General features: G+C 71.9%; 55 protein-coding genes and 1 pseudogene (1 of these 56 only partly in view). 34 read left to right on the forward strand and 22 right to left on the reverse strand.

Annotated elements, in window-relative coordinates; genetic code table 11:
• Positions 1–192 precede the first annotated feature (192 nt).
• The 8 genes from AB0N03_RS20290 to AB0N03_RS20325 are packed head-to-tail and all read left to right on the forward strand — an operon-like array spanning position 193 to position 9,082.
• Positions 193–1,461, forward strand: coding sequence for an ATP-grasp domain-containing protein (locus AB0N03_RS20290; protein ID WP_364373672.1), 1,269 nt, complete (start codon positions 193–195; stop codon positions 1,459–1,461).
• A 52-nt stretch (positions 1,462–1,513) separates the two neighbouring features.
• Positions 1,514–2,731 (forward strand): ATP-grasp domain-containing protein, encoded by a 1,218-nt coding sequence (locus tag AB0N03_RS20295; protein WP_364373675.1) that lies wholly within the window; start codon positions 1,514–1,516, stop codon positions 2,729–2,731.
• Positions 2,728–3,975 (forward strand): MFS transporter, encoded by a 1,248-nt coding sequence (locus tag AB0N03_RS20300; RefSeq protein ID WP_364373677.1) that lies wholly within the window; start codon positions 2,728–2,730, stop codon positions 3,973–3,975. The genes AB0N03_RS20295 and AB0N03_RS20300 overlap by 4 nt, the downstream gene beginning before the upstream one ends.
• Before the next feature lie 17 nt (positions 3,976–3,992).
• Positions 3,993–5,327, forward strand: coding sequence for a hypothetical protein (locus tag AB0N03_RS20305; RefSeq protein ID WP_364373680.1), 1,335 nt, complete (start codon positions 3,993–3,995; stop codon positions 5,325–5,327).
• A 15-nt stretch (positions 5,328–5,342) separates the two neighbouring features.
• The gene (locus AB0N03_RS20310) at positions 5,343–6,017 is read left to right on the forward strand and encodes a cyclase family protein (protein WP_364373683.1); all 675 of its coding nucleotides are present in this window, start codon (positions 5,343–5,345) and stop codon (positions 6,015–6,017) included.
• Positions 6,010–7,167, forward strand: a complete 1,158-nt coding sequence (locus AB0N03_RS20315) for a DUF362 domain-containing protein (RefSeq protein ID WP_364373685.1) — start codon at positions 6,010–6,012, stop codon at positions 7,165–7,167. Before AB0N03_RS20310 ends, AB0N03_RS20315 begins: the two co-directional genes overlap by 8 nt.
• On the forward strand, positions 7,164–8,504 hold the full coding sequence (locus tag AB0N03_RS20320; protein WP_364373688.1) for an anthranilate synthase component I family protein: 1,341 nt from the start codon (positions 7,164–7,166) through the stop codon (positions 8,502–8,504). Before AB0N03_RS20315 ends, AB0N03_RS20320 begins: the two co-directional genes overlap by 4 nt.
• Entirely contained in the window at positions 8,501–9,082 is a 582-nt protein-coding gene (locus tag AB0N03_RS20325) for an aminodeoxychorismate/anthranilate synthase component II (protein WP_364373691.1), read from the forward strand. The genes AB0N03_RS20320 and AB0N03_RS20325 overlap by 4 nt, the downstream gene beginning before the upstream one ends.
• Here AB0N03_RS20325 and AB0N03_RS20330 read toward each other — a convergent pair.
• From AB0N03_RS20330 to AB0N03_RS20345, 4 genes are all read right to left on the reverse strand, one after another.
• Entirely contained in the window at positions 9,079–9,348 is a 270-nt protein-coding gene (locus AB0N03_RS20330; protein WP_364373693.1) for a hypothetical protein, read from the reverse strand. The two genes, AB0N03_RS20325 and AB0N03_RS20330, sit on opposite strands and share 4 nt — an antisense overlap.
• Positions 9,349–9,512: 164 nt before the next feature.
• The gene (locus AB0N03_RS20335; RefSeq protein ID WP_364373695.1) at positions 9,513–10,097 is read right to left on the reverse strand and encodes a TetR/AcrR family transcriptional regulator; all 585 of its coding nucleotides are present in this window, start codon (positions 10,095–10,097) and stop codon (positions 9,513–9,515) included.
• Positions 10,081–10,914 carry an SAM-dependent methyltransferase gene (locus AB0N03_RS20340; RefSeq protein ID WP_364373698.1) on the reverse strand — a complete coding sequence of 278 codons (834 nt, stop codon included), beginning with the start codon at positions 10,912–10,914 and terminating at the stop codon, positions 10,081–10,083. The genes AB0N03_RS20335 and AB0N03_RS20340 overlap by 17 nt, the downstream gene beginning before the upstream one ends.
• 145 nt (positions 10,915–11,059) lie before the next feature.
• A complete protein-coding gene (locus AB0N03_RS20345; RefSeq protein ID WP_364373700.1) occupies positions 11,060–12,019 on the reverse strand; it encodes a winged helix-turn-helix domain-containing protein in 960 nt (319 codons plus the stop codon).
• 519 nt (positions 12,020–12,538) lie between these two features.
• Between AB0N03_RS20345 and AB0N03_RS20350 the strand changes: the two genes are divergently transcribed.
• Genes AB0N03_RS20350 through AB0N03_RS20370 form a run of 5 tightly spaced genes read left to right on the forward strand, consistent with a single transcriptional unit; the run spans position 12,539 to position 16,997 of the window.
• Positions 12,539–14,773 (forward strand): ATP-binding protein, encoded by a 2,235-nt coding sequence (locus tag AB0N03_RS20350; RefSeq protein WP_364373703.1) that lies wholly within the window; start codon positions 12,539–12,541, stop codon positions 14,771–14,773.
• Between the two features lie 2 nt (positions 14,774–14,775).
• On the forward strand, positions 14,776–15,210 hold the full coding sequence (locus AB0N03_RS20355) for a roadblock/LC7 domain-containing protein (protein WP_364374196.1): 435 nt from the start codon (positions 14,776–14,778) through the stop codon (positions 15,208–15,210).
• A complete protein-coding gene (locus AB0N03_RS20360) occupies positions 15,207–15,584 on the forward strand; it encodes a DUF742 domain-containing protein (protein WP_364373705.1) in 378 nt (125 codons plus the stop codon). Before AB0N03_RS20355 ends, AB0N03_RS20360 begins: the two co-directional genes overlap by 4 nt.
• The gene (locus AB0N03_RS20365; RefSeq protein ID WP_364373708.1) at positions 15,565–16,194 is read left to right on the forward strand and encodes an ATP/GTP-binding protein; all 630 of its coding nucleotides are present in this window, start codon (positions 15,565–15,567) and stop codon (positions 16,192–16,194) included. Before AB0N03_RS20360 ends, AB0N03_RS20365 begins: the two co-directional genes overlap by 20 nt.
• A 44-nt stretch (positions 16,195–16,238) precedes the next feature.
• Positions 16,239–16,997, forward strand: coding sequence for an MHYT domain-containing protein (locus AB0N03_RS20370; RefSeq protein ID WP_364374199.1), 759 nt, complete (start codon positions 16,239–16,241; stop codon positions 16,995–16,997).
• Here the strand turns inward: AB0N03_RS20370 and AB0N03_RS20375 are convergent.
• Positions 16,994–17,611: a PaaI family thioesterase gene (locus AB0N03_RS20375; protein ID WP_364373711.1), complete on the reverse strand. Its 618-nt coding sequence runs from the start codon at positions 17,609–17,611 to the stop codon at positions 16,994–16,996. The genes AB0N03_RS20370 and AB0N03_RS20375 overlap by 4 nt on opposite strands.
• A 31-nt stretch (positions 17,612–17,642) precedes the next feature.
• Positions 17,643–18,404 (reverse strand): SDR family oxidoreductase, encoded by a 762-nt coding sequence (locus tag AB0N03_RS20380; RefSeq protein ID WP_364373714.1) that lies wholly within the window; start codon positions 18,402–18,404, stop codon positions 17,643–17,645.
• Between the two features lie 67 nt (positions 18,405–18,471).
• On the opposite strand from AB0N03_RS20380, the gene AB0N03_RS20385 reads away from it, so the two are divergent.
• Together AB0N03_RS20385 and AB0N03_RS20390 are read left to right on the forward strand one after the other, a co-directional pair.
• Positions 18,472–18,993, forward strand: a complete 522-nt coding sequence (locus AB0N03_RS20385) for a hypothetical protein (protein WP_364373716.1) — start codon at positions 18,472–18,474, stop codon at positions 18,991–18,993.
• A 34-nt stretch (positions 18,994–19,027) separates the two neighbouring features.
• Positions 19,028–19,570, forward strand: coding sequence for a ferritin (locus AB0N03_RS20390; RefSeq protein ID WP_364373719.1), 543 nt, complete (start codon positions 19,028–19,030; stop codon positions 19,568–19,570).
• A gap of 77 nt (positions 19,571–19,647) precedes the next feature.
• Here AB0N03_RS20390 and AB0N03_RS20395 read toward each other — a convergent pair whose 3' ends face one another.
• Genes AB0N03_RS20395 through AB0N03_RS20415 form a run of 5 tightly spaced genes read right to left on the reverse strand, consistent with a single transcriptional unit; the run spans position 19,648 to position 25,150 of the window.
• Complete coding sequence (locus AB0N03_RS20395; protein WP_364373722.1) at positions 19,648–21,771, reverse strand: esterase; 2,124 nt, start codon at positions 21,769–21,771, stop codon at positions 19,648–19,650.
• On the reverse strand, positions 21,768–22,877 hold the full coding sequence (locus AB0N03_RS20400) for an alpha/beta hydrolase (protein WP_364373725.1): 1,110 nt from the start codon (positions 22,875–22,877) through the stop codon (positions 21,768–21,770). The genes AB0N03_RS20395 and AB0N03_RS20400 overlap by 4 nt, the downstream gene beginning before the upstream one ends.
• 19 nt (positions 22,878–22,896) lie before the next feature.
• A complete protein-coding gene (locus tag AB0N03_RS20405) occupies positions 22,897–23,880 on the reverse strand; it encodes a transporter (protein ID WP_364373728.1) in 984 nt (327 codons plus the stop codon).
• The gene (locus AB0N03_RS20410; protein WP_364373731.1) at positions 23,877–24,758 is read right to left on the reverse strand and encodes an ABC transporter ATP-binding protein; all 882 of its coding nucleotides are present in this window, start codon (positions 24,756–24,758) and stop codon (positions 23,877–23,879) included. The genes AB0N03_RS20405 and AB0N03_RS20410 overlap by 4 nt, the downstream gene beginning before the upstream one ends.
• On the reverse strand, positions 24,755–25,150 hold the full coding sequence (locus AB0N03_RS20415) for a GntR family transcriptional regulator (protein WP_364373734.1): 396 nt from the start codon (positions 25,148–25,150) through the stop codon (positions 24,755–24,757). The genes AB0N03_RS20410 and AB0N03_RS20415 overlap by 4 nt, the downstream gene beginning before the upstream one ends.
• A gap of 314 nt (positions 25,151–25,464) precedes the next feature.
• On the opposite strand from AB0N03_RS20415, the gene AB0N03_RS20420 reads away from it, so the two are divergent.
• A complete protein-coding gene (locus tag AB0N03_RS20420) occupies positions 25,465–26,979 on the forward strand; it encodes an alpha/beta hydrolase (RefSeq protein WP_364373737.1) in 1,515 nt (504 codons plus the stop codon).
• Between the two features lie 48 nt (positions 26,980–27,027).
• On the opposite strand, the gene AB0N03_RS20425 is transcribed toward AB0N03_RS20420, so the two are convergent.
• From AB0N03_RS20425 to AB0N03_RS20435, 3 genes are all read right to left on the reverse strand, one after another.
• The gene (locus tag AB0N03_RS20425; RefSeq protein ID WP_364373740.1) at positions 27,028–28,197 is read right to left on the reverse strand and encodes a glycosyltransferase; all 1,170 of its coding nucleotides are present in this window, start codon (positions 28,195–28,197) and stop codon (positions 27,028–27,030) included.
• A gap of 87 nt (positions 28,198–28,284) precedes the next feature.
• Positions 28,285–29,037, reverse strand: a complete 753-nt coding sequence (locus AB0N03_RS20430) for a hypothetical protein (protein WP_364373743.1) — start codon at positions 29,035–29,037, stop codon at positions 28,285–28,287.
• Between the two features lie 43 nt (positions 29,038–29,080).
• Complete coding sequence (locus tag AB0N03_RS20435; protein WP_364373745.1) at positions 29,081–30,241, reverse strand: epoxide hydrolase family protein; 1,161 nt, start codon at positions 30,239–30,241, stop codon at positions 29,081–29,083.
• An 81-nt stretch (positions 30,242–30,322) separates the two neighbouring features.
• Between AB0N03_RS20435 and AB0N03_RS20440 the strand changes: the two genes are divergently transcribed.
• Positions 30,323–30,898 carry a CGNR zinc finger domain-containing protein gene (locus tag AB0N03_RS20440; RefSeq protein WP_364373748.1) on the forward strand — a complete coding sequence of 192 codons (576 nt, stop codon included), beginning with the start codon at positions 30,323–30,325 and terminating at the stop codon, positions 30,896–30,898.
• Positions 30,899–31,071: 173 nt separating this feature from the next.
• Here AB0N03_RS20440 and AB0N03_RS20445 read toward each other — a convergent pair whose 3' ends face one another.
• Complete coding sequence (locus AB0N03_RS20445) at positions 31,072–31,563, reverse strand: MarR family transcriptional regulator (RefSeq protein WP_364373751.1); 492 nt, start codon at positions 31,561–31,563, stop codon at positions 31,072–31,074.
• A 174-nt stretch (positions 31,564–31,737) separates the two neighbouring features.
• Here AB0N03_RS20445 and AB0N03_RS20450 point away from each other — a divergent pair, with 174 nt between their 5' ends.
• From AB0N03_RS20450 to AB0N03_RS20465, 4 genes are all read left to right on the forward strand, one after another.
• Positions 31,738–32,427 (forward strand): hypothetical protein, encoded by a 690-nt coding sequence (locus tag AB0N03_RS20450; RefSeq protein ID WP_364373754.1) that lies wholly within the window; start codon positions 31,738–31,740, stop codon positions 32,425–32,427.
• Between the two features lie 176 nt (positions 32,428–32,603).
• Positions 32,604–34,175 (forward strand): DNA polymerase Y family protein, encoded by a 1,572-nt coding sequence (locus AB0N03_RS20455; protein WP_364373757.1) that lies wholly within the window; start codon positions 32,604–32,606, stop codon positions 34,173–34,175.
• A 135-nt stretch (positions 34,176–34,310) separates the two neighbouring features.
• Positions 34,311–37,619, forward strand: coding sequence for an error-prone DNA polymerase (locus AB0N03_RS20460; protein WP_364373758.1), 3,309 nt, complete (start codon positions 34,311–34,313; stop codon positions 37,617–37,619).
• A gap of 197 nt (positions 37,620–37,816) precedes the next feature.
• Positions 37,817–39,787 carry a cellulose binding domain-containing protein gene (locus tag AB0N03_RS20465; protein ID WP_364373761.1) on the forward strand — a complete coding sequence of 657 codons (1,971 nt, stop codon included), beginning with the start codon at positions 37,817–37,819 and terminating at the stop codon, positions 39,785–39,787.
• Between the two features lie 52 nt (positions 39,788–39,839).
• On the opposite strand, the gene AB0N03_RS20470 is transcribed toward AB0N03_RS20465, so the two are convergent.
• On the reverse strand, positions 39,840–40,262 hold the full coding sequence (locus AB0N03_RS20470; protein ID WP_364373764.1) for a MarR family transcriptional regulator: 423 nt from the start codon (positions 40,260–40,262) through the stop codon (positions 39,840–39,842).
• Between the two features lie 53 nt (positions 40,263–40,315).
• Between AB0N03_RS20470 and AB0N03_RS20475 the strand changes: the two genes are divergently transcribed.
• Both AB0N03_RS20475 and AB0N03_RS20480 read left to right on the forward strand, forming a co-directional pair.
• Complete coding sequence (locus AB0N03_RS20475; protein ID WP_364373767.1) at positions 40,316–40,720, forward strand: SRPBCC family protein; 405 nt, start codon at positions 40,316–40,318, stop codon at positions 40,718–40,720.
• A complete protein-coding gene (locus AB0N03_RS20480; protein WP_364373770.1) occupies positions 40,717–41,343 on the forward strand; it encodes a class I SAM-dependent methyltransferase in 627 nt (208 codons plus the stop codon). The genes AB0N03_RS20475 and AB0N03_RS20480 overlap by 4 nt, the downstream gene beginning before the upstream one ends.
• 27 nt (positions 41,344–41,370) lie before the next feature.
• Here the strand turns inward: AB0N03_RS20480 and AB0N03_RS20485 are convergent, their stop codons facing one another.
• Both AB0N03_RS20485 and AB0N03_RS20490 read right to left on the reverse strand, forming a co-directional pair.
• Positions 41,371–42,225, reverse strand: coding sequence for an LLM class flavin-dependent oxidoreductase (locus tag AB0N03_RS20485; RefSeq protein WP_364373773.1), 855 nt, complete (start codon positions 42,223–42,225; stop codon positions 41,371–41,373).
• Entirely contained in the window at positions 42,225–43,244 is a 1,020-nt protein-coding gene (locus tag AB0N03_RS20490; RefSeq protein WP_364373776.1) for an aldo/keto reductase, read from the reverse strand. The genes AB0N03_RS20485 and AB0N03_RS20490 overlap by 1 nt, the downstream gene beginning before the upstream one ends.
• A 90-nt stretch (positions 43,245–43,334) precedes the next feature.
• On the opposite strand from AB0N03_RS20490, the gene AB0N03_RS20495 reads away from it, so the two are divergent.
• From AB0N03_RS20495 to AB0N03_RS20535, 9 genes and pseudogenes are all read left to right on the forward strand, one after another.
• Positions 43,335–43,877 (forward strand): TetR/AcrR family transcriptional regulator, encoded by a 543-nt coding sequence (locus tag AB0N03_RS20495; RefSeq protein ID WP_364373779.1) that lies wholly within the window; start codon positions 43,335–43,337, stop codon positions 43,875–43,877.
• Positions 43,874–44,977 carry a cytochrome P450 gene (locus tag AB0N03_RS20500; protein ID WP_364373782.1) on the forward strand — a complete coding sequence of 368 codons (1,104 nt, stop codon included), beginning with the start codon at positions 43,874–43,876 and terminating at the stop codon, positions 44,975–44,977. The genes AB0N03_RS20495 and AB0N03_RS20500 overlap by 4 nt, the downstream gene beginning before the upstream one ends.
• A 4-nt stretch (positions 44,978–44,981) precedes the next feature.
• On the forward strand, positions 44,982–45,413 hold the full coding sequence (locus AB0N03_RS20505) for a pyridoxamine 5'-phosphate oxidase family protein (protein WP_364373784.1): 432 nt from the start codon (positions 44,982–44,984) through the stop codon (positions 45,411–45,413).
• A 174-nt stretch (positions 45,414–45,587) separates the two neighbouring features.
• On the forward strand, positions 45,588–46,787 hold the full coding sequence (locus AB0N03_RS20510) for a cytochrome P450 (protein ID WP_364373787.1): 1,200 nt from the start codon (positions 45,588–45,590) through the stop codon (positions 46,785–46,787).
• Entirely contained in the window at positions 46,784–47,440 is a 657-nt protein-coding gene (locus AB0N03_RS20515; protein ID WP_364373790.1) for a TetR family transcriptional regulator, read from the forward strand. The genes AB0N03_RS20510 and AB0N03_RS20515 overlap by 4 nt, the downstream gene beginning before the upstream one ends.
• Positions 47,437–47,637: a ferredoxin gene (locus tag AB0N03_RS20520; RefSeq protein WP_364373793.1), complete on the forward strand. Its 201-nt coding sequence runs from the start codon at positions 47,437–47,439 to the stop codon at positions 47,635–47,637. Before AB0N03_RS20515 ends, AB0N03_RS20520 begins: the two co-directional genes overlap by 4 nt.
• A gap of 86 nt (positions 47,638–47,723) precedes the next feature.
• Positions 47,724–48,470: pseudogene (locus AB0N03_RS20525) on the forward strand (NAD(P)/FAD-dependent oxidoreductase); the annotation flags it as partial.
• Between the two features lie 149 nt (positions 48,471–48,619).
• Positions 48,620–48,805, forward strand: coding sequence for a hypothetical protein (locus AB0N03_RS20530; protein ID WP_364373796.1), 186 nt, complete (start codon positions 48,620–48,622; stop codon positions 48,803–48,805).
• A 75-nt stretch (positions 48,806–48,880) separates the two neighbouring features.
• Positions 48,881–50,290, forward strand: coding sequence for a BNR repeat-containing protein (locus AB0N03_RS20535; RefSeq protein WP_364373799.1), 1,410 nt, complete (start codon positions 48,881–48,883; stop codon positions 50,288–50,290).
• A gap of 3 nt (positions 50,291–50,293) precedes the next feature.
• On the opposite strand, the gene glmS is transcribed toward AB0N03_RS20535, so the two are convergent.
• The 3 genes from glmS to dapA form a co-directional block, all read right to left on the reverse strand.
• Positions 50,294–52,117, reverse strand: coding sequence for a glutamine--fructose-6-phosphate transaminase (isomerizing) (glmS, locus tag AB0N03_RS20540; RefSeq protein ID WP_364373802.1), 1,824 nt, complete (start codon positions 52,115–52,117; stop codon positions 50,294–50,296).
• A 38-nt stretch (positions 52,118–52,155) separates the two neighbouring features.
• Positions 52,156–52,428 carry a hypothetical protein gene (locus tag AB0N03_RS20545; RefSeq protein ID WP_286002783.1) on the reverse strand — a complete coding sequence of 91 codons (273 nt, stop codon included), beginning with the start codon at positions 52,426–52,428 and terminating at the stop codon, positions 52,156–52,158.
• Positions 52,429–52,526: 98 nt separating this feature from the next.
• On the reverse strand, positions 52,527–53,372 hold the full coding sequence (gene dapA / locus AB0N03_RS20550; RefSeq protein WP_364373806.1) for a 4-hydroxy-tetrahydrodipicolinate synthase: 846 nt from the start codon (positions 53,370–53,372) through the stop codon (positions 52,527–52,529).
• Between the two features lie 73 nt (positions 53,373–53,445).
• Here dapA and AB0N03_RS20555 point away from each other — a divergent pair, with 73 nt between their 5' ends.
• Positions 53,446–54,333, forward strand: a complete 888-nt coding sequence (locus AB0N03_RS20555; RefSeq protein ID WP_364373809.1) for a LysR family transcriptional regulator — start codon at positions 53,446–53,448, stop codon at positions 54,331–54,333.
• A gap of 77 nt (positions 54,334–54,410) precedes the next feature.
• Positions 54,411–54,773, forward strand: coding sequence for a VOC family protein (locus tag AB0N03_RS20560; RefSeq protein ID WP_364373812.1), 363 nt, complete (start codon positions 54,411–54,413; stop codon positions 54,771–54,773).
• Here the strand turns inward: AB0N03_RS20560 and AB0N03_RS20565 are convergent.
• Positions 54,736–55,130, reverse strand: the 3' portion of a protein-coding gene (locus AB0N03_RS20565; RefSeq protein ID WP_364373815.1) for a UbiX family flavin prenyltransferase. Its footprint extends 211 nt past the window's final position; the window shows 395 of its 606 coding nt (coding positions 212–606); its start codon lies off the right edge, out of view — the gene reads right to left on this strand; its stop codon occupies positions 54,736–54,738. The two genes, AB0N03_RS20560 and AB0N03_RS20565, sit on opposite strands and share 38 nt — an antisense overlap.

Below are 55,130 nucleotides of genomic sequence, written 5' to 3' on the forward strand. Positions count from 1 at the left end.
GTGAGAAACAGGGGTTCTGACCCTGTTTCTCACTCACGACCCCGGCACCGAGAGGCCCCCATGAACATCGACTTCTCCTTCGATCCGGCCTGCCCGTTCGCCTGGATCACCTTGCGCTCGCGCGCAACCCGCACTTCTTCGAGCTGAAGCGCGCCCGCACGCCGGGCCTGGACTACGAGTGAGGAAACGGCCATGAGACGCATCGGGTTCGTCGAGTCGAACCGGTCCGGATCCGGGTTCGACGCCCTGCGGGCGGCGCGCGGACTGGGCCTGCACGTCACCTTCTTCAGCTCGGGCTTGGATCGCTACCACGCGACGCCGGGCGGCACCGAGGTCCTCGAAACGTGCGTCGACGAGGTCGTGTCCTGCCCGACCCACGAGCTGGAGCCGCTGCTGGAAGCGGTGAAGGCGGTCGACGCCGCGAAGCCGCTCGACGCGTTGCTTTCGGTGGCCGAGTACGAGGTCATCCAGGCCGCCGAAGCGGCGCGCCAGCTCGGCCTGCCCGGCCCCGACCCGGCCGCCGTCCGGATCGCCCGCGACAAGGCCGCGCAACGGCGGCGGTGGGCCGAGCGGGGGGTACCCGTGCCGGAGTTCCGCGTCGTCACCACCGTCGAGGAGGCCGCGCGCGCCGCCGAGGAGATCGGGCTGCCGTGCGTGGTGAAGGCGGTCGACGAGACCAGCGGTGCCCACGTCGTCCGCTGCACGACCCCGGCCGAGGTGACCGCGACGTTCACGGCGATCCGGTCCGCGCCGACCAACCGCCGCGGCCAGGCCCGCTCGCCCGAGGTGCTCGTCGAGGAGTGCCTCGTCGGGTTCGAGGTGAGCGTGGAGATCCTGGCCGAGGCGGGCACGGTCCGCGTGCTCGGGGTGACCGACAAGATCCTCGGCGGCCGCAACCGGTTCGTCGAACTGGGGCACAGCTTCCCGACGGCGCTGCCGGGCCCGGTCCGGCGCGAGCTGGAGTCGGCCGCCGTGGCCGCGACCACGGCGGCCGGCTTCGACCTCGGCATCGCGCACGTCGAAATCAAGTACACCGGCGCGGGCCCCCGGCTGATCGAGATCAACCCGCGGCCGGCGGGTGACCGGATCACCGAGCTGATGGACCTGAGCTTCGGCGTGTCCACGATGGAGCTGCTGCTGCGCCAGTACCTCGGCGAGTCCGTCGGCGACGTGGTCATGGCACCGAAGGGCGGCGCGGCGATCCGGTACCTCACCGCCGATCCCGGGGTCGTGACGGCGGTGAGCGGGCTGGACATCGCCGCCGCGCTGCCGGGGGTCCGCGAGGCCGGGGTGTCCGTCGAACCCGGCGGGCGGGTGGATCCGTTGCGGGTGAACGAAGACCGGGTCGGGCACGTCCTGGCGACGGCGAGCGACGCGTACCTGGCGGGCCGGATCGCCGAGGCCGCCGCCCAGCAGGTCGTCGTGGAGACCCGCGCCGATGCGCCGCCGATGGTCCGCTGATGGCCGCGTCGGCGAAGCTGGGGTCACCGATGCCCGGACAGGGAGAGAAGACATGCCGAACCTCGTGATGGTGATGCCGTACCAGGCATACCTCGGCAAGGCGCGGGCCGAGGGGTTCCGGATCACGGCGATCTGGGACCCGGCCGAGGCCGGGCGGTTGTTCGGCGCGGACGCCCCGGCCTACCTCGAGGAAGTCGAGGCGCAGGCCGACGGCCTCCGGCTGGTGGACTTCACCGACCGCGTCGCGTACGCCGACGCGATCCGGTCCGCGGTGCGGGAAACCGGCGCCGAGCACGTCTGGCACGTCGGCAGCGAGGAGAGCATGCAGCTCGCCTACGAGGTCGCCGACGACCTCGGGGCGGCCGTCAACTCACCGCACTCGGTGTTCCTGCTCAACGACAAGCTCGCCATGCGCACCCTGTTGCGCGACAAGGGCATCTCGACGGTCCGGTTCGCCACCGCGGACCGCTGGCAGGACGTCGAAAAGCTGCTCGACGGCTTCACGCTGCCGGTGGTGGTGAAGCCCGCCGCGCTGTCGGCCAGCCGCGGGACGCTGCTGCTGACCGACCCGGCCGGCCTGCCCGCCTGGGGCGACGAGCTGGCCGCGCTGGCGTACTCCGGGCCGCTGCTGGTCGAGGAGTACCTGCGCGGCCCGGAGTTCAGCGTCGAGACGATGACCGTGCGCGGGGAGCACCACGTCCTCGGCGTGACGCGCAAGCTGCTCGGCCCGCTCCCGCACTTCGTCGAGCGGGGCCACCTCTTCGGCGAGCCGGAAACCGCGGCGACCCGGCAGGTCGCCGCGCTCGCGGTCGAGCTGCTCGACGCCGCCGGCTACCAGTGCGGCCCGGCGCACACCGAGGTCATCCTCACCGCGGACGGGCCGCGGATCGTGGAGTCCCAGGCCCGGCTGGGCGGGGACAAGATCCCGAACCTCATCGAGCTGGCCACCGGCTTCGACGTCAAGCGGGCGATGTTCGCCGCCCTCGCCGGGCGGACGTCCCGGCCGGAACGCGGCGGGCTCGTCGGGCACATCGCGTACTTCTCCTTCCCACCCGGAGTCCTGCGGTCGGTCTCGGGCCTCGACGCCGTGCGCGCACTGGATTACGTGGACACCCTGAGCTTCCCGTTCGCGCCCGGTGACGTCCTGCCGGAGACGGTCAGCTCCAAGACCCGGCACGGCTTCGTCATCCTCACCGGCTCCGCGGACGCGGCGGAGGCCCAAGCCCGCGCGGACCGAGTCCGCGCCCTGATCGAAGTGGAAGTCCGATGAGGGCCTTTTTCGCCCTGCACCGCAACGTCCGGGTCCGGATCGGCCTCGCGTTCGTGCACAAGCTGATCGACGCGATGATCCTCACCTTCATCGCGATCTACCTCGCGGCGCACGTGGGCGTCGCCGTCGCCGGCGCGCTGATCCTCGTGTTCGCCGCGTTCGCGGTGGTCGGCATGCTCGTCGGCGGGCACCTGTCCGAACGCTGGGGCCGCCGTCCGGTGCTCGTCGTCGGGGACGTCGTCGGCACCGGGTTCCTGGCGCTGATGGCCGTCGCGTACTACGCGGACTGGGGCGCGCTGGCGGTCTACTTCAGCTACGCCATCGTGAAGTTCGGGACGAACCTCGCCCTGCCCGCCAACGACGCGACGATCATCGACGTCACCCCGCCCGACCAGCGCAAGTTCGTCTACACGGTCAACTACTGGGTGATCAACCTCGCGCTCGGGACCGGCGCGCTGCTCGGCGCCTTCCTCTACAGCTCCCACTTCGGCGCGGTGATCCTCGCCGGCGCGATCGGGATGGCCTTCGCCCTCACGGTCACGATCGCGCTCGTGGCGGAGACCAAGCCGGAGACGCCCCGCCCGCCCGTCAAGCTCACCGGCCTCGCCCAGTTCGTCCAGGGGTACAAGGTGGTGCTGGCCGACGCGACGTTCCGCCGGCTGATCATCGCCGCCACGCTGATCCTGACCCTCGAAGGGCAGCTGAGCACCGCGATCGGGATCCGGCTGTCGACGGACTTCCCCACGCAGGCGGTGTTCCCGTTCGGCGCCGTGACCGGCGTGGAGATGCTCGGCGTGCTCAAGGCGGTCAACACGCTCCTGGTCGTGGCGTTCGCGCTGGTCGTCAACACGCTGCTGAAGCGGATGCCGGACCGCGCCCGGCTCTACGCGGGCATCACCCTGTACGCGGGCGGGTTCGCCGTCCTCGCCGTCACCGACGACGCGTGGCTGCTGCTCGTCGCCGTCGTCGTGCTGACCGTCGGCGAGCTGATGAACCTGCCGGTGCAGCAGGCGCTGCTGGCCGAACTGGCCCCGGACGACGGCCGGCCGCGGTACCTGGCCGCGTACTACCTGCACATCCGGTTCGGCCAGATCGTCAACTCGATCCTGATCAGCCTCAGCGCGGTGGTCAGCATGCAGGGCATGGCCGGGATCTACCTGCTCTTCGGCGTCGTGATCATCCTGCAGTACCGCGTGATCCTGGCCCGCCGCGCGATCCGCGCCACCGAGCCCGTCTCCGTCTGACTCCCAGGGAGGAATCCATGTCCACACGGGCTGACCGGGTCACCGAGGCCTACCTCGCCGGCTGCGAGGCACCGGACGGGCCGCTGCGCCACGCGCGGGCGAGCCTCGAGCTGTCGGAGACCAAGCGCCTGTCCTGGCCCCGGCTGCTGCCGCGGCCGATCGTGGTCGACGAGGCCGAGTACCGGGCGTTCGGCCGGGACCTCGTCACGATCTACGAGCTCGTCGGCGGCCTGCCGCGGCGCCTGTTCGACGGCGACTTCACGCGGTTCCGCACCGCGCTCGGCATCGACGACCGGCACGCGGCGCTGATGACCCGGCTGCTCGGCGAGGGGCCGCCGCCGCTCTACGGCCGCGCCGACGTCTACTACGACGGCTCGGCGTTCAAGCTGCTGGAGTACAACATCGGCAGCGCGCTCGGCGGCTTGGACATGGTCGGCACGCTGCCCAAGGCGTACCTGCGGGTGCCGGCGGTCGCCGGGTTCGCGGCCGAGCACGGCCTCGGGTTCCTCGACATGGGCTCCGACCTCGCCGAGGCGCTGCGCAACGCGGGCAAGACGATCGGCGCCGGCGAGCCGGTGGTCGCGATCGTCGAAGGCCCCGGCGGGATGACGACCTACGGCCACCAGCGGCGCGCGATCGCCGAGCTGCTGGCGGAGAACGACGTCGAATGCCGCGTCGGCGAGATCGGCGACCTGCGGTACCACTCCGGCAAGCCGTACCTGGACGGCACGCCGGTCGACGTCGTCCTGCGGTACTACGGCCTCGAAGAAATGCTGGCGCACCCGGACTGCGACGCGCTGCTGGAACCGGTCTTCCGCGCCCACGAAGCCGGCCAGGTGGTCGTCTGGACGCCGACGAACGTGTTCGGCAACAAGGGAACCCTGGCGATGCTGTCCGAGTTCGCCGACACCTTCGAGCCGGCCGAGCGGGCCGTGATCGAGCGCGTGCTGCCGTGGTGCCGGATGCTCGGGCGCCCCGGCGCGGGCCCGGACGCCGGGCGCATCGAGGAGTGCGTGCGGCGCCAGGACCAGCTGGTGTTCAAGCCGACCGGCCTCTCCGGCGGCCAGGGCGTCGTCATCGGCCAGGAGGTCGACGCCGGAACCTGGCGGGAGACCCTCGAAGCGGGTTCGCGGACCGGCTCGCTCGTCCAGGAGATCGTGCGGCCGAACCTGGAGACGGTGATCGACCCCGACACCGGCGAGCGCTCCGAGTGGTACGCGCTGTGGGCGGCGTTCATGACCCCGTCGGGCTTGTCCGGCGGCGGCGTGCGCGCGATCGCGCCCGGCGGCACCACCGTCATCACCATGATCAACAACCCCGACGTCCGCAACACCTGCCTCTTCACCTGCTGAGCAAGGAGAACCCCGGTGCCCCGACTCGTCGACCTCACCCACGGCTTCTACGACGGAATGCCGTCCTACCCCGCCGACTGGTTCCCGAAGTTCGTCAGCGAACGCTCGATGACCCCGGAGAACGACCCGTACGGCACCAAGCGCACGTTCTCCTACCTGCACGTGTTCCCGCACAACGGGACGCACATGGAGTACAAGCTGCACTTCTACCCGGGCACCGAAGGCATCGACGAGGTACCGCTGGAGACGCTGATCGGCCGCGCCTGCGTCGCCGACCTGTCCCACAAGGGCGAGCTGGACGAGGTCACCGGCGACGACCTGGAGAAGACGCTGCGGCCGGTGTGGCGGCGCGGCGACCGGCTGCTCATCCGCACGGATTACCTGCGGCACAACTGGGGCCGGCCCGACTACTGGGACCGCCCGCCCTACCTGACGCCGTCGGCCGCGCGGTGGGCCATCGACAACGGCGCGTGCCTCATCGGCTTCGACTGCCTCACCGAACGGCCGGGCGACGCCGGGTCCCCGGTGCACCACGCGCTGCTCGCCGCCGGGATCCCGCTGCTGGAGTACGTCACCAACATGCACGAGCTGACCAAGCAGGTCGTCCAGCTGATCGCCCTGCCGACCAAGGTGGCCGGCGCCGAGGCCGCCCCGGCGCGCGTCATCGCCGTGGAGGACACCGATGACTGAGAAGGTCGCCCTCACGGCCGTCAGCGGCGATGCCGGCGTGCCGGACGGCCTGGACCGGCTACTCGACCTGCTCGGCGACCCCCTGTCGGCGTTGCCGGCCGGCGCCGAGGTGCTGATCAAGCCGAACCTCTTCCAGACCGCGCCCGGGTTCCACGTGCGGCCGGCGCTGCTGGCCGCGATCGCCCGCGTCGTCGCCGAACACGGGGCCCGGCCGGTGATCGCCGAGCGCACGCACGCGATCTACGAGATCCTGCGCGACCACGAGGCCGCCAAGTACGCTCGCGTCGTCAGCTTCGACGACCTGCCGCTGCGCATCACCGGCATCCCGGGCGCGACGTCGCTGCGGGTGCCGATCGCCGTCCCCGAGCTGATCCTGGACTGCGACTACTTCATCGGTGTCCCGCAGCTGCGGACGCATGCGAGCGTCGTCTACTCGAACGCGATGAAGAACCTGGTCGGGCTGCTGCCCGGGTACACGACCCGGATCGTGCACATGGCGGGCGTCGACGAGTCCACTGTGGACCTCAACCTGATGCGGCCGCAGGACCTGGTCGTGTGCGACGGCACCACGGTGATCGAGGGCAACTACCCGATGGACGGCCGAGCCCGCGAGGTCGGGTTCCTGGCCGCGAGCCGCAACGCCGTCGCGCTCGACGTCGCCGTCGGGACCCTCGCGGGCTTCGACCCGGACAGCGTCGCCTACCTGCGGGACGCGCACCAGCGGGGGATGGGACCCCTGGCCATCGAGGACATCGAGCTGCTCGGCACGCCGCTTTCCGAGCTGGCGTTCGACATGGTGAAGGCGCCGGTCGAGATCGTCGTGCCGCGCGAAGGGATCCACGTCTACGCCGACAACGCCTGCCCGGCGTGCAGCCGGTTCGTCGCCGGGGCGATGCGGGCCCTGGCCGAAGAACTGTGCGCGTGGGACGGGGAGATGACGGTCATCTCCGGGCCGCAGGTCGAACACCCGCCGTTGCGCGGGGAAGTCGTCCTCGTCGGAAACTGCCTGTACGAGAGCCGGGACCTGGGCATCTTCGTCGAAGGCTGCCCGCCGCGGGCGATCCAGCTCGCCGCGTTCCGCTACGCCATGGGCAAGCCCGTCGGCGACCACGAGCGGACGCAGTTCCGGGTGCCGGCGGTCGCGCGATGATCACGTCCGCGCTGTCGCCGGGCGCCCGGCTGCACCGCCACGTCGTCCCGCTGGCCACGGCGGTCGACCCGGTGGCGGCGGCCGCGGCCCTGCGGCCGGCCGGGCGCGTCATGCTCACCGCCGGGCCGGGCGGCCGGGACGCGGTGGTGGTCGCGGGTGAGCTCGCCGTCCTCTCGCACCCGGGCGGCGACGGGCCCGCGCCGCTCACCGCCGCGGTGGACCTGCTGGCCGGGCTGGATCTCCCGCCGGACACCACCGAGGCCGAGGTGGCCTGGTTCGGGTTCCTCGCCTACGACGCCGCGCGTGACTTCGAGCGGCTGCCCAGCCGGCACCCGGCGGGCGGGCGTCCGGTGTACGAATTCTTCCTGCCCGAGGTGCTGGTCTCCGCGGGGCGGGTGATCGGCCGCGGCACGACCCCCGCGGCCGCGCGCCGGGCCGCCACCCGGGTCGCCCGGACGCTCGACCGGCTCGCCGTCGCCCCGCTCGGGACCGTCGCGGTCGGCGCCGGGACGTTCGGCTTCGAATACGACGAGTACGTCGACGCGCTGCGGCGCGCGCAGCGGCACATCCTCGACGGCGACGTCTTCCAGCTCGTGCTCTCCAACGCCTGGACCGCACCGGCCACTGTGGACGGACTGCGCGTCTACCGGAGACTGACGGAGATCAACCCGTCGCCGTACCACTTCTGGTACGGCGGGCCGCTTTTCGAGGCGGTCGGCGCGTCCCCGGAGCCGTGCCTGACGCTCATCCGCGGCCGCGCGCTGATCCGCCCGCTCGCCGGCACCCGGCCGCGCGGGCGCGACGGGCGCGCCGACCGGCTCGCCGAGGACGACCTGCGCTCGTCGGTGAAGGAGCTGGCCGAGCACCGGATGCTCGTCGACCTCGCGCGCAACGACCTCGGCCGCGTGTGCCGCCCGGGGACCGTCTCGGTGGAGCGGCTGATGGCGGTCGAGCGGTACTCGCACGTCATGCACCTGACGTCCGACGTGTGGGGCGAGCCGTCGGGGGCGCGCGGCACCGCCGAGCTGATCCGGGTGACGTTCCCGGCGGGGACCATGACCGGGACGCCGAAGGTGCGCGCGATGGAGATCATCGACGCGCTGGAGCCGTCGCGGCGCTGGCTGTACTCGGGCGCGGTCGGCTCGTTCGGGGTGTCCCATGTGGACTTGTACCTGACGATCCGCAGCATGGTGTGGTGCGACGGCGAAATCCGGCTGCAGGCGGGCGGCGGCATCGTCCACGACTCCGACCCGGCCGAGGAGTACGCGGAGTGCCTGGCGAAGCTCGGGTCCGGGGCCCGGGCCCTCGGCGTGACGGTGGAGGGGGCGGCCGCGTGATCTGCGTGCTCGACAACTACGACTCGTTCGTCTACAACTTGGTGCAGTACCTGGGAAATCTCGGCGGGTCGTGCGAGGTCTACCGCAACGACGAGATTTCCGTGGCCGAGGTCGCCGCGCTCGACCCGGAGCTGGTCCTGATCTCACCGGGCCCCGGCGACCCGGCGGACGCGGGCATTTCGATCGAGCTGGTCCGCCGGCTGGCCGGGCGCGTCCCGATCCTCGGGGTGTGCCTGGGCCACCAGGCGATCGGCGCGGCGTTCGGCGCCCGGGTGGTGCACGCGGCGGAGCCGATGCACGGCAAGTGTTCGCCGCTGGCCCACGACGGCCGCGGCGTGTTCGCGGGCCTGCGCAACCCGCTGACGGTGGCGCGCTACCACTCCCTGGTGCTCGACCCGGCCACCCTGCCGGCCGACCTGGTCGTCACGGCCTGGTCGTCGACGGGGGAGGTCATGGGCGTCCGGCACCGCGAGCTGCCGATCGAGGGGGTCCAGTTCCACCCGGAGTCGCTGTTCACCGAGGAGGGCGTGGCGATGGTCGCGAACGCGATACGCTCGCGGTCGCTGGTGCGGAGTTAGGCGAGTTCGGCCGAAACGACCGAAGCCAGCTCGCGCAGCCTGCCGAGCAGCGGCTCGGTCTCCTCGGTGGCGAGCAGGACGGCGCAGACCATGCTGCTCTCGCGGACGCCGTCCTTGATGTCGACGGACAGTTCGTGGACGAGGTGGCCGGCCAGCGCGCGGACGAGCGCCGGGATCTCTTCGGCACCGCCGACGAAGTACGTGGCGATGCGGCGGCGCAGCAGCATCGCCGAGCGGGCCGCGGGAACGGCGAAAGACGTGGACATGGCGGATCTCCGAGCTGAAGAAGGAATGAGATCGGGGCCAGGTCCCGAGAAAGCGCGATCGACGACGCTGCGCGCCGGCGACCTGGGTTCAGCCGGCGCGCCGGGTTACGAGTCGCGAGGACATCATCAGGCGCTGCACGGCGACAGGCTAACACGGTCGCCGCTCACCGCGGCAACACCCGATCGAGGAGGCTGGTCACCGTGTCGCGGTAGCGCTGCGGGTCGAGGCCGGGCTCCCACGAGCGCTGAAGCAGGAAACCTTGGATGAGCGCGAGCAGGACGCGGGCGAACATGTCCGGCTCGACGCCGTCCGGCAGCCCGATGCCGGCCAGCGCGCGGCCGACGTCGTCGAGCGGGGCGAGTCCCTCGGTGACGATCTTCCGGAGCCGCTCGTCGTGCTGGGCGCGGGCCCAGACGTGGACGGTGACGCGCCGCCGCCGCGCCTCCTCGGGGTCGGCGACCCAGTCGAAGTAGGCGTCGAGGAACCGCTTCAGCGCGTCGGGGCCGCCGTCCGCGATCGCCGCGGCGACCAGGTCGCGCTCGTGCTCGTGCCGGTCGGCGGCGACCGCCTCGATGATCGCCTCCTTGCCGTCGAAGTAGCGGTAGATGGCGCCGGCGCTCATCCCGGACTCGGCGACGATGTCCTGCATGGACGCGCCGTCCGGGCCGGCCTTCTCGAAGCAGGTCATCGCGGCGTCGAGGATCCGCTGCCGCTGCGCGGTGCGGCGCTCCTCACTGATGCGGGGCATCCGCGCTCCTCGTGGCGATCGCGATCCGGTAGAGCCGGGAGCCGCCGCCCGCGTCGTGGGTCGACACGTCTTTCCGCAGGTCGAAACCGCGTTCGGCCAGGAACGCCCCGGTCTCGATGGGGAGCAAACCGAAGGTCCACGGCTCCCCGGACCGCGCGACGGCCCGCACCCACCGGCGCGCCTCGGGGAAGGGGCTGGGCTCGTGCAGGGCCCGGACGTCGACGTAGGTGAAGACGAGGTCGCCGCCGAGCCCGCGGACGGCGGCGAGCGTCGCATCGACGGCGTCGGCGGTGAGGTAGTTGGTGACGCCCTCCCAGACGAACACACTCCGGCTCCGCCGGTCGAAGCCGTTTTCGAGGAGGCGGGCGGTGAGATCGTCGTGTTCGAAGTCGACGGCGACGTAGCGGGGGCCGGCGCCCACGACGGCCCGCTTCCGGGCCTGGGTGGCGGGGTGGTCGACCTCGAAGACGGCCCGGCCGGCGAGCGCGGGCAGCCGATGGGCGCGCGTGTCGTAGCCGGCGCCGAGGAGGACGCACTGGGTGCCGCCGGTCATGGCTTCGGCGAGGGCGTCGTCGATGACCTTGGTCCGCGCGATGCCGGAGGCGCGCGGCCCCGGCCCGGCGACGGCGTCGTAGAGGCCGGTGGCGAGGCATCTGACCAGCGGAAGTCTCGCCGCTTCGGCGAGGACGCGCAGCGAGGGGCGGAGGAAGGCGGTCGCGTAGGGGTCGTCGAAGAGCCGCCGCCCCGGCGGGCGGTGCGATTCGAACGCCCGCTGCAGGGCCATCGTCTCGGCGGTGAAGCTGGCTCGGGACTCCATAGCGAATGATTGTTCGCTTTGGCGGCCCGGCAGCGCAACCCCTGGCCCGGAAGGTCGCGAATGACTCATTCGCGGCGCCGGATGTCCCGAATGAGTCATTCGCGGCAGTGCGGGTGGGGGTCGGCCGGCAGCGCGAGCCCCGGTGTCAGCTGGCCCGGATGACGCCCAGTCCCAGCGGAGTGATCTCGTGGATCTGCGACTTCCCCGACCGCGCGCTGGTGATCAGCCCGCTGCTCCGCAGCACCGACGCGTGCTGGCTGGCCGTCGCCAGGGAGACGCCCGTCAGCTCGGCCAGCTCGCTCGTGTTGCACCGCGTGATCGCGACCGTCATCAGCACCCGCGCCCGCGTCCGGCCGAGCAGTGCCGCCAGCGACGGCCCGGGCTCGGCGTCGCTGTCGAAGCGCGTGTGGCCGATCGAATAGACCAGCACCGGCGGGAGGGCCGGGTCCTTGTACGTCGTCGGCATGCCGTGCGCGAAGAACGTCGGGATCAGCCGGAGACCGCGGCCGGCGAGGTGGAGCTCCTGCTCGATCGGGAAGCGCACCCGCAGCACCGGCGGTGACCAGGTGATGTCCGGGTGCACCGTCGAGAGCAGCAGCTGCGGCCCGCCGCGGTCCAGGCTCGACTGCAGCCGGCGGCGGTCGCGGGCCACCACGCGGCGAACCGTCGCCCAGTCCGGTTCCACGCACTGGCGGTAGTAGTCGTGCACTGCCACGCCGAGGCGGTGCAGCTCCCGGGTCTCGCCGCCGGCCAGCCGGCGCAGCCACGGCGTGACGCGCGTGCCCTGCGCCGCCAGCTCGGCGACGTCGGTGGCCAGCGCCGCCGGAGGCGTTTCGAGCACCGCCGAGACGCCGTCGCCGATCGTGGCGTGCCCGGCGGGGGTGAGGAAGTCCGGGCAGTACCCGTACGGCGGGACGGTGGACATCAGCAGCCGGCCGGACTCGGGCACGGCGGAGCGCGACCCCCGCCGCCACCGGCCGAAGAACGGCTCGCCCTCCGGACGCCGGATCCGGTAGCTGCTCATGAGCAGCTCCCACATCGGATCGGCGTCCTCGGCGATGGTCACCTTCGCCAGGTCCGCGTCCGTGAAGTGAATCTTGAGCATCGACGTACCGCCCTTCCCCCGGGAGAATAGCCGCTGGTGACGCGGGGTCCCGCCGCACTGTGACGTGTGACGTTTCGAGCAGGCGCGAAACGTTTCCGGCCCGGTTGACGCCGCTCGTGCGCCGCTGGCACGTTCATGCCCGCACGGCCGCGACGAAGGCGCGTGCCGGGTGCGGACCGGCTGGGGGTCGGTCCGGCCATACCGTCCGAAGTGGACGGTGGTGGCCACGGTCCGCGTACGGCTCCCGGTCGGCAAGATCTCGTCCGGCCCGGCCGCGAAGGCGGAAATTCACGTACTCCGCAGGGTTTTCGGCGCGATCTCGAGCGCTCGCTCACCCTCTGCGAAGGTAAAGCGCCGGGCTGTCGAAGGTCACCCTGTGTAGCTGGTGCGTACGGGGGAACCGGCCGGTGTTCCTTGACAGCGCTGTGGTCGCCGGAGTTATGTCTGCGTTCTGAATTCCGGGGGAAATGATCCAGGAATCGTTCTCGGGCCACCGGTACGAATCGAGTAACGCCACCGATGAAAGAAGATGAACCGCTTCGCCGTCGTTCCGCCGCGTCGTGGAATCCCGGCACCTGGCGGCTGCGCACCAAGATCTCCGTCGTGTTGTTGCTGCCCGTCCTGGTCGCGCTGCTGCTGGCCGGCGGGCGCGTGCAGGCCGAGCTCGCCGAGGCGGGCGCGCTCAGTGGGGTACGCGACCAAATGCCCGTCGTACAAGGGATCGCCGAGCTCGCCGGGCTCGTCGACGACGAGATGATCCACGACGGCGGCGCCGAGCAGACCGGCGCGGTCGACGCGAAAGCCGCCGTCATCCGCCACGACGCCGAATTCGCGCAGCTGAGCCCGGAACTTTCGCGGACACTGGAAGATCAATTGGGAAAATTGGCCGGCCTGCGCCAGCAGGACGGTTCCGCCGGTGGGAAAACTCCCGCCTACCACGACTTCGTGGTCGGTCTCAGTGAAGTGATCCCGCGCATCGTCGCCCAGGCCGGGAATGCCGATCTCGACGCTTCGGCCGATATCACGAAAGCATTGACGCAGCTGAGAGCGACGCTCGCCGGGCAGGAGGTCCCGGCCGGCCGGCCGGCGGACGCGCTCGCCGCCGCCGTCGCCGAGGAGTCGGTGCTCACCGGGCAGATCCGCCGCGCACTGCCCGCCGGCGCGGTGGCCGCGCGGTTCGCCGCCGCGACCATCCCCGGCGCCGGCGGACCCGCGGCCAAGCGCGCCGCCCTCGGGACCCTCCTGTCCGACCAGGTGAAAACGCTTTCGGACGCGGTCGGGGCGCGGACGAACGTCACCCGCTCCGACGCGCTGCGCGACGCCGCGCTGGTCCTCGCCTCGCTGCTCGGCGCCCTGGCGATCGCGCTCGCCGTGGCCCGCTCGGTGGTCGCCCCGATCCGGCGGCTGCACGCGGCCGCGCTCGACACGGCGCGCCGCCGGCTGCCCGGCACCATCGAGCGGATCCGGGAAGGCGAGGACGTCGACTGGCAGGCGACCGAGCGGCTCCCGATCGACTCCGAGGAGGAGATCGGCCAGCTGGCCCGCGCTTTCGACGACATGCACCGGCAGGCGGTGCGGCTGGCCGTCGGCGAGCAGGCCGAGATGCGGATCCAGGTCAGCGAGATGTTCATGACGCTGTCGCGGCGCAGCCAGTCGCTGGTGGAGCTGCAGCTCTCGGTGATCGAGGACCTCGAGGCCGACGAGCAGGACCCGCAGCGGCTGGCCGAGCTCTTCCAGATCGACCACATCGCCACCCGGCTGCGGCGCAACGGCGAGAACCTGCAGGTCCTCGCGGGCGGGCGGCCGGTGCGCCGCGACGTCGGGCCGGTCGCGACGGTCGAGCTGCTGCGGGCCGCGACGTCGGAGGTCAAGGACTACCAGCGGATCACGCTCGGCAACGCGCCGCGCGGGTCGGTGCAGTCCGAGGCCGCGGCCGACGTCGTGCACATCCTCGCCGAGCTCTTGGAGAACGCGATCCGGTCGTCCCCGCCGGACGAGCCGGTCGTGCTCACCGCCGACCGCGGCTTCGACGGCGGCGTACTGATCGAGGTCGTCGACGTCGGCCTCGGCATGACCCGCGAGGACCTCGAAGCGGCGAACGCCCGGCTCGCCGCCGGCGCGTCGGTGAGCCCGGAGACCACCCGCCGGATGGGCCTGTTCGTGGTGAGCAGGCTCGCCGCCTCCCACGGGATCACCGTGCGGCTGCGGCCCACGACCACGCGGACCGCGAGCGCCGGCGTCACCGCCAGCGTGCACGTCCCGGGCGTGCTGATCCTGGTCGACCTGCCGACGCGGCCCGGGCTGCCGGGGCGGCCCGAGCGGCCGCCGGCCGTCAACGGCACCGCCCGGCACGAGCCGGAACCCCGCTGGCCCGCCGAAGAACCCGCCGCCGTCGCCGAGCACACCCCGATGCCGACGCCGATCTTCGACCAGATGCTGTCGCACTGGTTCGCCACCGACGCCCCCGCGAAACCGGCGCGGCCCGGCGAGTGGGCGACCCCGGCCGACGACGTCCGCCACGCCGCCGAAGCGGCGGTCGGCACGCTGGACGACCCCGAGTTCACCGACTCGGGGCTGCCGACCCGGCAGCCCGGCGCGCAGCTCGCCCCGGGCTCGGTCGCGCCGCGTCAACCCCAGCCGGACGACCCGTCGTTCCGGGACCCGGCCGCGGTGCGGAACAACCTTTCCCGGCACTACAGCGGCATGCGCGCGGCCCGCCACCGGGTCGCGACCGACCCGAAGGGCCCGTCATGAGCATGAGCGCGCGGCAGGAAGGAGCGGAAGTGGTCGACCAGTCCCGGAACTGGCTGGTGTCGGCGTTCACGCAGGAGGTGCCCGGCGTCGCGCACGCCGCGCTCGTCTCGGCGGACGGCCTGCTCGTGGCGGCCGACGACACGATGCCGCGCGACCGGGCGGACCAGCTCTCGGCGATCGCGTCCGGCCTCTCGAGCCTCGCGCTCGGCACGGCGGACCTGTTCACCGCGGGCCGCGTCGTGCAGTCGGTCATCGAGATGGAGCAGGGCTTCCTGATGCTGATGAACGTCGGCGACGGCTCGAACCTGGTGGTGCTGGCCAATCCCGGCTGCGACATCGGCCTGGTCGGCTACGAGATGACGCTGCTCGTCGCCCGGGTGGGGAAGATGGTCGAGACACCCGCGCGGCCAGCGGCCGCGCCGGGGGCGAGCCGGTGACGCCTGGCCGGCGACGCGAGGGCGGGCGGCACGCGGCGTCGCTGGCCCGCCCGTACGCGTGGACCGCCGGGCGCACCCGGCCGACGGTCGACCTGGCGGTGGAAGCCCTCGTCGAAACGACGGTGGAGGGACGGACGGCGCCCTTCAGCCCGACCAACCCGCTGGCCGCGGTGACCCAGCTGTGCCTGCACCAGCGCTCGGTGGCGGAGGTCGCGCTGCACCTGGGCGTGCCGCTGGGCGTGGCCCGGGTGCTCATCGGCGACCTGCTGGCCGCCGGCCAGGTGTCGATCCGCGACACGCTCACCGCGGACGCCTCCTTCGACGAACGCAACGACCTGCTCGAAAGGGTCCTCAGTGGACTACGTGCACTCTGACAAGCGGATCACCTCGGCCAAGATCGTGGTCGCCGGCGGGTTCGGGGCCGGCAAGACGACCTTCGTCGGCGCCGTCTCGGAGATCGACCCGCTGCGCACCGAAGCCGTGATGACGGCCGCGGCCGTCGGTGTCGACCGGACCGAAGCGGTGCCGGGGAAGTTCGCCACGACGGTGGCGATGGACTTCGGCCGGCTCACGCTGGCCGACGACCTGATCCTCTACGTGTTCGGCACGCCGGGCCAGCACCGGTTCTGGTTCATGTGGGACGACCTCGTCTGCGGCGCGGTGGCGGCGATCGTCCTGGTCGACACGCGCCGGCTGGCGGACTGCTTCGCGTCGATCGACTTCTTCGAGTCGCGCGGGCTGCCGTTCCTGGTGGCCGTCAACCAGTTCAAGGACACCCGCCAGCACCCGCCGGAGCAGGTGCGCGAAGCCCTCAAGATTCCCGCGGAGGTCCAGGTCGTCACCTGCGACGCGCGTTCGCCGGAGTCGACGAAAGAGACCCTCATCGCCGCGGCGGAGTACGCCTTGGCTGCTTTGCACGCGCCGCGAAAGCTGCTTTCGGGGGGTCCAGGGGGGCTTGTCCCCCGGCCGGGGTCCGGGGTTTGACCCCGGACGACACAGCAAGCCTGACAGGAGCACGGAAAATGCACATGGACCACGACGACTTCGCGATGGGCCACTGGCTCGTCGTGCTCGCGTACCTGACCTCGGTGGTGGGCTGCGCGCTCGGGCTCGCCTGCACGCTGCAGGCGCGGACCACGGACAACGCGCGGACCCGGCTGACCTGGCTCGGGCTCGCGGCGCTGTCGATCGGCGGCGTCGGCATCTGGGTCATGCACTTCATCGCCATGCTCGGGTTTTCGACGCCCGGGCTGCCGGTGCGCTACGACATCCTGCGCACGGCGCTCTCGGCGGTCCTGTCGGTGGCGGCGGTGTTCTGCGGCCTGCTGGTGTTCGGCGTCCGCAACCGGTTCGCCTGGAAGCGGCTGCTGCTCGGCGGGTTGCTGACCGGGCTCGCGGTGAACGTCATGCACTACACCGGAATGTGGGCGGTGCAGATCAAGGGGACGATCGGCTACGACCCGAAACTGGTGGCGTTGTCGGTGGTGATCGCCGTGGTCGCGGCGACGGCGGCGCTGTGGTTCACGGTCGGGCTGGACAAGCTGCTGCCCCGCCTGGCGGCGGGCCTGGTGATGGCGGCGGCGGTCAGCGGAATGCACTACACGGGCATGGCGGCAGTCCGGTTGCACCTGGACCCGGCGGCGCCCGACCCGTCGGGCGCGGAGGTGTTCTCGTTCCTGTTCCCGGTGTTCGTCCTGGCGGCGCTGGCGATGGCGGTGCCGATCTGCGCGGTCCTGATGGCTTCGTCGAGCTCGGAATCGCCCCGCCACACGACGATGGTGCCTTAGTCCCTTGTGGACACCGGGAACCGGTCCGTGCTGAAGTGCACCAGGATCGCCTTCGCGGTGGCACAGACCGTCTCCCCGGCGCGAAGGGTCCCGATCGCGTGCAGCTTCCGCCCGTCGCGGCGTTCGAGCCGCCCCTCCGCCACGAGCGGCACCGCGTACGGCGTGCCCCGGTGGTAGTCGACCGTCAGCGACGCCGTCATCCCGGGGAAGCCGGCCGCGGCGGTGGCCCGGCCGAGCACGTGGTCCAGGACCGCCGCCACCCAGCCGCCGTGCACGCGGCCGGGCGGCCCTTCGTGCGCCGCGCCCAGCAGGACCTCGGCCCGGACCTCCGAGGGCCCGACGTGCGTCCACGACAACGGTGGCGCCAACGGGTTCCCGGGTCCTTCCAGGGGGTTGTTGACGCTGAGGTGGCCGCCGCCCTCGAGCGCCGCCAGCAGCAACGGCGGTGCGCCGCCGGTCGCCCGCAGCGCGGCGGTGACCGCCTCGACCCGGCTCGCGGCGGCGGCCAGGTCGGCGTCGTCGCCCGCGCACACGGAAGCGTCGATCAGCTCGCGGATCCGGGACCCGAGCAGCGCACGCCCGGGCGGCACGCCGTCGACGATCGGGAAGGTCATCGCGCCCCCAGGAACTAGAACGTGTTCCAGGTTACCAGGTCGGCCGGGCCGTGACGCCGCCGTCGACGACGAGGTCCTGTCCCGTGATCCAAGCCGCCAGCGGGGACGCCAGGAAGACGCACGCGTTCCCGACGTCGGCCGGCGTGCCCAGCCGGCCCAGCGGCGCCGCGCGGCGCCAGCGTTCGACGCCTTCCGGCCAGTCCTCTTCCAGTCCCGGCCGCGAGATCAGCCCGGGTGACACCGTGTTGACCCGGATCCCGCGCGGCCCGTACTCCAGCGCGGCGCCGCGGGCGTGCATCACCAGGGCCGCCTTCGCCGAGCTGTAGTGGACGTGCCCGGGCGCGGGCTGCCGGGCTTCGATCGACGCGATGTGCGTGACGCTGCCGCCCTCGCCCAGCAGCCGCGCGGCCGCCTGGGTGCAGGAAAAGGCGCTGGTCAGGGTGGCGTCCAGCATCGCGCGCCAGCGGTCGGCCGTGAGGTCGGCGAGGGGCTCGACCGGCTGTACACCGGCGTTGTTCACGAGCGCGTCGAGCCGCCCGCCCCAGTCCGCGACGGCTGCCAGCAGCCCGTGGCAGGCGCTGTCGCCGGTCAGGTCGGCGGCGAACGCGCGGGCCCGGCCACCCGCGGCCTCGATCGCCGCGACGACGTCGTCGCCCGCGCCGGGACGGCGGTGGTGCACGGCCACCGCGCTGCCCGCCTCGGCGAACCGCAGCGCGATCCCGCGGCCGATCGTGCCGCTCGCGCCGGTGACGCAGGTGACCGTGCCGGAGAGATCGGGAAGGGGGCTCGGCACGCGCCGATCGTAGCCCGGGCCGAAATCGGGAGCCCGTTTCGGCGGTTTTCCCCGGTATCGTGCCCGCATGCTCTCGCCGGTGCCGATCGCTCTCGCCCCAGCCGCACCGGTTCCGGGGTCCGCGCCCTGGTGGGGCGTTCCGGTGATCGCCGGGGGCTTTCTGCTCGCGGGCGCGGTGATCGCGTTCGTCGCGATCTCGCTGAGCGACCGCCGGAGGCTGAAGCGGGAGGACCGCCGGCTGTGGGACCGCGAGATCCGCGACGCCTACCTCGAGATCACCCGGCACTTCGGCCGGATCACCGCGTTCCGGTACCAGGTGCTCGCCGACGAAGAAGACCGCCGGTCGAGGTACCGGGCCGGTGCCGAGGCGCTCGCGGGCCTGCGCGAGCAGGTCGCGATGCTCGAGGTGATCGGGACGCCGGCGCTGATCGCCCGCGCGCACGAGCTGGAAGACCGCAGCGCGGCGGTCGTCGCCCTGTGGCAGGAACTGATCAACCCCGGGAAGCCCGAGTACCGGGCCTTGACCACGGCCCGCAACGAGTTCCTCGACGCCGTGCAGGACAGCGTCCGGGCCGGGCACCGGTCGTAGCCCGGGCGGTCGCGGACGCCGTACCTTGTGGGGCATGGCCGACACCCAGCGTTCGAAGTTCTCCGAGCTCCTGCAAGCGCAGATCCGGCACGAGTTCACCGCCGCGCAGCAGTACGTCGCCCTCGCCGTCTGGTTCGACGCGCGCGACCTGCCGAGGCTGGCGAAGCGCTTCTACCGGCAGTCGATCGAAGAGCGCAACCACGCGCTGGCGATGGTCCAGTACCTGCTCGACCGGAGCCAGCCGGTCGTGATCCCGGGCAGCGGCGACGTCCGGAACGACTTTTCGAGCGCGCACGAGGCGATCGAGCTGGCCCTGGACCAGGAACGGGCGGTGACCGCCGACATCGAGGCGATGGCGAAGGCCGCGCGCCTGGAGGAGGACTACCTCGGCGAGCAGTTCGTGGCCTGGTTCCTCAAGGAGCAGGTCGAGGAGGTGGCCCAGATGTCCACGCTGCTCACGGTCGTCGAGCGGGCCGCGGACAACCTCTTCGAGGTCGAGAGCCACCTGTACCGCGAGGCGGCCACGGGCGTCGAGGACGCGCCGGCCATGCCGCCGGTCGCCGGCGGGAAGCTCTGACGGTCACCGGCAGGTAGTCGGCCGGATCGCGAACCGGCGGAAGCGGCACACCCCCACGAGTGCCGCTTCCGCCGTGCTCAGTGGCAGAACGAGACTTCCGGGAACCCCGGCGCGTCGAGCACCGGCCGTGCCTCACCCCGCAGGTGCTGGTCGAAGAACGCGTTCACGTACGTGCGGATGATCTCCTGGGTGCGCAGGGCGGTGGTCGTCGCGCCGGTGTCGACGCCGAGCTGGTCGCCGACCAGGCCCACGTCCGTGAACGACGCGTGTTTCGTGCCCGCCACCTCGGCCCAGCGCCGCCACCCCGTCAGCTGCGCCCAATCCCGCTCCCACGGGACGTTCGGTGCGCAGGCGGTCGCCCCGAGCTGGTGGCTCACGAACATGAACGGCCGGGACAGCCCGGGCGGGGTCAGCGGGACCTCCGTCGTGCCGTCGATGTCCATCCCGGCCTTGACGCGCGGGTCCTCGACCATCGTGGGCAGCGTGCTCGCCCCGCCCATGGAGTGCCCGGCCATGCCGATCCGGGACGCGTCGATCAGCGGCGCCCACTTCTTCGAGTGCGTCAACGAGTCCAGCACGAACGACACGTCGGCGGCCCGGCCCAGCTCCACCTTCGTCCAGAATGCGGCGTCGTGCGGCACCTCGCACGACGCGCAGCCCGCGAACCGCCCGTCGGGGAAGCTCGTGCCGGTGTTTTCGTAGGTGTGGCCGACCAGCGCGACGGCGTACCCGTGGCTCGCCAGGTCCTCGGCCAGCGCGCTGAGCGTGGCGCGGGGTTTCGTGTAGCCGGGCGAAAGCACCACCAGCGGCAGGTGGGCCCCGGCCGGCCGAGCGTCGGCCACCGAGTTGGTCACCATCGTGGTCAGCCAGTCCGGCGGCACGTCCAAGCCGCTGCCGGACAGCAGCGCCGCCGACTCCGCCGCGGTCAGGTACCGCGTCTTCGGCCCGTGCGAATCCGTGGGGTAGAAGAGCGACACCATCAGTTCCCGGTAGGGCACCGAAGGCACCCACGGGTCCGGCCGCGAGGTGTCCTTCAGGTAGACGGCGGTACTGCCCACCGGCCGGTTCCCGGTCGGCGCGGGCAGGTAGGGCGTCGACGTCATGGCGAAGCTGACCTCCGGGTAGCGCGACGACGGCTGGTCGAGCAGGGGCTGGGAGCGGCCCTCCAGGTGCTCTTCGAAGAATGCCCGGACGTAGGCCGCCGTGACGGCCTGTCCCCGCGCCGCAGGCGTCGTCGCACCGAAGTCGAGGCCGAGCTGCTCACCGACCAGGCCGATGTCGGTGAACGACGGGTGCGCCATGCCGGCCACGACGAGCCAGCGCTTCCACCCCTTCAGCTGCGCCCAGTCCCGTTGCCAGCTGTCCGACTCGACACCCGTGCCGGGGGTGTACGTGTTCGCCCGGCCCAGGAACAGGAACGGCCGATCGAGTCCCGGTGCGAGCAGCGGGACGTCCGTCGTGCCGTCGATGTCGATCCCGGCCTTGACCCGCGGGTCGGTCACCATCGCGCCGATCGCGCTCGCGCCGCCGACCGAATGCCCGGCCATGCCGATCCGCGCCGGGTCGATCAGCGACGCCCACTTCGAGTGCGTCAGCGAGTCCAGCACGAACGAGACGTCCTTGGCCCGCCCGCCGGCCAGCTTCTTCCAGAACGCTTCGTCGTAGCTGCCGCAGGCCGCGCAGCCGGTGACGTGCCCGTCGGGGAACGTCGTCGCCACGTTCTCGTAGGTGTGGTCGACCACGACGACGGCGGTGCCGTGGCTCGCCAGGTCCTCGGCCAGCGACGTCAGCTCGGCGCGTGGCCGCTTGAACCCGGGCGACAGCACCACCAGCGGCAGCCGGCGCCCGGCCGGCCGCGCGTCGGCGACGGCGTCGGTGTGCACGGTCGTCAGCACCGACGGCGGGATCCCCGTGATGCCGGCTTCCTCGAACACGGCCGCCGCTTCGGTTTCGGTCATGAACTGCTTCTTCGGTCCCTGTGCGGAAGCCGTCGGGTAGAACAGGGAAACCATCAGCTCGCGGTAGGGCACGGTCGCGACCCACGGGTCGGGGCGCGAAGTGTCCCTGAGGTACAAGGAAGTCGTGCCCACCGGCTGGCCGCCGGTGGGTTTCGCCAGCGTGAGCGCCGGGGACGCCGAGGCGGCCGGCGCGGGCAGCGTGAAGGCGAGTGCCGTGACGGCGAGGAGGATCGTCGTCTTCATCCGATGAACGTCACTTCCGGGTAGGCGGGCGAGGGAGCGGCCAGCAGCGGCTGCGGCCGGCAGCGCAGGTTCTGATCGAAGAAAGCGCTTACATAGTTCCGCGTGATCGCCAGCGCGCGGGCCCCGCCGATCGACGCGCCGATGTCGACGCCCAGCTGATCGGCGAGCACGCCGAGATCGGTGAACGAGCTGTGCACCGTGCCGGACACCATGAGCCAGCGCTTCCACCCGGTGAGGTGCGTCCAGTCCGTCTCCCAGTCGTCGTAGGGGCCCGGCTCGCCCGGCGTGTAGTTGTCCATGCTGCCCAGGAACAGGAACGGCCGGGACAGCCCCGACGCCGGGAGCGGGACGTGGATGCTCCCGTCGATGTCGGCCCCGGCCCGGATGCGCGGGTCGGCCAGCATCGCCTGCGTCGTGATCGCGCCGCCCGCCGAGTGCCCGGTCATGCCGATCCGTGCCGGATCGATGAGGGCGCCCCACTTCTTCGAGCGCAGCAGCTCGTCGAGCACGAACGACGTGTCCTTCGACCGCACCTGCGCGAACTTTTCCCAGAACCCGGGCTGGTCGTCGACCGCGCAGGCGTCGCAGCCGGTGACGTGGCCGTCGGGGAAGGTCGTGGCGCGGTTTTCGTAGGTGTGGTCGATCGCCGCGACGGCGTACCCGCGGCTGGCGAGGTCTTCGGCCAGTGCGGTGAGCGTGGCGCGCGGTTGCGTCCAGCCCGGTGAGAGGACGACCAGCGGCAGGCCGTGCCACCGCCCGGCCGGTTTCGCGTCGACGACCGCGTTCGTGCGGACGGTGCTCAGGACGTCCAGGGGCAGCCCCGGGATGTTCTCCCGTTCGAGGTTGCGCTCGGACTCGAGCGGGGTCATGTACTGCTTCTTGGGCCCGTTCGCCGAGGTCGCCGGGTAGAAGACGGAGACCATCAGCTCCCGGTAGGGCACCGCCGGCACCCACGGATCGGGGCGCGAAGTGTCCTTTAGGGACAGAGAGGTGACGCCGACGGGCTCGTGCCCGGTCGGGTGGGGCAGGTAAGGCGTCGTGGCCGCCGAAGCGGGCGACGCGGACAGCGTGAGCGTCAAAGCGGTGGCTACCGCGAGAGTGCGCATGATTCCCCCAGGAATCGGCTCAGGAAAGGTGGCGGACGCGGCGGAAGCAGAACCAGGTGAGCAGGGCGGTCATCGCGAGGTAGAGCGCGAGTTCGAGCCACTGCAGCGGCCAGAACCGCGAGCCGGGCTGGTAGGTCAGGCGCTGCTGGTAGCCGTGGGTGCCCAGCTGGGACATGCACTGTTCCATGGTGCCGCGTTCCGGCGGCCCCTGGCCCGGCCTCGGGGCGCAGCTCTGCACGAACTCCGGCAGCGGATAAGCCACATTGCCCGCCGGGTCCACGGTTTCGTTCGCCAGCACCCACGCGCCGGCCGGGTTCCGCACGCCGATCTGCAGGATCCCGAGCGTGTCGTCGCCGTTGATGTTCGTGATGTCCTCGCTGACGATCGGGATCGTCATCTGCTCGGGCGGCAGCAGGTACGGCCGCACGAAGTTCGGCACCACGAGCAGCACGGCGGCGAGCACGACGAGCGTGACGGCCATGGCGGCGACCGTCCGCTTCAGCAGCATCCCGACCGCGACGCCGAGCGCGAGGGCGAAGGCCGCGTAGCCGATCGGAACGATGCCGCGTGCGCCGAACACCACCGGCGCGATGCGCGAGAGCATCCCGCGATCGGTCTGCTGCGCCGCGAGCGCGTCGATCGGGCTCGCCCACCACGACACCGCCCAGCCGAGCAGGCCGGCCGCGACCATCGCGGTCAGCAGCCCGAACCCGAGCTTGGTGGTGAGCCACCGCTTGCGCGTGACGGTCTGGTTCCACACCAGGCTGTGCGTGCCGCTCTCCAGCTCGCGCGTGATCATCGGGACGCCCCAGAAGACGCCGATCACCGTGGGCAGCAGGTAGAGCACCAGGATCGTCCCGCTGAAGAGGGTGTCCTGGTCGGAGAAGTTGGTGCGCCCGACCAGCTCCGGCCCGGTGATCGCGAGCACGACGCCGATCAGGACCAGCGCGGCGAACACGGACAACGCGGGAATGCGGAACTGGCGCCAGGTCAGCCAGGTCATCGGAGGACCTCCAGGGCGGGGCGGGCGGCGGCGGGGTTGCTCATGTACTCGAGGACGAGGTCCTCGAGCCCGATCTGCGCGACCGTCCACGCGGGATCGAGAATGGGCGCCTCGGTGCGGACGAGCACGGTGGTCTGGCGGTCGGTGTGCTTCGCGGAGACGACGTGCTGCTCCGCCGGCAGCGAGTCGACCTCGCGGCGCGGGCCGGAGAGCCGGTGGTGGGAGGCGAGCAGCTCGTCGACGTCGCCCATCACCCGGACCTGCGAGTCCACCAGCACGACGAGGTGGTCGCAGACGCGTTCGAGGTCGTTGACCAGGTGCGAGGACATCACGACGGACAGCCCGTGCTCGGCGACGGCCTCCATGAGGTCCTGCAGGAACTCCCGCCGCGCCAGGGGATCCAGCGCGGCGACGGGTTCGTCGAGCAACAGCAGTTCGGGGCGTTTGGCGATGCCGAGGGTGAGCGCGAGCTGCGCGCGCTGGCCGCCGGAGAGCTTGCCGGCGTGCTGCTTCGGGTCGAGCCCGAGGCGTTCGACGCGCTTGGTGGCGAGCTCGTGGTCCCAACGGGGGTTGAGGTGCGCGCCGAGCCGCAGGTGCTCCTCGATCGTGAGCCCGGTGTAGACGGGCGTGCTCTGGGCGACGTAGCCGACCTTCGCCAGCTGGTCCGGGCCGCTGCCGGGGATTCCGCCGCAGACCTCGATGGTGCCGGTGGTCGGCTCCAGCATGCCGGAGGCGATGTTCAGCAGGGTGGACTTGCCGGCGCCGTTGGGGCCGACGAGCCCGGTGACGTGGCCGGCCTCGATCTCGAGCGTGCAGCCGGTCAGCGCCCACTTGCGCTTGTACTTCTTGCCCAGTCCCTGGGCACGCAGGACGGTCACGCTATGTCCTCTCTGGCGGAGTCGCGAAACGTGGACATCAGCAGGGCCTCGATGCTCTCTTCGTCGAGACCGGCCGTGCGGGCCTTCCCCAGCCAGCGGCGCAGGTCCTGCCGCAGCGGCCCGAGCACGGCGAAGGAGGCGGCGCCGTTCAGCGTCGCGGTCACGAAGGTGCCGACGCCGGGCCGCGCGGAGACGAGGCCGTCGTGCTCCAGTTCGCGGTAGGCCTTGAGCACGGTGTTCGGGTTGATCGCGAGGTCCGCGACCACGTCCTTGACCTTCGGGAGCTGGTCTCCCTTTTCGAGCAGGCCCAGCCGGAGGGCGTGCCGCACCTGCTGGACCAGCTGCTGGTACGGCGACAGCCCCGAGCGGGCGTCGAGGTGGAACTCGATCATCGGCAACTCCATTTAACTAGGTACCTAGTACTATAGCTAAGCGGTGCAAGTCTGCGCCAGGGGGTTCTTTCGGCCGCCGCTCACCCGGCGCCGGGCGGGGTCGCGGGCGGCTGGCGGACCGGCCCGGACGTCATGAACGACTCGTTCATCGCGCCTGACGACCTGAACGACTCGTTCATGACGTGCCCGCGGGCCGAGCCGGGGACCTTTCCGGCCGCCGAGGCCAACCTCGGCGCGCCACCGGCGTCTGGAGAGGTGATCGTTTTCTCCGGACGAAAGGGTTCTTCGTGCGTCGTCTTACTGGGGGAGGCATCGTGCGCGGCGTGGTCGTCGCGCTCGGGGTCTCGATGGCCGTCGTGGCCGCACCGGCCGTGGCATCGGCCTCCGTCGACAGCGTTCCGACACCGAAACTGACCTGGACCGGCTGCGAAGACGGCTTCCAGTGCTCCACGGCGAAGGTGCCGCTGGACTACGACCGGCCGTCCGGCGCGAAGATCGACCTCGCGCTCATCAAGCTGCCGGCCACCGATCCCACGCACAAGATCGGCACGCTGTTCGTCAACTTCGGCGGCCCGGGCGCGTCCGGCCTGCAACGCCTGCGGGAGCGCGGGAAGTGGCCGTGGCTGTTCTCCGACCAGCTGCGCGCGCGGTTCGACGTCGTGTCGTGGGATCCGCGCGGGATCGGGAACAGCACCGCCGTCCGCTGCTTCGGCACGCTGGCCGAACAGGAGTCGTTCTTCGGCTCGTTCCCGGAAATGCCCGGCGACCCGAGCGGCAACGCGGCCTTCTACGCGAAGTCGAAGGAACTCGCCGACCGCTGCGAAGCCAACGCCGGTCCGATCCTCGACCACGTCTCGACGGCCGACACCGCGCGGGACCTCGAGCTGCTGCGCCGCGCGGTCGGCGACGCGAAGCTGACCTACCACGGCATTTCCTACGGGACCCAGCTCGGCGCGACCTACGCCAACCTGTTCCCGAACCGGATCCGCGCGATGGTGTTCGACGGCACGATGGACTTCGTCGGCAACGCCACCGGCCACGACGGCAGTGGCAAGAGCGTCCCGCTCGACACCCGGCAGGACGTCGCCACCGGCATCTCGCAGACGTTCGACCAGTTCCTGCGCCTGTGCACGGAAGCCGGGCCGAAGTGCGCGTTCTCCTCGGGCGACCCGAAGGCGAAGTGGGCTTCGATCACCGCGCGGGCCAAGCAGGCCCCGATCACCACGGACGGCGAAACCTGGACGTACTCCGGGATCATCAACGCGGCGGCGGACCTGTCCGACTCGCGGGGCTGGCCGGACATCGCGTCCCTGCTGCAGCGCCTGTACGACGCGAAGGACACGGCTGCCGCGCTCAAGGCGAGTGAGCCGTACACCTCGAACCGGACCGAAGCCTTCAACGCGATCCAGTGCGGTGACAGCGATGTGCCGGCCGACCCGGCGATCTACAGCCGGTACGCGGAGTCCGAAGACCAGCGGGTCCCGTACTTCGGCCGGATCGCGGTGCTGGACATGATGAGCTGCGCGTTCTGGACGGCGACGACGGGAGGTTCCTCGGACCGCTACACCGGTCCGTGGAACCGCCCGACGTCGGCGGAGATCCTGGTGCTGAACAACCGCTACGACCCGTCGACGCCGTTGGCCGGGGCCCGCGACGGCGCCGCGGAACTGGCGCGCGCCCGGGTGTTCGTCACCGAGGGGTACGGGCACTCGTCGATGTACGTGCCGAGCACCTGCACCGAGCAGGTGAAGCGGGACTACCTGATCGCCGGGGCGTTCCCGGCCGCGGGCAAGACCTGCGCGATCGACGCGAGCCCGTTCGCGGGCTGAGGCCGGGCCGGGGCGCCGCTTTCCCGTGAAAACGGCGCCCCGGCGGGCTCAACCGGCCAGTTCGACGAGCTGGTTCGCGGCCACCATCGCGCCGTCGGTGCGGATCTCCACGGTCCGGCCTGCCGAGGCGAGCGCCGTGGTGAGCGCGGCCGACAAGGAATCGGCGGTCGGCACCGGCTCGAGATGAGCCGCGCCGATGCCCAGCTCGGCCACCCGCGCGGCCCAATACGGCTGGTCCGCGATCCGCGGCACGATCACCTGGGGCGCGCCGGCCCGGGCGGCCGTCGTGGTGGTGCCCGCGCCGCCGTGGTGCACCACCGCCGCCACCCGGCGGAAGAGCGCCTGGTGGTTGACCTCGCCGGCGACGAAGCAGTCCTCGGCGTCGTCGACCGCCGTCAGGCCGGCCCAGCCGCTGCCCAGGACGATCCGGCGGCCGTGCGCGCGGACCGCGTCCGTCGCCACTTGGGCGATGCCCTTCGGCGCGTACGCGGCCATGCTGCCGAAGCCGACGTACACCGGTGACTCGCCGTCGTCGAGGAACTTCTCCAGCTCGGCCGGGAGCGGCCGGTCGTCCGGCAGGATCCACGCCCCGCTCCGGAGGACGTCGAGGTCGGTCGGGCACAGCACCGGATCCGCGGCCAGCCACGGCCGCTCGGTGAAGACGTGGTCGCGGACGTCGTCCACCGGCGCCAGCCCGAGCGCCGCCCGATTCCGGTCGAGTGCGGGCCCGTACAAGGCGTTCACGCGCTCGGCGTCGTGGCGCCACAGCACCCGGTTGTCGGTCTCGCCCGCCGGGGACGGCGTGCCCGGCCGGGCCCCTGGCGGCTGATGCGGCGACGGCAGCCCGTGCAGGTGGTAGCACGCGTACACGTACGGGATCCCGGCCCGCTCGGCGACGTCCCGCGCGCCGGCGGGCAGCAGTCCCTGCGCCACCACCACATCGCAGTCGTCGGCCACCGCGGTCAGCGTGGCGAACCGCGCGGTGACCAGTTCGTCCGCGAGCGCGAACGCGTCCGGCCGCTCGCGGGTCACCACGGAACGCACCGACGGACCCAGCGGCACGTGCGCCACGCCGGCCCGCTCCAGCAGGGCCACGAAATCCTCGTCCGGCGGCGCGCACACCACCGAGTCCACGCCGAGTTCGCGCAGGGCCACCGCGAGCCCCGCCAGCGGCTCGACGTCCCCGCGTGATCCCCATGTCGTCAGCAAAACACGCATGCGGTTTTCCCCCGTTTTCCCTGGTTGCAGCCTTCGGCGGGCCATTGTGGGGGATCACCCCCACCTTGCCGCAAGCCCCGGGTTCGGCTATACCTTGAAGGGGGCGGGGAGTTCTTCTTCATTCCATTCCGGACGGTCACCGCCACCGACGAACGCGTCGCGCGGGTGCTGCACCGAAGCCAGCGACAGGATGTCCCGCCCGAACAGCGCGGCGGTCAGCCACACGGCGAGCACGCGGACCTTGCGTTCCCAGCTCGGCACCGCCAGCACGTGGTAGCCGCGGTGCATGAGCCACGCGGGCAGGCCCGTCAGCACCAGGCGCCGGTACTGGAAGATGCCGCGGCCCAGCCCGAGCGTCGCGATCGCGCCGAGGCTGTGGTGGACGTACGGCTTCGGCTCGCGGCCCCGCAGGGTGGCGATGATGTTGCGGGCCAACAGCTTTCCCTGCCGGTAGGCGTGCTGCGCGTTGGGCACCGTGCGCGCGCCCGGGATCGGCGAGGCGAGGTCGGGCACCGCGGCGTTCCAGCTCGCGCACGACCCAGCGCCCCGGCCGGTCGGTGACCTCGGGCAGGATGCGGCCCGACGCCTCGACCAGGTGGAACCGCGGCTCGTCGCGATGCAGTTCCGGGTAGCGCTTGAGCAGCGCCGTCGCCAGCGGCGATCGGCCTCAAGCATGTCGAGGAGGCCGTCGCGATCCGCGACCGGCTTCTCACCTCGTTCGACCGCGCCGCGGCGCTGCCCGCGGGCCCGCTGCGCCGGAAGCTGCTCACCGTCACCTTCGTCGGCGGCGGCTTCTCGGGCGTCGAAGGCTTCGGCGAACTGCTGCTTTTCTCGCTTCACCCCTGGGACGAGGTGGCGGCGGCGGACGTGACAGGGACGCGCGTCACAGCGAGGGCCGATCGGCGGCCAGCACGGCCGCGAGACCCTCGCGCAGATCTTGGACGAAATACCCGGGAACCTCCAGCGACGGGAAGTGGCCCCCGGCTTCGGGCGAGCGCCATCGGACGATCCGCCGGTACCGCTCCTGCGCCCAGGGACGCGGGCACTTCTCGATGTCGCGGGGATACATGGTGATCGCCGACGGGACGTCGACCCGAAGCTCGGGATCGAGCGAATTGTGGCTTTCGTAATAAATGCGCGCCGCCGACGCGCCGCTCCGCGTCAGCCAATACAGGGTGACGTCGTCGAGAACGGTGTCCCGGGAAAGCGTCTCGAACGGGCTGTCCTCGGTGTCCGACCACTCGGCGAACTTGTCGAGGATCCAGGCGAGCAGCCCGACCGGCGAGTCGACGAGCGAGTAGCCGATGGTCTGCGGCCGGGTCGCCTGCTGTTTCGCGTACGCCGCGCGGTGGTGCCAGAAATGGCGGGTCTCCTCGGCCCACTCGCGCTCGGTCGCCGTCAGCCCGTCCGTGGTCAACCCGGGCGGTCCCGCCGCGAACGTCGTGTGGATGCCGAGAACGTGCGCCGGGAACCGGCCGCCGAGAACCGTGGTGATGTTGCCTCCCCAGTCGCCGCCGTGGGCCGCGAACTCGCGGTAGCCGAGCCGTCCCATCAGGTCCACCCAGGCGGCCGCGATCTTTTCGGTTCCCCACCCGGTGGTGGCCGGCTTGTCGCTGTAACCGAAGCCGGGTAGCGACGGGACTACCACGTGGAACGCCGGCGCGTCCGCGTCTTCCGGATCGGCCAGCTCGTCCACCACGCCGGCGAACTCGGCGATGCTGCCGGGCCAGCCGTGCGTCAGGAGCAGCGGAGTGGCATCCGCGCGCGCGGATCGGCGGTGCAGGAAGTGGATGCCCAGACCGTCGATGGTCGTGCGGAACTGGCCGATCCGGTCGAGGCGCGCTTCGAACGAGCGCCAGTCGTACCCCGTGCGCCAGTAGTCCACGACCTCGACGAGGTCGGCGAGCGGAACGCCCTGGTCCCAGCGGCGGGGGCCATGGACCGTCTCGGCCTCCGGTAGCCGCGCCGCGGCCAGCCGGGCGCGCAGATCGTCGAGGTCGGCGTCGGTCGCGTGGGCTTCGAATACTCGCACGTCGCTGGGCATGAGACCTCCTGGTCAGCGTGAACCGGCTAAGGCGGTTCTAACATGCCTTCGCGTCAGTGTGCAACCTGCTAAGCTGGTTCCATGCGCGTCGAGTTCCCTGAGTTTCGCCTGGGTAGCGTGCTGGCGACCAGCTTCACGGGAACTCTGACGGAGCGTCGGGGCGACGCCGTGGAGCGCATTCCCACGCCGCACCGGCTCGTCGACTGGCTGGCCGTGTACGGCCTCGCCGTGGACTCCTGCACCCCGGCCCAGCTCGACCTCGCCCGGGAGCTGAGGGAGTCGATTCACGCCGCGGCGACAGCGGCCGCGCTCCAGGACGCCCTCCCCGCGGCTGCGGTTCAAGTCATCAACGAGCGCAGCGTTCAGGGCCGGGCCGCGGCGATCCTGACGCCCGAGGGCGAGCGGCGATGGCAGCTCGGCTCGGCTTCCCGCGTGGAAGACGCCCTCAGCGTGATCGCCGCCGACGCGATCAGCATCATCGCGGGCGAACGGGACGGGAAACTGGCCTTGTGCGCGTCGCCGACCTGTCAGGCCGCTTTCTTCGACACCAGCCAGAGTCGCACCCGCAGGTGGTGTGACATGAACACGTGCGGGAATCGGCAGAAGAAGGCGCGCTTCAACGCCAATCAGCGCAAGAACGCCAGTGCGGCGGAGTGACGTTCACGGCACTTCGGCCCCGGCCTGGCGCCTCCGAGACCCGCGCCGCCCGGACTGCATGTAGTGCAGTACGCAATACTTGTAGTGACGAACAGTCGGAATCAAGTCGAGGCGCGGTGGAGTGGCCGGGTTCACGACGGGCCCGGCCTCGGCGATGGCGGAGATGCCGGGCGTCAGCCCCAGATGGATTCGGGCGCCGCGCCGGCGGGCGGTTCCCCGCCGGCTTCGGCGAACGCGGTGAGCGCGTCGACGAGCCCCTGCCGGCTCTCCTCCGGCATCCGCGCGACGATCTTGGCGATCTCCTTGCGCCGCCGGGTCGTCACCTGCCGGACGATCCGGCCGCCCTCGCGGGTGATCTCCAGCACGATCTCCCGGCGGGACACGGGGCTGTGCCGGCGGTCGACCAGACCACCGGCGACCAGCCGGTCGACCATGCGGCTGGCGGTGGACGGCGTGACCCCGAGGTGTTCGGCGAGCGTCGCGTGCTTGAGCGGCCCGCGCGTGTGCAGCACCACGAGGAGCCGGAACTGCGGCAGGGTCAGGCCGTCCTCGGCCGCGGCGATCGACCGGACGGACACCGCCACCAGCAGTCGTGACGCGGTGAGGACGGCGTCGGTCAGCGTGTCGACGCCCGCGGCGTCCATGCCCGGGTTCGTGCGGGTCATGCCGCCCAGTGTGCCGGAACGGCCCTGCCCCGCCGGGGTGACCCCCGGCTTGACAGCGGGCCGCTCGTCTCGCACTATGCGAACAATTGTTCGATAACTTTCTCCTGGGTTCGCCCGCGGCTTCGCGGCGCGGGTGTCTCCGGTGCGAGTACGTGGTGCTGGAGGTGAGCGGTGGTGGCGGTGCCGGAGGCGCTGGCCGGGCTCACGGCGATCCCGGGGGTCCGCACGGCGGCGCAGTTGAGCCCGGGTGCGGCCGCGGTTTCGCCTGACTTGGTGACGGTGCTGCCGCCGCTGGCGGGGTTGCTGCCGGGCGGCGGGTTGCGTCGCGGCAGCACGATCGCGGTGGGCGGCGCGGTGTCCCTGGTGCTGGCCCTGCTGGCGGAAGCGACGCGTGACGGCTCCTGGGCGGCGGTGACGGCGTTGCCGGAGCTGGGCCTGACCGCGGCGGCGGAGCTCGGCGTCGACCTGGAGCGGATCGCGCTGGTGCCGCACCCCGGCGCGGAGCTGACGGGCGTGTTGTCGGCGCTGGTGGACGGGTTCGACCTGGTGGTGCTCGGGCCGGTCAAGGTCGAGCCCCAGCTCGCCCGGCGGCTGGCGGGGCGGGTGCGCACCCGGGGGACGGTGTTGCTGACGGTGGGCCCGTGGCCGGGCGCGGACCTGGAGCTGCGCGTTTCGGGACGTCGTTGGCACGGGCTCACGCAGGACGGGTACGGGCACTTGCGGGCGCGTGAGGTGGTGGCGACGAGCCGCGGCCGAGGGGCGGCGGCGAGGCCGTCGTCGGTGCGGTTGCAGCTGCCGGGACCGGGCGGAGGAATCGCGGCGGCCGAGCCACCGGAGCGGCGCCTGGCCGAGGTGGCCGGGTGAGCCGTGGTGCCGGGGCGGTCGGTGCTGGGGTGCGTGGGCTTGCCGGGTCTTCGCGATGAACGGTGGGCCGCGGTTGTTCGAGTCGTTCGCGACGGCCGCGAGTTCAGCTGCGGTCGTACGATGAACCGGTTCTCCGAGCTGGTCGCCACCCCTGAATTCCCGGCCACGGCCGCGGGATGAGCGGTCCGCCACGGCTGCTGGTGCTGTGGTGCCCGGACTGGCCGGTCGTCGCCGCCGGGGCCGCTGCCGGGACTCCGCCCCTCGCTCCCGCCGCCGTCTTCTCCGCCAACCGGGTCGTCGCCTGCTCGGCCGCCGCGCGCCGCGATGGGGTCGGGCGCGGGATGCGCCGGCGGGACGCCCAGTCCCGGTGCCCGGAACTCGTGGTGCACCAGCACGATCCGGACCGGGACGCCCGGCTCTTCGAACCCGTCGCCGCCGCCGTCGAAGCGCAGGCCGTCGGGGTCGAGGTCGTGCGGCCCGGGATCGTCGCCGTTCCCGTCACCGGCGCCGCCGGGTCCTTCGGCGGCGAAGAAGCCCTCGCCGAGCTCCTCATCAACGAGGTCGAAGCGCAAGCCGGCGTCGAGTGCCAGGTCGGGATCGCCGACGGCCTCTTCGCCGCGACCCTTGCCGCCCGCCGCTCGGCCTTCGTCCCGCCCGGGGGCGCGAAAGCCTTCCTCGCGCCCCTCTCGATCACCGAGCTGAACCAGCCGGGCGACGACCGTGGCGAGCTCGTCGGCACCCTGCGCCGCCTCGGGCTGCGCACCCTCGGCGCGTTCGCCGCCCTGGCCGAACGTGACGTCGCCGGCCGCTTCCCGAAGGACGCCGTCACCGCCCACCGCCTCGCCCGCGGCCTCGCCGAACGCCCGCCGCTGCGTCGAGCACTCCCACCGGACCTGACCGTCACCGAGGACTTCGACCACCCCCTGTCGAGGGTCGACGAAGCCGCGTTCGTCGCGAAGGCCCTCGGTGAGCGGTTCTTCGCCGGCCTCGCGAACCACGGCCTCGCCTGCACGCGCCTGGCCATCGTCGCCGTCACCGAAGCCGGCGAAGAACGCGTCCGCGTCTGGCGCTGCGCCGAACCCCTGACCGCCCGCGCGACGGCGGACCGCGTGCGCTGGCAGTGCGAAGGCTGGCTCACCACCCGGGACCGGCCCACCGCCGGGATCGTCCGGCTGCGCCTCGACCCCGAAGAGGTCGTCGGCGGGCAGGCGTTGCAGCTGCAGCTCGGGTCGATGGGCCGCGACGCCGACGCCGCCGAGCGCGCCGGCCGCGCCCTGGTGCGCATCCAGGGCCTGCTCGGGCCCGATGCCGTCTTCACCCCGTTGCTCGACGGCGGCCGCGGCCCGGCCGAGCGCGTCCGCCTGGTCCCGTGGGGCGAGCCGCGGCGCCCGGTGGCCGAGGACCGGCCGTGGCCGGGCCGCCTGCCGGCCCCGTCACCGGCCTGGGTGCCACCCCGGCCACCGGCGGCGCGGGTGCTCGACGCGGTGGGCGACGTGGTCCGCTGCACCGAGCGCGGCGAGCTCAGCTACCCCCCGGCGACGATCGCGATCGACGGCCGCCCGGCGCGCCGGGTCCTCGGCTCGGCGGGTCCCTGGATCGTGCACCCGGCGTTGCCGGCCAAGCGCGGCGCGCGGCCGAAGGCCCGGATGCAGGTGGTGCTGGAAGGCGAGGACGACGACCTCGCCCTGCTGCTCGAAGCCATCGTCGGCGTAGATCCACAGTGGACAGTCGAGGGCGTCTACGACTAGTCCTTTGTGATCGATGCGACTCCCGAGTTGACACCGGACGCTCCCCGGCTCAGGATCGAGCCACGGTAGTCGTCCGTGTGTTCGAACAGTAGTCGCTGGCTTCCCCACAGCGAACTCCTTGTGGGGAGCGGAGTTTTGGCGTTCAACAATCCGAGTGTGCCGTGGTCCGAAGTGGAGCGGATCGCCTCCGGGCGGCCGCCCGTCCCCGGCGACGGGAGCGATGCCCCGGCGTGGTCGCGCAAACGCGAAGGGTACGCCGGCGCGCCACCCGATCTCCGGACCCGCCGACGCCGCGACGACGCCGGCGACCGGATCCGCGCCCCCTACGCCGAGCTGCACGTCCACTCCAACTTCAGCTTCCTCGACGGCGCGAGCCACCCCGAGACGCTCGTCGAGGAGGCCGCGCGGCTCGAGCTCGACGCCCTCGTCCTCACCGACCACGACGGCCTGTACGGCGCCGTCCGGTTCAACGACGCCGCCCGGGAGCTCGGCGTCCGCGTCGGGTTCGGGGCCGAGCTGTCGCTCGACCTGCCCGCGCCGCAGGGCGGCGAACCCGACCCGAAAGGAACGCACCTGCTGGTGATCGCGCGGCAGCAGGCGGGTTACCACCGGCTCTGCAAAGTCATCTCCCGCGCCCAGCTCGCCGGCGGTGAGAAGGGCCGGCCCGTCTACGACCTCGAGGAGCTCGTCGACGAGCTGGCCGGGCACGTCGTCGTCCTCACCGGGTGCCGCAAGGGGCCGGTCCGCCGGGCGCTCGCCGAGCACGGGCCGGCCGCCGCGCGGGCCGAGCTGGGCCGGCTCGCGGACTGGTTCGGGCCGCGGCACGTCGCCGTCGAGCTGATCGACCACCGGCAACCCCTCGACGACGCGGCCAACGACCACCTCGCCGCGATGGCGAAGGAGCTGCGGCTGCCGACCGTCGTCTCCAACAACGCGCACTACGCCCGTCCGGAAGACGCCGTCGTGGCCGACATGGTCGCGGCTGTCCGGGCCCGGCGGCCGGCCGAGGAGCTCGAAGGCTGGCGGCCGCCGTCGGGACAGGCGTTCCTGCGGTCCGGGATGGAACAGCGCCGCCGCTTCGAGCGCCGCTATCCCGGCGCGGTCGGCCGCGCCGCCGTCCTCGGCGTCGAGGTCGCGTTCGACCTGAAGCTCGTCGCCCCCGACCTCCCGCCGTTCCCGGTGCCGGCCGGCCACGACGAGATGTCGTACCTGAGCGAGCTGACCTGGCGCGGCGCGGCGAAACGGTACGGGTCACGGGAGGAGAACCCGAAGGCCTACGCCCAGCTCGACCACGAGCTCGCCGTCATCGGGAAACTCCGTTTCCCCGGCTATTTCCTGGTGGTGTGGGACATCGTCCGGTTCTGCAAGGAAGCGGACATCCTCTGCCAGGGCCGCGGTTCCGCGGCGAACTCCGCGGTCTGCTACGCGCTGGAAATCTGCCACGCCGACCCGGTGAAGTGGAACCTGCTGTTCGAACGCTTCCTGGCCCCGGAGCGGGACGGGCCACCGGACATCGACATCGACATCGAGTCCGACCGGCGCGAGGAAGCCATCCAGTACGTCTACGAGAAACACGGCCGCTTCCACGCCGCGCAGGTCGCCAACGTCATCACCTACCGGGCGCCGTCCGCGATCCGCGACGCCGCGAAAGCCCTCGGTCACAGCCCCGGGCAGCAGGACGCCTACAGCAAGCTCGTCGACCGCTGGGGCGGCACCCGCCAGCAGACGGCCGGGGAGATCCCCGCCGACGTCCTCGAACTGGCCGCCCGGATCGAGGACTTCCCGCGCCACCTCGGCATCCACTCCGGCGGCATGGTCATCTCGAAACAGCCGGTGTCCGAAGTGGTCCCGGTCGAGTGGGCGACGATGAAGGATCGCAGCATCCTGCAGTGGGACAAGGACGACTGCGCCACCGTCGGCCTGGTCAAGTTCGACCTGCTCGGCCTCGGCATGCTGTCCGCGCTCCACTACACGATCGACCTCGTCACCGAGCACCACGGATCCACTGTGGACCTGGGCGAGCTCGACCTCGCCGACCCGAGCGTCTACGACATGCTCTGCGAAGCCGACGCCGTCGGAGTGTTCCAAGTGGAGTCCCGCGCGCAGCTGGCGACGCTGCCGCGGTTGCGGCCGCGGAAGTTCTACGACCTCGTCGTCGAAGTCGCGCTGATCCGGCCCGGCCCGATCCAGGGCGGCTCGGTGCACCCGTACATCCGGCGGCGCCGCGAGGAAGAGGAGTGGCAGCACGCCCATCCGCTGCTCGCCGGGGCCTTGGACCGGACGCTCGGCGTGCCGCTGTTCCAGGAACAGGTGATGCAGATGGCCGTCGACGTCGCCTCGTTCACCGGCGCTGAAGCCGATCAGCTGCGCCGCGCCATGGGCGCCAAGCGGTCCAGCGCGAAGATGAAGGCGCTGATGGCGCGGTTCTTCGCCGGCTGCGAAGCCAACGGCCTCGACCGCGAGCTGGCGACGCGCATCTTCGAGCAGATCCACGCCTTTTCCGGCTACGGCTTTCCCGAAGCGCACTCGATGTCGTTCGCGCTGCTCGTCTACGCGTCGGCGTGGTTCAAGCGCTACTACCCGGCCGCGTTCTGCGCCGGGCTGCTTCGCGCGCAGCCGATGGGCTTCTACAGCCCGCAGTCCCTGGTCGCGGACGCGCGCCGCCACGGCGTCCGCGTCCGCGAGCCCGACATCAACGCCAGCCTCGCGCACGCCACCCTCGAACCCGACGCCGGGAGCACCGGTGGCGTCGCGCTTCGCTTGGGCCTCGCCGGGGTCCGTCACCTCGGCGAGGCGATCGCCGACCGGATCGTCGCCGAGCGCGACGCGAACGGCCCGTACGCCGGCGTCGGCGAGCTCACCCGCCGCGTCCAGCTGAAGAAGAACGCCGTCGAAGCCCTGGCCACCGCGGGCGCGTTCGGCGCCGACCGGCGCCAGGACCTCTGGGCCGCCGGTGCCGCGGCGGCCACCAGGCCCGGGCACCTGCCCGGCCTCGCCCCGGGCCTCGACGCGCCCGCGCTGCCGGGCATGACCCGGCTGGAGGTCACCGCCGCGGACCTGTGGGCCACCGGCGTCTCCCCGGACAGCCACCCCGTCGAGTACCTGCGCGCGCTGCTCACCCGGCGCGGCGCGATCACCGTCGCGGAGCTCATGCGGGTCGAGGACGGGACGCGGGTGTGGGTCGGCGGCGCGGTGACGCACCGGCAGCGCCCGGCCACCGCCGGCGGGATCACGTTCCTCAACCTCGAGGACGAGACGGGCATGGCCAACGTCCTCGTCTCGCCCGGCCTGTGGCAGCGGCAGCGTCTGGTCGCCCGCACCAGCGCCGCGCTGCTGGTCCGCGGGCAGGCGCAGGTCGGCGAGGGAGTCGTCACGCTCGTCGCCGACCGCCTCGAAACCCTCGATCTTTCGATGCGGGCCGGGCCGTCCCGGGACTTTCGTTGACCCCGCGCCGCAGCGCCCCAAGGTGGCCTTGGTTGCGTTGAACGCACCGAAGGCCGCCTTGGGTGCGTTCAACGCACCGAAGGCCACATTGGGGCGCTCGGGGGAGCCGGCGTTGACTTCCGGGCCGCGCACTGGTTCTCTGCTCTGAGAGCGCTCTCAGCCATCCGTACGTCTCGACGAGTGAGGATGGACTTTCCATGACAGCTCGACGTCTGCGCTGGGCAGCGTGGCCGGTGGCCGCCGTGCTCGTGGCGGCCGTGCCGGCGGCGGCCGCGGCGGCGCCGTCCGAAGCGACCGTGACGATCAACGCCCGAGCGGGGCTGGCCACCGTGCCGGACACCGCCCTCGGCGTCAACCACGCGGTGTGGGACAGCCAGCTCGGCACCGATGCCGTGGCCGACCTGCTCGGCGGCGCCGGGGTCCGCACGATGCGCTACCCCGGCGGCTCCTACGGCGACATCTACCACTGGAAGGACAACACCGCGCCGGGCGGGTACGTGGCGCCCGGCACGGACTTCGACACGTTCATGGGCGGCGTCCGGCGGGCCGGCGCGCAGCCGATCGTCATCGCCAACTACGGCACCGGGACGCCGGAGGAGGCCGCGGACTGGGTGCGGTACGCGAACGTCACGAAGGATTACGGCGTCAAGTACTGGGAGATCGGCAACGAGCTCTACGGCAACGGTCACTACGGCGCGAACTGGGAGGCCGACAACCACGAAGACAAGAGCCCGGCCGCGTACGCCGCGGGCGTCGTGGCCTACGCCGACGCGATGAAGGCCGTCGACCCGTCGGTGAAGATCGGCGCGGTGCTGACGACGCCGGCGAACTGGCCGGACGGCATCGTCGCGGCCGGGGACACCGGCACGTGGAACCGGACGGTGCTGTCGATCGCGGGCCCGCACATCGACTTCGCCGTGCTGCACTGGTACCCGAGCGGGTCGACGGCCGCGGAGGCGCTCACCAAGACCGAGCAGGTGGACGACATGATCTACCTGGCGCGGGAGGAGATCACGCGGTACGCGGGCCGCCCCCTCGGCATCGCCCTCACCGAGACGAACACCCCGGTCGGCATGAACACCCAGCCGGGCGCGCTGTTCGCGGCCGAGGCCTACGCGTCCCTGCTGGAAAACGGCGTGTTCACCGTGGACTGGTGGGACACGCACAACGGCGCGACCGCACTGTCCACAGTGGCCGGTTATCCGGACTACGGCGACCTCGGCCTGCTTTCGAGTGCGACGTGTCTCGACGGTGGGTGCGAGCCCGCGCTCAACACGCCGTTCGCGCCGTATTACGGGCTGAAGATGCTGAGTGTGTTCGCGCGGCCGGGTGACCAGTTCGTGCGGGCCGGCGCCGACGACCCGCTGCTCGACGTGCACGCGGTCCGTCGTCCGGACGGGGATCTCGCGGTGCTGCTGGTGAACAAGGACCCTGCCGAGGCTCGGGTGGTGAACCTGGACCCCGCGGCGTCCGTCTCCGAGGTGTTCACCTTCACGAACGGCGCGTCGTCGATCACCCACGCGTCTTCGTGGGACCGGACGGTGCCGCCGTATTCTTTGACGACCCTGGTTCTGCACGCCGCTGCTTCGGTTGCGGTGGCCGCACCGGGGCAGCCGACGGCGACGACGACCGACACGACGGCGACGATCAGCTGGCCCGCGTCCGCGCCGGGCGTGAAGTACGAGGTGTACCGGCAGGCAAGCCTGGTCAGTGAAGAGTGGGGCGAGACGACGGGGACGTCGTTGAGCGTCGGCAACCTGGTCCCGGGCCGTCGCTACACGGTGAACGTCCTGGCGCGGGACGCGGCGGGGAACGTTTCGTGGGCGTCGCCGCCGTTGACCCTCACGACGGGTGCGCCGGCCTCGAGCAGCTGCACGGTGACGTTGACCGATGTGAACGACTGGGCGAGCGGTTTCGTAGGCGGGATCCACGTGGTCTCGACCGCCGCGGTGGGCGACTGGACCCTGACGTTCACGTGGCCGACCGCGCGGCAGCGGGTCACGAGCGGCTGGAACGGGACGTGGACGCAGGAGGGTTCCGCGGTGAAGGTGACGTCGTCGGCCCCGCTGGGGTCGGGTGCGGATGTCGGGTTCGTCGCGGACTACGGCGGGCCGAACATCCTGCCGACGGCGTTCAGGCTCAACGGAACCCTTTGCTCGGTGGGCTGAACCGAGGTGAACGACTCGTTCATGGCGCCAGGCGCCCTGAACGAGTCGTTCACTACGTCGAGTCCGAGTGGGCCAGATGGGCCAAAGCCGACCGCAGCACCCGCCGCTGTTCGGCGCTCAACCCCGCCAGCATCCGTTCCTCCACCGCCCGGATCGCGTCGCGCACCGCCGCGTGGCGCTGGATCCCGAGGTTCGTCAACCGGACCACCCGGGCCCGGCGGTCCGACGGGTCCGGCGAGCGGCTCACCAGCCCCTCCGCGACCAGCGCGTCCAGCAACACGATCAACCGCGTCTTGTCGTAGTGGATCTGCTGGGCCAGGGCCAGCTGACTGGGCGCCGCCCCCGGGGACAGGGCCGACAGCACCACGTACTGCCACATCGAGAGCCCGTGCTCCTCCAGGATCGGGCGCTCGGCCTCGGCCAGGGCGCGGCCCGCTCCGGCGCAGAGGGCCGCCAGGTCGTCGTCCTCCGTCACGCGGGGGATCTTACGCTTGGACAAATCATACGCATGTGCGTATCGTTTCGGGTATGACATCCATCGAAACGGGCCGCGCCGAGACGCGCACCATCTCCCTCTCCGCCCCGCCCGAGCGGGTCTTCGACTACCTCTCCGATGCTCGTCACATCCCCGAATGGGCGCCGGGTTTCGCCCGGACCGTCCAGCACGACCATGACGACGTCTGGCGCGTCCAAGCCGATGCCGGATCGCAGAAGATGGCCGTCAAAGCCGCGAAGGACCACGGCGTCGTCGACTTCGTCAGTGCCGACGCCCCCCACCTCGGCCTCTTCACCCGAGTGGTGCCCAACCTGACCGGCGCCGAGCTGATCTTCAGCCTCTTCTTCCCCGAGGGCACCGAATCCGCGACGGTCGACGCGCAGATGGCGGTCGTCCACCGAGAACTCGAGGCCGTGCGAGAGCGCGTCGAGGCGTGAACCGGGACATCCGGTCGGTCGAAGACCTCCTGCGGATGCCGGACGGCCTCTTCGTCGACCAGCCCGACGAAAGCCTCGACGCCTGGCTCCGCGACGGGCCGCTACAAGGTGGCCGAGCGCTGGAGCTGGGCTGCGGGCCGGGGCGCAACGCGCGAAGGCTCGCCGAAGCGGGCTACGAGGTGGATGCGGTCGACCGGTCGCCCACCGCGATCGCCTGGGCGGCCGAGCGCGGCACCGGCGTCCGCTTCCACCAGGCCGACATCTTCGCCATGGACCTGCCGCACCAGACGTACGACCTGGTCTACGACTCGGGTTGCCTGCACCACCTCGCGCCGCACCGGCGGATCAGCTACCTGGCCTTGCTCGACCGCCACCTGAAACCGGGTGGCCACTTCGGTGTCGCGTGTTTCGCCGCGGACACCGGCGATCCGGGCTCCGGCACCGAAGTCCCGGACGCGCAGCTCTACCGCGATCGCGGTCTCCACGGCGGTCTCGCGTACACGCCGGACGAGCTGCGCCGGCTCTTCGACGGCTACGCCGAGGTCGAACTGCGCCCGATGCGGGCGGCCACCGGCCTATTCGGCGTGCCCTTCCTGCTCGCCGGACTGTTCCGCAAGGACTGAGCACCTCGGCGGCAGCCGCGGCCGAGCTCAGCGGATCAGCTCGTCGGCGACCCACCGCACGACGCCGTCCGGGTACGGGTTCGCCAGCCCGAGCACGATGTGCCCGAAGCCGGCGCCGACGGCTTCTTCGATCTTCTCTCGCGTGGCGGCGGGCTTGTCGTAGTCGACCGGCAGGAAGATCGAGCGGGTGATCGACGCCGGGTCGCGGCCGATCTCCTCGCAGTAGCGGTCGAGGAGCCTGCTGCGGCCGGCGAGGTCTTCGATGTCGCCGCCACCGGGGATGTTCCACAGGTCGGCGTGCTCGGCGACCACGCGCAACGTTGCGCTCGCCCGGCCACCGATCATGATCGGCGGGTGCGACTGGACCGGCTTCGGGTTGCCGAACGCGCCCTTGAGCTTGACGTACTCGCCGTCGAAGTCGAACGGTTCGTCGTCCGTCCACAAGCGACGGATGACGGTACAGGCCTCGGCGAGCGCGGCGACGGCGTCGTCCTGGGTGTGGTAGGGCAGGCCGTGGCCGTCGTATTCGCGGCGGGCCAGCGGGTGGCTCGGGCGGGAACCGGCGCCGATGCCGAAGTCGAGGCGCCCGCCGGACACGATGTCCACGGTGGTGGCGATCTTCGCCAGCACCCCGGGCGGCCGGAAGCGGTTGCTGGTGACGAGCAGGCCGAGCCGCATCCGCTCGGTCTGCGCGGCCAGCGCCGAAAGCAGGGTCCAGCCTTCGAAGATGGGGCCGTCCGGGTCGCCGCCGATCGGCATGAGGTGGTCGAACAGCCAGGCGTGCGCGATCTCGGGCACGGTGTCGGCTTCGCGCCAGACGCGCAGGATCTCGTCGTAGCCGACGTTCATGGGTGCGGTCAGGATGCCGAAACGGGGAGTCATCAACGCCTCCGGAGGGACGGGTCGAGCAGGGCGGGCGGGGTGTCGAACTTCTCGTGCGCGGCCAGGTCGACGCCGGGCGCGACGATCGTGTCGATTTCGTCGAGCACGTCGGCGGGCAGCACGGTGTCGGCCGCTTCGAGCTGCGAGCGCAGGTGGTCGAGCGTGCGGGGGCCGATGAGCGCGCTGGTCACGCCCGGATGGGCGGTCACGAAGCCGAGCGCCAGCTGAACCAGCGAAAGCTGCGCTTGGCCGGCGAGCTTGGCCAGCTTCTCGACGGCGTCGAGCCGGGCCCGGTTGGCGGGGTCGGTGAGGTCGAAGCGCTGGGGCAGAACCTTCGAGCGGCTGGTCGTGATCTCCTGTCCGGCGCGGATCGCCCCCGACAGCCAGCCGGACGCCAGGGGACTCCAGGCCAGGACGCCGAGGCCGTACTCCTGCGTCACCGGGAGCACGTGGGTCTCGATGCCGCGTTGCAGGATCGAGTAGCTGGGCTGCTCGGTGACGTACCGGCTCAGGTGGTTTTCCCGCGCGGCCCACTGGGCCTGCACGATCCGGTACGCGGGGAACGTCGACGAGCCGAAGGCGCGGATCTTGCCCGCGCGCTGGAGGTCGGTCAGCGCGGAAAGCGTTTCCTCGTCGCTGGTGGCGGGGTCCCAGCGGTGGATCTGGTAGAGGTCGACGTGGTCGACGTCGAGGCGGCGCAGGCTGTCGTCCAGCGCCTTGACCAGCCAGCGGCGCGAGCTGCCCTGGTGGTTGCGCTCGTCGCTCATCGGCATCGCCGCTTTCGTGGCGAGCACGAGGTCGTCGCGGCGGTTCTTGATGGCCTGGCCGACCATGACCTCGGACTCGCCCTGGCCGTACATGTCGGCGGTGTCGACGAGGTTGATCCCGCCCTCGATGGCGGTGTCGACGAGGGCGGTGGCCTCGGCCTGGGTGGTGCGGCCGATCGCGCCGAAGTTCATCGCGCCGAGCGCGAGGGTGCTGACCCGGACGCCGGTCCGGCCCAGGGTGCGGTACTGCATGGGGAGGTCCTCCGTGACATGATGGCAAACGGAACGTTGCTCCGCTAACCATACGGAGCAGTGTTCCGTTTAGCAACCTCGGGAGGTGTGGTGAGCGGAACCAAGCCCAAGCGCGCCGACGCCCGGCGCAACGAGAAGACGTTGCTCGACGCGGCGGCCGCGGTCTTCGTCGCGTCGGGCGTGGACGCGCCGGTGCGCGACATCGCGGCGAAGGCCGGCGTCGGGATGGGCACGATCTACCGCCACTTCCCGACGCGGGCGGACCTGATCGTCGCCGTCTACCGGCACCAGGTGGAGGAGTGCGCCGAAGCCGGACCCGCGTTGCTGGCGGCGTCGGACGCCCCGCACGCGGCGCTGGCGCAGTGGATCGACCTGTTCGTCGACTTCCTGGTGACCAAGCACGGGCTGGCCGGAGTCATGCAGGGTGACGGCTTCGACTCGCTGCACGCGTACTTCCTCGAGCGTCTCGTCCCGGTGTGCGCCGAGCTGCTCGAAGCGGCCGAGCTGATCGCGCGGGTGCGACCGCTGGAGCTGATGCGCGGGGTGGGCAACCTGTGCGTCGGCGCGGAGGACAACCCGGACTACGACGCGCGCCGCCTGGTCGGACTGCTCATCGCGGGGTTGCGGGCGTGATCGGGCAGCTCACCACCGATCCGTACCCGCTGCTGGCCCGGCTCCGGGCGACCGAGCCGGTGGCCTGGCTGCCGGAGCTGAACGGCTGGCTGGTCACGCGGTACGACCTGGCTCTGCGGGTGATGCGCGACGCGGCCACCTTCACCGTGGACGACCCCCGCTTTTCGACGGCCCGGGTCGTCGGCCCGTCGATGCTTTCGCTGGACGCGGCCGAGCACGCCCGGCACCGCGCGCCGTTCTCCCGGCACTTCCGGCCCCGGGAGATCGAGGACCGGTTCGACGGGTTCGTGCGCGCCGAATGCGCCCGGTTGGTCGACGGGTTCGCGGCGGCCGGTCACGCGGAGCTGCGGCGGGCGCTGGCCGGACCGCTGTCGGTCGCGGTGGTGGCCGACGCGCTGGGCCTGGACGACACCGACACGGCGCAGGTGCTGGCCTGGTACGACGCGATCGTGTCCACAGTGGACGACATCTCGGCGGGCCGTCCGCCGGACTCCCGTGGCTCGGCGGCGTTCGGCGAGCTGCGTGCGCACATCGAGGGCTCGGTCGGCCGGCGCTCGCTGCTGACCGAGGCGGCTTCGGTGCTGGACTTGCCGGAGGTGGTGTCGAACGCGGCGGTGCTGATGTTCGGCGGCATCGAGACCACCGAGGGCATGATCGCCAACCTCCTGCTGCACCTGCTGCGAAACCCGGCGCACCTGGACCGCGCGCTCATCCCGGAAGCGATCGAGGAGTCACTGCGGCTCGAACCGGCGGCGGCGGTGGTCGACCGGTACGCGACCCGCGACGTCTCGCTCGCGGGAGCGTCGATCGCGCGGGGCGACCTCGTCACGGTGTCGCTCACCGCCGCCAACCGCGATCCCGCGGTGTTCCCGGACCCGGACGTCTTCGACCCTCGCCGGCCGAACCTGCGCAAGCAACTGGCCTTCGCCCACGGGCCGCACTTCTGCCTCGGCGCCGACCTCGCCCGGCTGGAGACGCGGATCGCCGTGGAAACCGTGCTCGACCGGTTGCCGGGCATCGCCTTGGCGGAACCGGCCGCGCCGTCCGGGCTGGTGTTCCGCAAACCCGCGGCGGTCCACGCGCGGTGGCTGCCATCATGACCGCATGACGGCGTGGCGTGAGTTCGAGGCGGCGGAACCGGAGTTCGCTCAGCGCGTGCAGGGGCTGTTCGACGCGCACAAGCACAAGACCCTCGCGACCCTGCGGGCCGACGGGTCACCGCGGATCTCCGGCATCGAGACGAAGTTCACCGGCGGCGAGCTGACGTTCGGCTCGATGCCGGACGCCCGCAAGGGCGCTGACCTGAAGCGGGACCCGAGGCTGGCCCTGCACAGTGCGACGGTCGACCCGGTCGACGGCTCGGAAGCCGACTGGCCGGGGGAGGCGAAGATCTCCGGCCGGGCGGTTCTCGAAGGGGACGGCTTCCGCGTGGACGTCGCCGAGGTGGTCCACACCCACCTGAACCCTGAGGCGACGCTGCTGGTCGTGGAGTGGTGGACGCCCGAGGGCGGGCTCCGCAAGGTCGAGCGCGAGTAGCGCCCCAATGTGGCCTTCGGTGCGTTGAACGCACCGAAGGGCCCCTTGGGTGCGTTGAGCGCAACCAAGGCCACATTGGGGCGGTCGGTCCTGTAATTAAGTCAAGCGCTTGACGTAATGACGGTCCTTGGCCATGCTCGGTGAGAGGGGACATTCACCCACGAGGAGCCCGCGATGACGCAAAGCCACACCGATCTGCCGCGCTTCCCGTTCCACGCCGGGACCGCGCTGGCGCCGCCGTCCGAATGGGCCGAGTTCCGCGAGAAGTGCCCGGTCGCGCACGTGCGGCTGGCCAGCGGGGACGAAGCCGCCCTGATCACCCGGTACGACGACGTCAAGAGCGTGCTCTCCGATCCGCGGTGGACCCGGCCCACGCCGGCCGACAACGCCGCCCGCGTCGCCGACACCGAGTCCGGCGGAGTCTTCAACAGCGAGATGGCGACCGTCCTCCCGCAGCACGGCGAGGCCCACCTCACCTGGCGCCGCACCCTCGGGAAGTGGTTCACCGCCAAGCGGATGAACGCGCTGCGACCCGGCATGGCGGCGATGGCCGAGCAGCTCATCGACGACCTCGTCGCCAAGGGCGCGCCCGGGGACCTCAAGGCCGGGCTCGCCTTCCCGCTGCCCGTCTGGGTCATCTGCGACATGCTCGGCGTGCCGGACTCCGACCGCGACCGGTTCGCGCACTGGTCGGACGTCATGCTCAGCATGACCCGCTACACCCAAGCCGAGTTCGACGCCGCGCAGCAGGAGTTCGGCCGGTACATGGGCGGGCTCATCGCCGCCAAGCGCGCCGAACCCGGCGAGGACATCCTCAGCGCGTTGCTGCCCGAGGGCTGGCCCGACCCCATGCTGATCGCCACCGGCATCGGCCTGCTGATCGCCGGCCACGAGACCACCGCCAACATGATCGCCAAGATGGTCGCGATGCTGCTCGCCGACCGGAGCCGGTGGGAACGGCTGCTGGCCGACCCGGCGCTGGTGCGCAGCGCCGTCGAGGAGTCGCTGCGCCTCGACGCCAACGCGGGCGTCGGCATGATGCGCTACTTCACCGACGACTTCGAGGTCGCCGGCACCGTCTTGCCCGGCGGCACCACCGCGATGTGCAGCATGGCCGCCGCCAACCGCGACGAAGGCGCGTTCGACAACGCCGCCGAGATGGACCTGGGCCGCAGCCCGAACCCGCACCTGTCCTTCGGGGCCGGGGCGCACGCGTGCCTCGGGCAGCCGCTGGCCCGCACCGAGCTGCAGGTCGTCCTGGAAGTCCTGCTGCGCAAGCTGCCTTCGCTCGAGCTCGCCGTCCCGGCGGACGAACTGCGCCGCGTCGAAGGGCTCGCCGTCGGCGGTCTGCGGGAACTGCCCGTCCGGTGGTGACCGCTCCTGCCCGGGCGCACGCGACGCGGGAGGCGATCCTGACGGCGGCGGAACGCCTCTACGCCGAACACGGCGTGCTGGCCGTGTCGAACCGGCAGATCAGCGAGGCCGCCGGGCAGGGCAACAACACCGCCGTCGGCTACCACTTCGGCACCCGGGCCGACCTCGTCCGGGCCATCGCCCGCCGGCATTCCGAGCGGGTCGAGGAGCTGAGGGCGCGCATGCTGGCCGGCCTCGATGACGGCGCGGACCTGCGCGACTGGGTCGCGTGCCTGGTGCACCCGTCCACCGAGTACCTGGCCGCGGCGGGCCGGCCGAGCTGGTTCGCCCGGTTCACCGCGCAGGTGATGACCGAGCCGTCGCTGCGGTCGGCCGTCGCGGTGGAGACGCTGTCGTCGCCGTCGCTGGCGCGGACCGTCGACGGGCTGAGCCGGTGCCTGCCCGAGCTGCCCGCCGAGGTCCGCGCCGAACGCAACGCCATGACCCGTCAGCTGCTGATCCACACGATGGCCGAGCGCGAACGCGCGGTGGCCGAAGGCGGCGACACCCCGCGAGCCAGCTGGCGCGAAGCCGCCACCGGCCTGACCGACGCACTGGTCGGCCTCTGGCGCGCACCCGTGACCCACCCCCACCGAGGAAAGGAACGACCATGAAGGTCACTGTGGACGAAGACAAGTGCTGCGGCGCCGGCACCTGCGTGATGCTCGCGCCGGACGTGTTCGACCAGCGCGACGACGACGGCATCGTGATCCTGCTCGACGAGACCCCGGGCGAAGCGCACCACGCGATCGTCCGGGAGGCCGCGAGTGTGTGCCCCGGCGTCGCGATCTCGGTGAGCGAGGACGCGTGACGGTCCTCGTCGTCGGCGCGCAGCGTGGCTAAGCGCTCGCCACGGTGGAAGCGTTGCGCCGCAAGGGCTACGAGGACCGCGTGACCGTGCTGGGAGCCGAGGCGCACCTGCCCTACGACCGGCCGCCGCTGTCCAAACAGGTCCTCGCCGGGAGCTGGACACCGGAGCAGGCGAGCCTGCGCACGCCGGACGCACTGTCCGCATCGGACGCCGAGTTCGTGCTCGGCGACCCGGCGGTGCGGCTGGACGCCCGCGCGCGGACCGTCCACACGGAGAGCGGGCGCGCCCTGACCGCGGACGCCGTCGTGCTCGCCACCGGCCTGCGCCCGCGCACCCTGCCGGGCCAGGACCGGCTCGCGGGCGTCACGTCCTGCGCACGCTCGACGACGCACTGGCGCTGCGGGCGGAGCTGACACCGGACAAGCGGGTGGTGGTCGTCGGCGACGGCGTGCTCGGCGCGGAGATCGCGGCGACCGTGTGCGGTCCGGGGCGTTCCGGTGACGCTGGCCGGGCCGCAACCCGCGCCGCTCGCCTACCAGTTCGGACCCCTGGTCGCGGGGTTGCTCGCCGAGCTGCACGCCGCCCGCGGTGTCCACTTGCGACTCGGTGCGGCGGTCACCGGACTGTCCTCACGGGATGGACGGGTCGCCGGCGTTCGCTTGGCGACGGGTGAAGATCTGCCCGCCGACGTCGTCGTGGTGGCGTTCGGCGCCACGCCGGCGACGGACTGGCTGGCGGGCAGCGGGGTGCTGTGCGACAACGGCGTCGTGTGCGACTCCCGGTGCCGCGCGGCGGGCGGCATCTACGCGGCCGGCGACGTCGCCTGCTGGCACCACGAAGGTCTCGACGTGCTGCTGCGTCTGGAGAACCGGACCAACGCGACCGAGCAGGGGGTCGCCGTCGCGGGGAACATCCTCGGCGAGGACCGGCCGTACACGCCGGTGCCGTACTCTGGACCAACCAGTTCGACGCGCGGATCCACGTGCACGGGACGCTCTCCGCGGACGCCGAAGTGTCCATTGTGGAAGGTGGCGTGCGCGCGGGCCGGTTCGTCGCGCAGTACCGCCGGGGCGGCGAGGTCACCGGCGTGCTCGGCTGGAACATGCCCAAGCAGGCCCGGCTGCGCCGGCCGGAGGTCGCCGGCGCGGTCCTCGCCGGAAAAGCCTGAAACCCCCATTCGCCGGTTGACGGCGGCCGGGCCGAGGGCGACCCTGTTCACGTTAACATCGCGGAAAGGGGAGTCATGGCGACGAAGAGAACGCTTTCGCGGATCCTCGGCGTGCTGGCGGTCGCCGCCCTCTCGCTAGTGCCCGCCGCACCGGCGGAAGCCGCCGTCTCCGTGACGAAGATCGGGGACACGCAGCTGGACCCGGCCGCGCTGTACTTCGTCTCCTACGACGGGCTGGTGAACAACGACTCCTTCCAGCAGAGCGGCATCTTCAGCTACGCCGGCTACCAGTACGCGGCCTGGTACACCGCGGACCGCGGCGCGGTGCTCGCCCGGCGCGCCGGGACGGGCGCGTGGCAGACCCTCGTGCTGCCGCACAAGCTGACCGTCGACGATTCGCACAACGTGATCTCGATGGGCGTCTCCCCGGAGGACGGCCGGCTGCACGTGGCCATGGACACCCACGGCAACCAGGTCTTCTACACCGAATCGGTTGCGGGCCTGCTGTCCGCGCCCGCTTCGCACGCCTGGACGCCGGCCGCCTTCGGCCCGGTGCAGCGCACGCTGAACGGCGTCGACCTCGGCGCGATCACCTACCCCCGGTTCGTGGTCACGCCGGAGCGGCGGCTGCAGCTGAGCTACCGGACCGGCGCGTCCGGCAACGGCGTCGACGAGCTCGCCGAGTACAGCGCCGGCACCTGGCGCAAGCTCGGGAAGTGGACGTCGGCGACCGGCTCGTGGACGTCCGGGAACGGCGTGACCAGCACGACGCGCAACATGTACCTGCACGGCATCACCTACGGCCCCGGCGGCCGGCTGCACGCCGCGTTCACCTGGCGCGAGGGCAACACCGGCGTGCTGTGCAACGCCGGCGGGCTCGCCAACCACGACACCGGCTACGTCTACAGCGACGACCGCGGCCGCACCTGGCGGACCAACGCGGGCACGGTCGTCGCGACGACGGGCGGCACGCCGGTCGCGGTGGGTTCGCCGGGCACGGTCGTCGACCCGCTCGGCGTGGACCACGGGCTGATGAACCAGGAGAGCCAGGCCGTCGACTCGGCGGGGCAGCCGCACGTTGTGATCAGCTACGTGCCCGGCCGGTTCACCCAGTGCGTCACGAACTATTCCGCGCAGCGCAAGCAGTACGGCCGGACGTTCTTCCTCAGCCGGGCCACCGACGGCAGCTGGACCAAGCGCGAGGTGCCGGTGTCACCCGAGTCCACCCAGCGCACGAAGCTGGTGTTCGACCGCGCCGACAACGCCTACCTCGTGATGCCGTACGGCCGGATCGTCGCGGCGTCGAAGGCGAGCGGGTGGACCGACTGGAAGACGGTGTACAGCCCGGATCTGCAAGCATTCGGCGAGGTCGACGTCGACGACTCGCGCCTCGCCGCCACCGGCGTGATTTCCGTTATGTACCAGCAGGTCTCCACCGGAACGACGCCGTCGCCGATCCGGGTGGCCGACTTCCGCCTCGGCTGAGGCTCACTCGACCGTGACGGACTTCGCGAGGTTTCGCGGCTTGTCGATGTCGTAGCCCAAGGTGAGCGCGGCGTGGTAGGCGAGCAGCTGCAGCGGGAGGGTCAGCAGGATCGGGTCGAGCTCCGGCTCGGTCCGGGGCACCACGATGCGCGGGACGTCGAGCTCGCCGAAGTCGACGTCGTCGTGCGTGATCGCCAGGACCGCCCCGCCGCGGGCCCGGATCTGCTGCATCGCGGCCAGGTTGCGGTCGGCCAGCTCGTCGGCGGGCACGATTGCGACGGTCGGGAGCGACTCGTCGATCAGCGCGAGCGGGCCGTGCTTGAGCTCGGAGGTCTGGTACGCCTCGGCGTGGCGGTAGGAGATCTCCTTGAACTTCTGCGCGCCTTCGCGAGCCACCGGGAAACCGCGGACGCGGCCGATGAAGAACAGGCTGTTCGCGGCCGCCGCGGTCTTCGCGTGCTCGGCGATCTCCGCCTCGGCGGCCAGGACCGTCCGGATCTGGTCCGGCAGCGCGCGGATCGCGGCGATGATCCGCTGTCCGTCCGCATTGGACAGATCGCGCACCCGGCCGAGCGACAGCGCGATCAGCGCGAACCCGACGGCCATGTTCGTCAGCGCCTTCGTCGAGGCGACCGCGATCTCCGGGCCGGCGTGCAGGTAGACGCCGCCGTCGCAGGCGCGGGCGATGGTCGAGCCGACGACGTTGACGAGGCCGACGACTCGGCCGCCCTTGCGCTTGATCTCCTCGACGGCGAACGCGGTGTCGATCGTCTCGCCGGACTGGCTGACCGCGATGTAGAGCGTGTCGGCTTCGATGATCGGGTTGCGGTAGCGGAACTCGGACGCGGCTTCGGCGTCGGCCGGGATGCGAGCCAGCTCCTCGATCATCGTCGCGCCGATCTGCCCGACGTAGTAGGCGGAGCCGCAGCCGAGGATCTTCACGCGGCTGAACCCGCGCAGCTCGCGGGGCGTCAGGTTGAGCCCGTCGAGGCGGGCGACGCCGAAGCGGTGGTCCAGCCGGCCGCGGATCATCCGCTCCACGGACTCGGGCTGCTCCTGGATCTCCTTGGCCATGTAGTGCGGGAAGCCGCCGAGGTCGAGGTCTTCGGCGGCGATGTCGATCTCGGTGGCGGGCTTGGTCGTGTCGCTCTCGTCGACGGTGAAGGTCCGGTAGCCGGTCGCGAAGACCGTCGCGAACTCGCCGTCGTCGAGGTGCGCGACCTGCGAGGTGTGCCGGACCAGCGCGGCGAGGTCGCTGGCGACGAACATCTCGCGCTCGCCGACCCCGATGATCAGCGGCGAGCCGTTGCGTGCGATCACCAGCCGGTCCGGGTGCGCGGAGTCGGTGACGGCGATCGCGTACGTGCCGGTGATCCGCGAGACCCCTTCGACGACGGCGTCTTCGAGGGTGTCCGCGGTGGAGCGCGCGATCAGGTGGGCGAGGACCTCGGTGTCGGTCTCGGAGGTGAGCTTGACGCCGGCGTCGGCGAGCTGGGCCCGCAGCGCGTCGGCGTTGTCGATGATGCCGTTGTGGACGACGGAGATCCGGCCGTCCTCCGAGGTGTGCGGGTGCGCGTTGTCCTCCGACGCGGGGCCGTGCGTGGCCCACCGCGTGTGGCCGATGCCGACCTTCCCGGCGAGGCGCTTGGGCAGCGCGGCGGCGAGGTTGCGGACCCGGCCGACGACGCGGTGGACCTGCGCGGTGTCCTTGGGGCCGAGCACGGCGATACCCGCGGAGTCGTACCCGCGGTACTCGAGCCGGGTCAGGCCTTCGAGGAGGATGGGGGCGGCGTTCTGGCCGCCGATGTAGCCGACGATCCCGCACATGGCGAACCTCTTCTTCCCGGGGCTGAGTCGTGGCTCTCTCAGCCGTAGACGATGCGGCGCAGCTGGCGCTCGGACAGGTCGGGGGCGGCCACGAGCCGGCCCCGGAGCTCGGCGGCGATCAGCGGGAAGATCTCGGGGTTCTTCCGGCCTTCGGCCTGCAGCTCGGCGTGCCTGCGGCGCACGTACTGCTCGGTGGGTGTCCGGTAGAAGGCCAGGACGTCGTCGACGACGCGTGCGGCGACCCCGGGCGGCAACCCGGTGGACGCGGCGACGCGCTCGACGATGTCGGTGTCCTCTACGTCGGCCATCATGCCCTGCCGATGTCGCGAACTTCAAATTCTTGCCCGAAATCGGGCAAGCTTTAGTCGTTGGACAGCTTTAGGGGTTGGGTCGAGGGGGAGAGTGTGCTTCAGGAAGACCGCCGGTCGTTGTCCTCGACCAGCGGCAGCCGCACCGTCGCGTGCGGGATGACTCCCAGCTCGGCCAGCGCCGCCTTGGCCGTCACCGCCCCGGGGCCGGAGCGCATGATGGCTTCCACCAACGGAAGCAGCGAAGCCTGGATCTCGCGAGCCGATTCCAGATCACCGCGGCGGACGGCGGCGATGAGGCCCGCCGTGCGATCCGCCGCCAGGTTGGCCACGACGCTCACCACCCCCGCCGCGCCGCACGCCAAGTACGGCAGGTTCAGCTCGTCGATGCCGCAGTAGTACGCCAGCGACGTGCGGGCCATCACCGTCATCGCCTCGAACAGGTCGCCCTTGGCGTCCTTGACCGCCCGGATCCGCGGGTGGGCGGCCAGCTCGGCCAGCGTCTCCGGCGTCATCGCGATGCCGGCCCGCGCCGGGACGTCGTAGAGCATCACCGGCAGCTCGGTCGCGTCGGCCACCGCCAGGCAGTGGGCGATCACCCCGGCCTGCGTCGGGCGCGAATAGTAGGGGCAGACGAGCAGCAGCCCGTCCGCGCCCGCCGCCTCGGCTTCGCGGGCCCGGCGGACGCTCGCGGCCGTGTCGTAGGTGCCGACGCCGGCGATCACGCGGGCCCGGCTCCCGGCCCGTGTCACGACGCTCCGGACGAGCCCGGCCGCTTCGGGCTCGGTCAGGGTGGGGGACTCGCCGGTGGTCCCGCCGACGACGAGACCGTCGCACCCGGTGGCCAGCAGGTGCTCGACGAGGCTTGCGAGGCCGGGTTCGCTGAGCGTCCCACCGGGCCGCATGGGGGTCACCATCGCGACGAGGTTGGTGCCGAAGTCGGTCATGGCTCGAAGCCTGCCCGGCGCGACTGCTGCGGTCCAGCGATGGTTTCTTGCCGATACCGCGTAATCTGGCTTGATGGTCGAGGTCGGTGCGCTGCGCGCGTTGCGGTCGGTGGCGGCGCTCGGGACGCTGGCGCGCGCGGCCGAAGAACTGGGGTTCACGTCCTCGGCGGTGTCGCAGCAGATCAAGCGGCTGGAGCGTCAGGTCGGGGTGCCGGTGCTCGCGCCGGCGGGCCGCGGGGTCGTGCTGACGCCGGCCGGGCAGGCGATCGTCGACTCGGCGCCGGAGGTGTTCCAGGCGCTGGAGCGGTGCGCCGAAGCGGCCCGGTCGGTCTCGGAGGGCGCGCCGCGCGGCACGCTCCGGGTGGTGGCGTTCTCGACCGCCATCCGCGGCCTGCTCGCGCCGCTGCTGCGCGGATTGTCCGTGCGCTGTCCCGGCTTGCGCGTCCACCTCACCGAGCAGGACCCCGAGGAAGCGCTGCACAGCGTCGACGCCGGAACGGCCGACCTCGCCCTCGTCCACGACGCCGACGGGCTGCCCGCCGCGCACCCGCCGTCGCTGACGCGGCGGCTGCTGCACACCGACGTCGGCGACGTGGTGCTCAGCCGGTCGCACCCGCTCGCGTCGGCCACCGAACCGCTCGGCCGCCTCGATCTCGCGGGCCACGCGTGGGTGACCAGCCCGCCGGGAACCGTGTGCCACCAGTGGTTCCGGCGCCTGTTCGCGGACGCGCCGGAGGAGCCGGACGTCCGCCACCTGGTCGACGACTTCGCGACGCAGCTGGCCCTGGTCGCTTCGGGCGAGGTGATCGCGCTGATCCCGCGCCTGGCGCGGCCGCCGCTGGGGGAGGACCTGATCGCGCGTCCGGTGCGATGGCAGCCCAAGCGGGAAGTCCACGCGGCGTGGCGGCGCAGTGCGGACGCCAGCCCGGCGATCCGGGCACTGCTCGCGGAGTTCGGCTAGGCTGGCCGGCGAGCGGGTGCGGCGTCGGAACGCCCGCCCGGCACCCCCTTTGGCGCACTGAGCCGAAGGAGTGCGCCTTGATCACGTTCGCCGGGATGAGCCTGCCCGTCACCGACCTGGGCCGTTCGGTCCCCTTCTACGAGTCACTCGGGTTCACGACCGAAGTCCGCAACGGCCGGTTCGTGTTGCTGCGCCTGGAAAGCGGGACGCTCGGGCTGCTGGAGCTCGGCGCCGTCGTCTCGCGCGAGGCCGACCGGCTGCGCCAGTTCGTCCAGGTCGAGCTGCTGGCCGACGACCTCGACGAGCTGTACGCGGACTTCGTCGCCCGTGGGGTGCCGGTCCAGGGCCCGCCCCGCGACCGCGGCTTCGAACGGCAGCTGCAGCTGCGGGACCCGGACGGCTTCACGGTCGAGTTCGCGGACCGGAGCCCTCGCGGCTGAGATCTCCTTGCCACGCCGGGGGAGCCAGCTCCCGCAACCCGGCGCGCGCCAACGCTCGCCGGGCCGTGTGGTCCACGAGGTCGTCCACCGTCGCCGGGTGCGGGTAGAACGCCGGAACCGGTGGGGCGATGATCGCGCCCGCTTCGGCGGCCGCGGTCATCGCCCGCAGGTGCCCGAGGTGCAACGGCGTTTCGCGCACCATCAGCAGCAGCGGGCGCCCTTCCTTGAGACACACGTCCGCCGCCCGGCTGACCAGGTCGTCGGTGTAGCTCCACGCGATCGCCGACAGTGTCTTGATCGAGCACGGCGCCACCAGCATCGCGTCCACCGGGAACGAGCCCGACGCGATGGACGCGC

Source organism: Amycolatopsis sp. NPDC051061 (assembly GCF_040682935.1).
GTDB lineage: Bacteria > Actinomycetota > Actinomycetes > Mycobacteriales > Pseudonocardiaceae > Amycolatopsis.

What these genes read in the sequence shown, in the direction of transcription:
- AB0N03_RS20485 (WP_364373773.1), bottom strand. Translation starts at nt 42,225, where the DNA reads ATGACTCCCCGTTTCGGCATCCTGACCGCACCCATGAACGTCGGCTAC.
- AB0N03_RS20290 (WP_364373672.1), top strand. Translation starts at nt 193, where the DNA reads ATGAGACGCATCGGGTTCGTCGAGTCGAACCGGTCCGGATCCGGGTTC.
- AB0N03_RS20425 (WP_364373740.1), bottom strand. Translation starts at nt 28,197, where the DNA reads ATGCGTGTTTTGCTGACGACATGGGGATCACGCGGGGACGTCGAGCCG.
- AB0N03_RS20555 (WP_364373809.1), top strand. Translation starts at nt 53,446, where the DNA reads ATGGTCGAGGTCGGTGCGCTGCGCGCGTTGCGGTCGGTGGCGGCGCTC.
- AB0N03_RS20535 (WP_364373799.1), top strand. Translation starts at nt 48,881, where the DNA reads ATGGCGACGAAGAGAACGCTTTCGCGGATCCTCGGCGTGCTGGCGGTC.
- AB0N03_RS20435 (WP_364373745.1), bottom strand. Translation starts at nt 30,241, where the DNA reads ATGCCCAGCGACGTGCGAGTATTCGAAGCCCACGCGACCGACGCCGAC.
- AB0N03_RS20520 (WP_364373793.1), top strand. Translation starts at nt 47,437, where the DNA reads ATGAAGGTCACTGTGGACGAAGACAAGTGCTGCGGCGCCGGCACCTGC.
- AB0N03_RS20405 (WP_364373728.1), bottom strand. Translation starts at nt 23,880, where the DNA reads ATGACCTGGCTGACCTGGCGCCAGTTCCGCATTCCCGCGTTGTCCGTG.
- AB0N03_RS20385 (WP_364373716.1), top strand. Translation starts at nt 18,472, where the DNA reads ATGCTCTCGCCGGTGCCGATCGCTCTCGCCCCAGCCGCACCGGTTCCG.
- AB0N03_RS20295 (WP_364373675.1), top strand. Translation starts at nt 1,514, where the DNA reads ATGCCGAACCTCGTGATGGTGATGCCGTACCAGGCATACCTCGGCAAG.
- AB0N03_RS20490 (WP_364373776.1), bottom strand. Translation starts at nt 43,244, where the DNA reads ATGCAGTACCGCACCCTGGGCCGGACCGGCGTCCGGGTCAGCACCCTC.
- AB0N03_RS20545 (WP_286002783.1), bottom strand. Translation starts at nt 52,428, where the DNA reads ATGATGGCCGACGTAGAGGACACCGACATCGTCGAGCGCGTCGCCGCG.
- dapA (WP_364373806.1), bottom strand. Translation starts at nt 53,372, where the DNA reads ATGACCGACTTCGGCACCAACCTCGTCGCGATGGTGACCCCCATGCGG.
- AB0N03_RS20355 (WP_364374196.1), top strand. Translation starts at nt 14,776, where the DNA reads ATGAGCGCGCGGCAGGAAGGAGCGGAAGTGGTCGACCAGTCCCGGAAC.
- AB0N03_RS20300 (WP_364373677.1), top strand. Translation starts at nt 2,728, where the DNA reads ATGAGGGCCTTTTTCGCCCTGCACCGCAACGTCCGGGTCCGGATCGGC.
- AB0N03_RS20335 (WP_364373695.1), bottom strand. Translation starts at nt 10,097, where the DNA reads ATGCCCCGCATCAGTGAGGAGCGCCGCACCGCGCAGCGGCAGCGGATC.
- AB0N03_RS20345 (WP_364373700.1), bottom strand. Translation starts at nt 12,019, where the DNA reads ATGCTCAAGATTCACTTCACGGACGCGGACCTGGCGAAGGTGACCATC.
- AB0N03_RS20370 (WP_364374199.1), top strand. Translation starts at nt 16,239, where the DNA reads ATGGACCACGACGACTTCGCGATGGGCCACTGGCTCGTCGTGCTCGCG.
- AB0N03_RS20320 (WP_364373688.1), top strand. Translation starts at nt 7,164, where the DNA reads ATGATCACGTCCGCGCTGTCGCCGGGCGCCCGGCTGCACCGCCACGTC.
- AB0N03_RS20330 (WP_364373693.1), bottom strand. Translation starts at nt 9,348, where the DNA reads ATGTCCACGTCTTTCGCCGTTCCCGCGGCCCGCTCGGCGATGCTGCTG.
- AB0N03_RS20315 (WP_364373685.1), top strand. Translation starts at nt 6,010, where the DNA reads ATGACTGAGAAGGTCGCCCTCACGGCCGTCAGCGGCGATGCCGGCGTG.
- AB0N03_RS20510 (WP_364373787.1), top strand. Translation starts at nt 45,588, where the DNA reads ATGACGCAAAGCCACACCGATCTGCCGCGCTTCCCGTTCCACGCCGGG.
- AB0N03_RS20340 (WP_364373698.1), bottom strand. Translation starts at nt 10,914, where the DNA reads ATGGAGTCCCGAGCCAGCTTCACCGCCGAGACGATGGCCCTGCAGCGG.
- AB0N03_RS20390 (WP_364373719.1), top strand. Translation starts at nt 19,028, where the DNA reads ATGGCCGACACCCAGCGTTCGAAGTTCTCCGAGCTCCTGCAAGCGCAG.
- AB0N03_RS20395 (WP_364373722.1), bottom strand. Translation starts at nt 21,771, where the DNA reads ATGAAGACGACGATCCTCCTCGCCGTCACGGCACTCGCCTTCACGCTG.
- AB0N03_RS20465 (WP_364373761.1), top strand. Translation starts at nt 37,817, where the DNA reads ATGACAGCTCGACGTCTGCGCTGGGCAGCGTGGCCGGTGGCCGCCGTG.
- AB0N03_RS20440 (WP_364373748.1), top strand. Translation starts at nt 30,323, where the DNA reads ATGCGCGTCGAGTTCCCTGAGTTTCGCCTGGGTAGCGTGCTGGCGACC.
- AB0N03_RS20415 (WP_364373734.1), bottom strand. Translation starts at nt 25,150, where the DNA reads ATGATCGAGTTCCACCTCGACGCCCGCTCGGGGCTGTCGCCGTACCAG.
- glmS (WP_364373802.1), bottom strand. Translation starts at nt 52,117, where the DNA reads ATGTGCGGGATCGTCGGCTACATCGGCGGCCAGAACGCCGCCCCCATC.
- AB0N03_RS20475 (WP_364373767.1), top strand. Translation starts at nt 40,316, where the DNA reads ATGACATCCATCGAAACGGGCCGCGCCGAGACGCGCACCATCTCCCTC.
- AB0N03_RS20505 (WP_364373784.1), top strand. Translation starts at nt 44,982, where the DNA reads ATGACGGCGTGGCGTGAGTTCGAGGCGGCGGAACCGGAGTTCGCTCAG.
- AB0N03_RS20350 (WP_364373703.1), top strand. Translation starts at nt 12,539, where the DNA reads ATGAAAGAAGATGAACCGCTTCGCCGTCGTTCCGCCGCGTCGTGGAAT.
- AB0N03_RS20445 (WP_364373751.1), bottom strand. Translation starts at nt 31,563, where the DNA reads ATGACCCGCACGAACCCGGGCATGGACGCCGCGGGCGTCGACACGCTG.
- AB0N03_RS20400 (WP_364373725.1), bottom strand. Translation starts at nt 22,877, where the DNA reads ATGCGCACTCTCGCGGTAGCCACCGCTTTGACGCTCACGCTGTCCGCG.
- AB0N03_RS20455 (WP_364373757.1), top strand. Translation starts at nt 32,604, where the DNA reads ATGAGCGGTCCGCCACGGCTGCTGGTGCTGTGGTGCCCGGACTGGCCG.
- AB0N03_RS20375 (WP_364373711.1), bottom strand. Translation starts at nt 17,611, where the DNA reads ATGACCTTCCCGATCGTCGACGGCGTGCCGCCCGGGCGTGCGCTGCTC.
- AB0N03_RS20305 (WP_364373680.1), top strand. Translation starts at nt 3,993, where the DNA reads ATGTCCACACGGGCTGACCGGGTCACCGAGGCCTACCTCGCCGGCTGC.